This is a genomic window from Salinibacterium sp. (genome assembly GCF_031364185.1).
Taxonomy (GTDB): domain Bacteria; phylum Actinomycetota; class Actinomycetes; order Actinomycetales; family Microbacteriaceae; genus Rhodoglobus.
This window is the reverse complement of record NZ_JANLVV010000003.1, coordinates 1-49283: the sequence shown is the minus strand read 5'-3', so window position 1 is coordinate 49283 and position 49283 is coordinate 1. Positions and strand designations below refer to the sequence as shown.

General features: G+C 62.8%; 51 protein-coding genes and 3 tRNA genes. 35 read left to right on the top strand and 19 right to left on the bottom strand.

Features of this window, described 5'->3' with window-relative positions; translation table 11 throughout:
* The 11 genes from RMN95_RS00490 to RMN95_RS00440 form a co-directional block, all read left to right on the top strand.
* The coding region (locus RMN95_RS00490; protein WP_309615017.1) for a helix-turn-helix domain-containing protein at positions 1 to 190 on the top strand (190 nt) is incomplete at its 5' end.
* 332 nt (positions 191 to 522) lie between these two features.
* Positions 523 to 1668: a DNA polymerase III subunit beta gene (gene dnaN, locus RMN95_RS00485; RefSeq protein ID WP_309615016.1), complete on the top strand. Its 1146-nt coding sequence runs from the start codon at positions 523 to 525 to the stop codon at positions 1666 to 1668.
* Positions 1669 to 1696: 28 nt separating this feature from the next.
* Positions 1697 to 2581 carry a phosphogluconate dehydrogenase (NAD(+)-dependent, decarboxylating) gene (gnd, locus tag RMN95_RS00480; protein WP_309615015.1) on the top strand — a complete coding sequence of 295 codons (885 nt, stop codon included), beginning with the start codon at positions 1697 to 1699 and terminating at the stop codon, positions 2579 to 2581.
* A gap of 14 nt (positions 2582 to 2595) precedes the next feature.
* A complete protein-coding gene (recF, locus tag RMN95_RS00475) occupies positions 2596 to 3753 on the top strand; it encodes a DNA replication/repair protein RecF (RefSeq protein WP_309615014.1) in 1158 nt (385 codons plus the stop codon).
* Positions 3743 to 4309: a DciA family protein gene (locus tag RMN95_RS00470; protein WP_309615013.1), complete on the top strand. Its 567-nt coding sequence runs from the start codon at positions 3743 to 3745 to the stop codon at positions 4307 to 4309. Before recF ends, RMN95_RS00470 begins: the two co-directional genes overlap by 11 nt.
* Before the next feature lie 165 nt (positions 4310 to 4474).
* Positions 4475 to 6529: a DNA topoisomerase (ATP-hydrolyzing) subunit B gene (gyrB, locus tag RMN95_RS00465; protein ID WP_309615012.1), complete on the top strand. Its 2055-nt coding sequence runs from the start codon at positions 4475 to 4477 to the stop codon at positions 6527 to 6529.
* Positions 6530 to 6570: 41 nt separating this feature from the next.
* On the top strand, positions 6571 to 9159 hold the full coding sequence (gene gyrA, locus RMN95_RS00460) for a DNA gyrase subunit A (protein ID WP_309615011.1): 2589 nt from the start codon (positions 6571 to 6573) through the stop codon (positions 9157 to 9159).
* A complete protein-coding gene (locus RMN95_RS00455; RefSeq protein ID WP_309615010.1) occupies positions 9156 to 9563 on the top strand; it encodes a DUF3566 domain-containing protein in 408 nt (135 codons plus the stop codon). Before gyrA ends, RMN95_RS00455 begins: the two co-directional genes overlap by 4 nt.
* A gap of 99 nt (positions 9564 to 9662) precedes the next feature.
* Positions 9663 to 9736: transfer RNA gene (locus RMN95_RS00450), tRNA-Ile, on the top strand.
* 72 nt (positions 9737 to 9808) lie between these two features.
* Positions 9809 to 9881: transfer RNA gene (locus tag RMN95_RS00445), tRNA-Ala, on the top strand.
* A 3-nt stretch (positions 9882 to 9884) separates the two neighbouring features.
* Complete coding sequence (locus RMN95_RS00440) at positions 9885 to 10319, top strand: NUDIX domain-containing protein (RefSeq protein WP_309615009.1); 435 nt, start codon at positions 9885 to 9887, stop codon at positions 10317 to 10319.
* 16 nt (positions 10320 to 10335) lie between these two features.
* Here RMN95_RS00440 and RMN95_RS00435 read toward each other — a convergent pair whose 3' ends face one another.
* Entirely contained in the window at positions 10336 to 10917 is a 582-nt protein-coding gene (locus RMN95_RS00435) for a hypothetical protein (RefSeq protein ID WP_309615008.1), read from the bottom strand.
* Positions 10918 to 11053: 136 nt separating this feature from the next.
* On the opposite strand from RMN95_RS00435, the gene RMN95_RS00430 reads away from it, so the two are divergent.
* Positions 11054 to 11587 carry a peptidylprolyl isomerase gene (locus tag RMN95_RS00430; RefSeq protein ID WP_309615007.1) on the top strand — a complete coding sequence of 178 codons (534 nt, stop codon included), beginning with the start codon at positions 11054 to 11056 and terminating at the stop codon, positions 11585 to 11587.
* 231 nt (positions 11588 to 11818) lie between these two features.
* Positions 11819 to 12427 carry a rhomboid family intramembrane serine protease gene (locus tag RMN95_RS00425; RefSeq protein ID WP_309615006.1) on the top strand — a complete coding sequence of 203 codons (609 nt, stop codon included), beginning with the start codon at positions 11819 to 11821 and terminating at the stop codon, positions 12425 to 12427.
* Between the two features lie 82 nt (positions 12428 to 12509).
* On the opposite strand, the gene RMN95_RS00420 is transcribed toward RMN95_RS00425, so the two are convergent.
* Positions 12510 to 12755 carry a cell division protein CrgA gene (locus RMN95_RS00420; RefSeq protein ID WP_309615005.1) on the bottom strand — a complete coding sequence of 82 codons (246 nt, stop codon included), beginning with the start codon at positions 12753 to 12755 and terminating at the stop codon, positions 12510 to 12512.
* 82 nt (positions 12756 to 12837) lie between these two features.
* On the opposite strand from RMN95_RS00420, the gene RMN95_RS00415 reads away from it, so the two are divergent.
* Genes RMN95_RS00415 through RMN95_RS00405 form a run of 3 tightly spaced genes read left to right on the top strand, consistent with a single transcriptional unit; the run spans position 12838 to position 14413 of the window.
* Positions 12838 to 13620: a class E sortase gene (locus tag RMN95_RS00415; RefSeq protein WP_309615004.1), complete on the top strand. Its 783-nt coding sequence runs from the start codon at positions 12838 to 12840 to the stop codon at positions 13618 to 13620.
* Positions 13620 to 13781: a hypothetical protein gene (locus tag RMN95_RS00410; RefSeq protein WP_309615003.1), complete on the top strand. Its 162-nt coding sequence runs from the start codon at positions 13620 to 13622 to the stop codon at positions 13779 to 13781. Before RMN95_RS00415 ends, RMN95_RS00410 begins: the two co-directional genes overlap by 1 nt.
* Positions 13778 to 14413: a glutamine amidotransferase-related protein gene (locus RMN95_RS00405; protein WP_309615002.1), complete on the top strand. Its 636-nt coding sequence runs from the start codon at positions 13778 to 13780 to the stop codon at positions 14411 to 14413. Before RMN95_RS00410 ends, RMN95_RS00405 begins: the two co-directional genes overlap by 4 nt.
* Positions 14414 to 14447: 34 nt before the next feature.
* Here the strand turns inward: RMN95_RS00405 and pknB are convergent, their stop codons facing one another.
* The 7 genes from pknB to RMN95_RS00370 form a co-directional block, all read right to left on the bottom strand.
* Positions 14448 to 16169, bottom strand: coding sequence for a Stk1 family PASTA domain-containing Ser/Thr kinase (gene pknB / locus RMN95_RS00400; protein ID WP_309615001.1), 1722 nt, complete (start codon positions 16167 to 16169; stop codon positions 14448 to 14450).
* Between the two features lie 84 nt (positions 16170 to 16253).
* On the bottom strand, positions 16254 to 17933 hold the full coding sequence (locus tag RMN95_RS00395) for a protein kinase domain-containing protein (RefSeq protein ID WP_309615000.1): 1680 nt from the start codon (positions 17931 to 17933) through the stop codon (positions 16254 to 16256).
* The gene (locus RMN95_RS00390) at positions 17930 to 19384 is read right to left on the bottom strand and encodes a penicillin-binding protein 2 (RefSeq protein WP_309614999.1); all 1455 of its coding nucleotides are present in this window, start codon (positions 19382 to 19384) and stop codon (positions 17930 to 17932) included. The genes RMN95_RS00395 and RMN95_RS00390 overlap by 4 nt, the downstream gene beginning before the upstream one ends.
* Positions 19381 to 20781, bottom strand: coding sequence for an FtsW/RodA/SpoVE family cell cycle protein (locus RMN95_RS00385; RefSeq protein WP_309614998.1), 1401 nt, complete (start codon positions 20779 to 20781; stop codon positions 19381 to 19383). The genes RMN95_RS00390 and RMN95_RS00385 overlap by 4 nt, the downstream gene beginning before the upstream one ends.
* Positions 20782 to 20809: 28 nt before the next feature.
* Positions 20810 to 22054, bottom strand: coding sequence for a protein phosphatase 2C domain-containing protein (locus tag RMN95_RS00380; protein WP_309614997.1), 1245 nt, complete (start codon positions 22052 to 22054; stop codon positions 20810 to 20812).
* Positions 22055 to 22058: 4 nt separating this feature from the next.
* Complete coding sequence (locus RMN95_RS00375) at positions 22059 to 22589, bottom strand: FHA domain-containing protein (protein ID WP_309614996.1); 531 nt, start codon at positions 22587 to 22589, stop codon at positions 22059 to 22061.
* The gene (locus RMN95_RS00370) at positions 22589 to 23311 is read right to left on the bottom strand and encodes a DUF3662 and FHA domain-containing protein (RefSeq protein WP_309614995.1); all 723 of its coding nucleotides are present in this window, start codon (positions 23309 to 23311) and stop codon (positions 22589 to 22591) included. Before RMN95_RS00370 ends, RMN95_RS00375 begins: the two co-directional genes overlap by 1 nt.
* 200 nt (positions 23312 to 23511) lie before the next feature.
* On the opposite strand from RMN95_RS00370, the gene RMN95_RS00365 reads away from it, so the two are divergent.
* From RMN95_RS00365 to RMN95_RS00345, 5 genes are all read left to right on the top strand, one after another.
* Positions 23512 to 23595 (top strand) — tRNA-Leu (locus tag RMN95_RS00365).
* 300 nt (positions 23596 to 23895) lie between these two features.
* Positions 23896 to 24711 carry a DNA/RNA non-specific endonuclease gene (locus RMN95_RS00360; protein WP_309614994.1) on the top strand — a complete coding sequence of 272 codons (816 nt, stop codon included), beginning with the start codon at positions 23896 to 23898 and terminating at the stop codon, positions 24709 to 24711.
* A gap of 40 nt (positions 24712 to 24751) precedes the next feature.
* Positions 24752 to 25804 (top strand): 3-oxoacyl-[acyl-carrier-protein] synthase III C-terminal domain-containing protein, encoded by a 1053-nt coding sequence (locus tag RMN95_RS00355; RefSeq protein WP_309614993.1) that lies wholly within the window; start codon positions 24752 to 24754, stop codon positions 25802 to 25804.
* Complete coding sequence (locus RMN95_RS00350; RefSeq protein WP_309614992.1) at positions 25801 to 26325, top strand: isoprenylcysteine carboxylmethyltransferase family protein; 525 nt, start codon at positions 25801 to 25803, stop codon at positions 26323 to 26325. Before RMN95_RS00355 ends, RMN95_RS00350 begins: the two co-directional genes overlap by 4 nt.
* A complete protein-coding gene (locus RMN95_RS00345) occupies positions 26322 to 27344 on the top strand; it encodes an FAD-dependent monooxygenase (protein ID WP_309614991.1) in 1023 nt (340 codons plus the stop codon). Before RMN95_RS00350 ends, RMN95_RS00345 begins: the two co-directional genes overlap by 4 nt.
* A gap of 119 nt (positions 27345 to 27463) precedes the next feature.
* On the opposite strand, the gene RMN95_RS00340 is transcribed toward RMN95_RS00345, so the two are convergent.
* On the bottom strand, positions 27464 to 27907 hold the full coding sequence (locus RMN95_RS00340) for a MarR family transcriptional regulator (RefSeq protein WP_309614990.1): 444 nt from the start codon (positions 27905 to 27907) through the stop codon (positions 27464 to 27466).
* A gap of 22 nt (positions 27908 to 27929) precedes the next feature.
* On the opposite strand from RMN95_RS00340, the gene RMN95_RS00335 reads away from it, so the two are divergent.
* Entirely contained in the window at positions 27930 to 28148 is a 219-nt protein-coding gene (locus tag RMN95_RS00335; protein WP_309614989.1) for a hypothetical protein, read from the top strand.
* Here RMN95_RS00335 and RMN95_RS00330 read toward each other — a convergent pair.
* Genes RMN95_RS00330 through RMN95_RS00315 form a run of 4 tightly spaced genes read right to left on the bottom strand, consistent with a single transcriptional unit; the run spans position 28145 to position 31570 of the window.
* Positions 28145 to 28801: an HAD hydrolase-like protein gene (locus tag RMN95_RS00330; RefSeq protein ID WP_309614988.1), complete on the bottom strand. Its 657-nt coding sequence runs from the start codon at positions 28799 to 28801 to the stop codon at positions 28145 to 28147. The genes RMN95_RS00335 and RMN95_RS00330 overlap by 4 nt on opposite strands.
* A gap of 21 nt (positions 28802 to 28822) precedes the next feature.
* The gene (gene nucS, locus RMN95_RS00325) at positions 28823 to 29518 is read right to left on the bottom strand and encodes an endonuclease NucS (protein ID WP_309614987.1); all 696 of its coding nucleotides are present in this window, start codon (positions 29516 to 29518) and stop codon (positions 28823 to 28825) included.
* A gap of 6 nt (positions 29519 to 29524) precedes the next feature.
* Positions 29525 to 30313, bottom strand: a complete 789-nt coding sequence (locus RMN95_RS00320; protein WP_309614986.1) for an SseB family protein — start codon at positions 30311 to 30313, stop codon at positions 29525 to 29527.
* A gap of 9 nt (positions 30314 to 30322) precedes the next feature.
* Positions 30323 to 31570 carry an MFS transporter gene (locus tag RMN95_RS00315; RefSeq protein WP_309614985.1) on the bottom strand — a complete coding sequence of 416 codons (1248 nt, stop codon included), beginning with the start codon at positions 31568 to 31570 and terminating at the stop codon, positions 30323 to 30325.
* A 123-nt stretch (positions 31571 to 31693) separates the two neighbouring features.
* Between RMN95_RS00315 and RMN95_RS00310 the strand changes: the two genes are divergently transcribed.
* From RMN95_RS00310 to RMN95_RS00295, 4 genes are all read left to right on the top strand, one after another.
* A complete protein-coding gene (locus RMN95_RS00310) occupies positions 31694 to 33676 on the top strand; it encodes a M13-type metalloendopeptidase (protein WP_309614984.1) in 1983 nt (660 codons plus the stop codon).
* A gap of 47 nt (positions 33677 to 33723) precedes the next feature.
* Positions 33724 to 34611, top strand: coding sequence for a serine hydrolase (locus tag RMN95_RS00305; RefSeq protein ID WP_309614983.1), 888 nt, complete (start codon positions 33724 to 33726; stop codon positions 34609 to 34611).
* A gap of 193 nt (positions 34612 to 34804) precedes the next feature.
* Positions 34805 to 36901, top strand: a complete 2097-nt coding sequence (locus RMN95_RS00300) for a hypothetical protein (RefSeq protein WP_309614982.1) — start codon at positions 34805 to 34807, stop codon at positions 36899 to 36901.
* 224 nt (positions 36902 to 37125) lie between these two features.
* The gene (locus tag RMN95_RS00295) at positions 37126 to 37368 is read left to right on the top strand and encodes a hypothetical protein (RefSeq protein ID WP_309614981.1); all 243 of its coding nucleotides are present in this window, start codon (positions 37126 to 37128) and stop codon (positions 37366 to 37368) included.
* Positions 37369 to 37375: 7 nt separating this feature from the next.
* Here RMN95_RS00295 and RMN95_RS00290 read toward each other — a convergent pair whose 3' ends face one another.
* Together RMN95_RS00290 and RMN95_RS00285 are read right to left on the bottom strand one after the other, a co-directional pair.
* Positions 37376 to 37966 carry a GNAT family protein gene (locus tag RMN95_RS00290; protein ID WP_309614980.1) on the bottom strand — a complete coding sequence of 197 codons (591 nt, stop codon included), beginning with the start codon at positions 37964 to 37966 and terminating at the stop codon, positions 37376 to 37378.
* The gene (locus tag RMN95_RS00285; protein ID WP_309614979.1) at positions 37963 to 39186 is read right to left on the bottom strand and encodes a glutamyl-tRNA reductase; all 1224 of its coding nucleotides are present in this window, start codon (positions 39184 to 39186) and stop codon (positions 37963 to 37965) included. The genes RMN95_RS00290 and RMN95_RS00285 overlap by 4 nt, the downstream gene beginning before the upstream one ends.
* A gap of 17 nt (positions 39187 to 39203) precedes the next feature.
* On the opposite strand from RMN95_RS00285, the gene hemE reads away from it, so the two are divergent.
* Both hemE and RMN95_RS00275 read left to right on the top strand, forming a co-directional pair.
* Entirely contained in the window at positions 39204 to 40259 is a 1056-nt protein-coding gene (hemE, locus tag RMN95_RS00280) for a uroporphyrinogen decarboxylase (protein ID WP_309614978.1), read from the top strand.
* A complete protein-coding gene (locus RMN95_RS00275; RefSeq protein ID WP_309614977.1) occupies positions 40249 to 41481 on the top strand; it encodes an FAD-dependent oxidoreductase in 1233 nt (410 codons plus the stop codon). Before hemE ends, RMN95_RS00275 begins: the two co-directional genes overlap by 11 nt.
* A gap of 193 nt (positions 41482 to 41674) precedes the next feature.
* On the opposite strand, the gene RMN95_RS00270 is transcribed toward RMN95_RS00275, so the two are convergent.
* Positions 41675 to 42805, bottom strand: coding sequence for a geranylgeranyl reductase family protein (locus RMN95_RS00270; protein WP_309614976.1), 1131 nt, complete (start codon positions 42803 to 42805; stop codon positions 41675 to 41677).
* A gap of 500 nt (positions 42806 to 43305) precedes the next feature.
* On the opposite strand from RMN95_RS00270, the gene RMN95_RS00265 reads away from it, so the two are divergent.
* From RMN95_RS00265 to RMN95_RS00255, 3 genes are all read left to right on the top strand, one after another.
* Positions 43306 to 43545, top strand: a complete 240-nt coding sequence (locus tag RMN95_RS00265; RefSeq protein ID WP_309614975.1) for a hypothetical protein — start codon at positions 43306 to 43308, stop codon at positions 43543 to 43545.
* Between the two features lie 125 nt (positions 43546 to 43670).
* Entirely contained in the window at positions 43671 to 44204 is a 534-nt protein-coding gene (locus RMN95_RS00260) for a hypothetical protein (RefSeq protein WP_309614974.1), read from the top strand.
* Positions 44205 to 44584: 380 nt separating this feature from the next.
* Positions 44585 to 45013, top strand: coding sequence for a hypothetical protein (locus RMN95_RS00255; protein ID WP_309614973.1), 429 nt, complete (start codon positions 44585 to 44587; stop codon positions 45011 to 45013).
* 106 nt (positions 45014 to 45119) lie between these two features.
* On the opposite strand, the gene RMN95_RS00250 is transcribed toward RMN95_RS00255, so the two are convergent.
* Positions 45120 to 45533: a type II toxin-antitoxin system VapC family toxin gene (locus RMN95_RS00250; protein ID WP_309614972.1), complete on the bottom strand. Its 414-nt coding sequence runs from the start codon at positions 45531 to 45533 to the stop codon at positions 45120 to 45122.
* A complete protein-coding gene (locus tag RMN95_RS00245) occupies positions 45530 to 45766 on the bottom strand; it encodes a type II toxin-antitoxin system prevent-host-death family antitoxin (protein WP_309614971.1) in 237 nt (78 codons plus the stop codon). Before RMN95_RS00245 ends, RMN95_RS00250 begins: the two co-directional genes overlap by 4 nt.
* 101 nt (positions 45767 to 45867) lie before the next feature.
* Here RMN95_RS00245 and hemQ point away from each other — a divergent pair, with 101 nt between their 5' ends.
* The 4 genes from hemQ to RMN95_RS00225 form a co-directional block, all read left to right on the top strand.
* Positions 45868 to 46557, top strand: a complete 690-nt coding sequence (gene hemQ / locus RMN95_RS00240; RefSeq protein ID WP_309614970.1) for a hydrogen peroxide-dependent heme synthase — start codon at positions 45868 to 45870, stop codon at positions 46555 to 46557.
* Positions 46558 to 46559: 2 nt separating this feature from the next.
* Positions 46560 to 47726, top strand: coding sequence for a ferrochelatase (locus RMN95_RS00235; protein ID WP_309615018.1), 1167 nt, complete (start codon positions 46560 to 46562; stop codon positions 47724 to 47726).
* On the top strand, positions 47726 to 48640 hold the full coding sequence (gene hemC, locus RMN95_RS00230) for a hydroxymethylbilane synthase (protein WP_309614969.1): 915 nt from the start codon (positions 47726 to 47728) through the stop codon (positions 48638 to 48640). Before RMN95_RS00235 ends, hemC begins: the two co-directional genes overlap by 1 nt.
* A partial coding sequence (locus RMN95_RS00225) for a porphobilinogen synthase (RefSeq protein WP_309614968.1) occupies positions 48637 to 49283 on the top strand: 647 nt, incomplete at its 3' end. The genes hemC and RMN95_RS00225, both read left to right, overlap by 4 nt.

Below are 49283 nucleotides of genomic sequence, written 5' to 3'. Positions count from 1 at the left end.
GTACCTGTGTCGTGAGATGACGAATCTGTCCCTCCCGAAAATTGGGCAGCTTTTCGGAAACCGTGACCACACCACTGTCATGTACGCAAATAAGAAGATCACAGAGCTGATGAAGGAGCGAAGGTCAATTTACAACCAGGTTACCGAACTGACCAGTCGCATCAAACAAAACCACCGGTACAAATCCTGAGTTTCCACACCGTGTGAAAGACCTGTGGATAAGTACCTCGACGCGCCGCGGTGCCTGTTGATACAAAAATTACCCCTGTGGAGTTCACACGCCAGTGGTTCCGGGTAAGCGTGCGTGATCATGAGTTAACACAGTGATCAGTGCACAACTCACACGGTTGTAGTTTCCGCTCAATGACACATTTTCACTCAGTTATGCACAGACTTCACAGTGGTTAACAATGTTGTTCTTTATAAAGAAGTATTGGGCAGGGAGTCAACCTATGGTCAGAGCTACTGCAGCCTGTGCCAGTATTAACCGGCCAGACCACTGACGCGTGAGGAGCGAACTACATGAAGTTCCAGGTCAATCGCGATGTGTTCAGTGATGCTGTCTCATTCGCCGTAAAACTTTTACCGCAGCGAACGACCCTCCCGATCCTGAGTGGCGTGCTCATTGAAGCTGCTGGCGACGGGCTCGTGTTGTCATCCTTCGATTACGAGGTGTCGGCTAGAACTGAAATCAGTGCGAAGGTCGATGAGCCAGGCCGAATACTGGTGTCAGGCAGGCTCCTTGCGGACATCGCTAGCAGGCTCCCGAACGCGCCCGTTACTTTCACCACACAGGATGGCCGCATTACTGTCGCCTGCGGTGCCGGTCACTTCACACTGCTCAGCATGCCCGTTGAGGAATACCCGACCCTCCCGCAGGTGTCGGACCGAGCGGGGGTTTTGAGGGCCGAGGACTTTTCCGCCGCCATCGCCCAGGTTGCCGTTGCTGCATCTCGTGATGACGTGACGCCCGTTATCACCGGTGTGCAATTGGAAGTCTCCGAAAACAGTGTTTCCCTGGTTGCGACCGATCGGTATCGGGTAGCCGTTCGCGAAATCGCGTGGGACGCGGGCAACTCTGGCGTGGAAACTGCCACCGCGCTGGTGCCGGCTCGTACCTTGGTAGAGATCGGCAAGACCTTTGGCCACAGCGGGAATATATCCGTGGCAATAACCAGCTCCGATGATCGTGAACTGATTGCATTCCAGGCAGACAAGAAAACAGTTACGTCGTTGTTGATCAAGGGAAATTTCCCACCGGTGCGTCGGCTTTTTCCTGACTCTGTTGACAACTTCGCCGTAATCAACACCGCCGAACTCATCGAGGCGGTGCGCCGAGTATCTCTCGTTCTCGAGCGCGAAGCCGCGCTTAGGTTCACCTTCTCAAGCGAGGGCGTTACCCTCGAAGCGATTGGGTCAGAGCAGGCGCAGGCATCCGAGTCCATTGATGCCTTTCTTACGGGAACCGACACCGTGGTGTCGTTGAAGCCGCAATTCCTGCTCGATGGCCTTACGTCGGTGCATTCAGAATTCGTTCGTATTTCCTTCACTAAGACGGATAACCCCAATAAGCCGGGCCCGGTGTTGATCACCAGCCAGTCATCGAAGGACCAGCCTGGCGCGGACAACTATAAGTACCTACTTCAACCCAACTTGTTACTGCGATAGCGACTAACTGCTCCTGAGGAGTGTCACGATGCACATTGGCATCATCGGCCTGGGAAAAATGGGCAACAGCATGCGCGAGCGACTGCGCTCCAGAGGTGTGTCGGTAACCGGATACGACCCCAACGCCGAGGTGAGCGATGTCGGAAGCCTCATTGAGCTTGTTTCCGCGCTTCCCACGCCAAGAGTGATTTGGGTTATGGTGCCGTCTGGCAGGATTACGGATGACGTGATCCGTAGCGTGGCCGATGTTCTTAGCCCGGATGACCTGGTCATCGACGGAGGAAACTCGCGGTACACCGAAGACGAGTTGCACGGATCCTTTCTCGCAGAGAGGCGCATCCGGTTCCTCGACGTAGGAGTGTCCGGAGGAATTTGGGGCTTGCGCAACGGTTACGGGCTCATGGCGGGTGGAGAGCCGGCCGATATCGAGCTGGCGATGCCGGTATTTGATGCCCTGCGTCCGGATGGCCCACGAGACGAAGGCTTCGTGCATGCGGGCCCTATCGGCGCTGGACACTACGTGAAGATGGTCCATAACGGCATCGAGTATGCCCTTATGCAGGCGTGGGCCGAGGGATACGAATTGCTGGAAAGTCGCAAAGACCTCGTTACCGACGTCACTGGCTCATTGAAGGCCTGGCAGCGCGGCACCGTAGTGCGATCGTGGCTACTTGAGCTGCTCGTGAAGGCGCTGGAGGAAGATCCCGAATTCCAACACATCAGTGGCTACGTGGAAGATTCAGGCGAGGGTCGCTGGACAGTTCATGACGCCCTCGACCGCGGCGTGGCCGTGCCAACCATCAGCGCGGCAATTTTCGCCCGGTTTGTGTCGCGTCAGAAAGATTCGGCCTCCATGAAGGCCGTTGCTGCGCTTCGCAACCAGTTTGGTGGCCACGCTGTACGCAAGAGCTGAATCGCCGTCCACTCGTGATCGTCACCCATCTCACCCTCACTGACTTCAGGAACTACGAGAATCTCGACGTCGACCTCCAGCCAGGAGCAAATCTGTTCGTGGGCAGCAACGGGCAGGGTAAAACAAACCTTGTCGAGTCGTTGGGATATCTGAGCACTCTGGGATCCCATCGGGTGTCGAGTGATCATGCGATGATCCGGCAAGGACAGGATTCCGCGGTGGTCCGCGCCCGTCTTGTGCATGGGCAGCGTGAGGTTCTCGCGGAGGTCCAACTGAATCGATCTGGCACCAACCGCGCCCAGATTAACCGCTCGGCGATTAAGACGCGCGAATTGTCGCGGTACTTCTCGAGCGTACTTTTTGCCCCTGAAGATCTCGCCCTCGTGCGCGGCGATCCATCAGGTCGCCGCCGATTCATGGACGAGCTGCTGGTTTTGAGAACACCCAGGATGAGTGCCGTCATAGCCGACTACGAGCGGGTGCTGCGCCAACGCAACACCCTTCTCAAGTCAGCTCGTGGTGCGCGCGGTGACCTATCGACCCTCGATATCTGGGATGAACGGCTTGTCATCCTGGGCTCCGAGATCATCATGGCCCGCAGCGGGCTTGTAGATGAACTTGGGCCCGAAGTATCGTCCGCTTATTCGACGATAGTTGGGTCAGATCACGGGGCACGCCTGTCGAGCCAGCTCAGCATTTTCGCCGCCAGCCACACTGATGGTCCGGGAGATAGCGAGGCGACTAGGTCGGGTCCACTTCTGTTGTCCGTAGTCACGGAGGGTTTTCGTGGTGCCCTGGTGCGTCTGAGACGCTTGGAGCTAGATCGGGCCATCACCCTTGCGGGCCCGCACCGTGATGATGTGGTGCTCGAACTGAACGGTATGCCCGCTCGAGGGTACGCGAGCCATGGTGAGTCATGGTCTTTCGCGCTCGCCTTGAAGCTGGCCTCAGCCGCTGTGCTCCGGCGCGAATCCTCCACGGGAGATCCGGTACTCATTCTTGATGATGTTTTTGCTGAGCTCGACGAATCGCGCCGAGGCCGCCTGGCTGCCGCTGTGGGCAATTTCGAGCAAGTGCTTATCACCGCGGCAGTATTTGACGATGTCCCCGAATCGCTCGCAGGAAACATAGTTCGCATAGTGGCGGGGCGAGTGGTCACAGATGACTCGTGATGATGCTCTCGACGAACGAGTTGATGGTGAACGAGGCGATAGCGACGGGGACGATCGTGCCGTCGGCAGCGGCCGCGATGAGCATGTCGCCGTCTACCTGCGCTTTCGGCAGATTTTTGGTGACCCGGCCACCCGATCGGCGACCGCACGCAAACGGAAAAAGAATAAAAGGGAGGGCGCAAGTGTGCCCTTCGGTGACGGTCGTGACCCTCACGGCATCGGGGACGTGATTGATGGCCTGGCTTCGAAAATGGGATGGACTTCCCCGCTCGCACGATCCGACCTGCTGGCGTCGTGGCCCGGCATAGTCGGCACAGAGACGGCAGAGCATTCCACTCCCGCGGGCATTGTCGAAGGTCTCTTGACGGTGAAATGCGACTCCACCGCGTGGGCAACCCAGTTGAGGCTGATGAGGTCCCAAATCACCACCACGATCGCAGCCAAATTTCCGGATGCCGGAATCGACTCGATTAGGTTCGAAGGCCCCAACGCCCCCTCCTGGAAACGCGGCCCCAGATCAATTCCAGGCCGGGGTCCACGCGATACCTACGGGTAGCAGGGCAAAACTGGTCACCCTACACACGAAAAGTCCCCAGATCACGGAACGGCCCCCTGTGGGATCTTCACTTTGGTAGACTTGGGATGGCCGTCGGGAGCCCTTCCCCTGTGGAGATCCCTACCCCGGATGGCGAGCACCGAATCGGCAGGAGCCCAATTTCAGATGACAGACAGCGCGCGCGGCAATGGCGGACTCCCGATTGACCTACCCGTTTCGTCCACTCCGACACCCGATCTCGCCGACGACGCGTCTGCGCACGGGGTCATCTCGAATGGACATGTCGCGGCAGACAGCTACGGCGCTGACCAGATCCAGATTTTAGAAGGGCTTGAGGCTGTACGGAAGCGCCCCGGTATGTACATTGGCTCGACCGGCCCCCGGGGGCTTCACCACCTCGTCTACGAAGTGGTCGACAATTCGGTGGACGAGGCGCTGGCTGGTTACTGCGACAACATCGACATCTGGATCCGGGCGGATGGCTCGGTTCGAGTACGCGACAATGGCCGTGGTATCCCGGTCGACATGAACCAGCAGGAGCAGAAGTCGACCGTCGAGGTCGTGATGACGATTTTGCACGCTGGCGGAAAGTTCGGTGGGGGCGGGTATGCCGTCTCGGGCGGACTTCACGGCGTAGGCATCTCCGTGGTTAACGCCCTCTCAAGCGAGGTCGATACCGAGGTGCGTCGCCAGGGTCACGTGTGGCGCATGAGTTTCAAGGATGGCGTGCCGACAGGCGACCTGAAAAAGGGAGAATCGTCGACGGAGACGGGAACCCAGCAGACCTTCTGGCCCAGCAAGGAGACGTTCGAGACTGTTGAGTTCGAGTATGAGACCCTCCGTGCCCGTTTTCAGCAGATGGCATTCCTCAACAAGGGCCTGCGCCTGACCATCACCGATGAGCGCGGTGAGGAGGAAGTGTCGGAGAGCTACATGTACGAACGCGGACTGGTCGACTACGTGGAGTACCTGAACAAGACCAAGAAGAACGATCTGATCCACCCGGATGTGATTGCGTTCGAGTCCGAAGACACGGAAAAAAAGATCTCGCTCGAAGTGGCGATGCAGTGGACGAACGGCTACACCGAGAGCGTTCACACCTACGCCAACACCATCAACACGCACGAGGGTGGAACTCACGAAGAGGGATTCCGCGCTGCCCTGACCACACTCGTGAACCGCTACGCTCGCGAGAAGAACATCATCAAGGAGAAGGATGAGAATCTTTCGGGGGACGATGTGCGTGAGGGTCTTACCGCGGTCATCTCCGTAAAACTTGCCGAACCGCAGTTCGAGGGCCAGACCAAAACCAAACTCGGTAACACCGAAGCAAAGGCTTTCGTGCAGCGCCTCGCTGGCCAGCAGCTCGGTGACTGGTTCGATCGCAACCCGACGCAGGCGCGCGATGTCATCCGCAAAGCGATCCAGGCCTCCCAGGCCCGCATCGCCGCCCGCAAGGCTCGCGAGCAGACCCGCCGTAAGGGGCTTCTCGAGTCGAGCGGGATGCCCGGCAAACTGCGTGACTGCTCGAGCAAGGACCCTAGCCTCTCTGAGATCTTCATGGTCGAGGGTGATTCCGCAGGCGGTTCGGCGGTACAGGGCCGAAATCCCGAATTCCAGGCAATCCTCCCACTTCGCGGCAAGATCCTGAACGTGGAGAAAGCACGACTCGATCGCGCTCTCGGTAACGCGGAGGTCCAGGCCATGATCACCGCATTCGGCGCCGGCGTGGGAGAGGACTTCGACCCCACCAAGGCCAGATACCACAAGATCGTGCTGATGGCTGATGCCGACGTCGATGGCCAGCACATCACCACGCTATTGCTGACGCTGTTATTTCGGTACATGCGCCCACTCATCGATCTGGGTTACGTCTATCTGGCGCAGCCCCCGCTCTACCGACTTAAGTGGAGCAACGCACAGCATGAATATGTCTACAGCGACCGCGAGCGAGATGCTCTGGTCGAACTGGGGCTGGCCTCCGGCAGGCGCATGCCGAAAGACAACGGGATCCAGCGCTATAAGGGTCTGGGTGAGATGGACTACAAGGAACTATGGGAGACAACAATGGATCCCGCCACTCGCACCCTGTTGCAGGTGACCCTGGATGACGCCGCTGCTGCCGATGAGATCTTCTCGACCCTTATGGGTGAGGACGTAGAGTCGCGGCGAAACTTTATCCAGCGCAACGCCAAAGACGTCCGCTTTCTCGACATCTAGACCTCTCAATTCTTAGGTTTTCTAATCTTTAGGGCACAACCATGGCTGATGTAACAGAACCAGAAGAGCCGATCTTCGCCGATAAAGTGCTCGATGAGACGCACGACAAGGTCACGCAGGTTGACCTGCAGCTGGAAATGCAGAGGTCCTACCTCGACTATGCGATGAGTGTAATCGTCGGGCGCGCACTACCTGAGGTAAGGGATGGGCTAAAGCCCGTGCACCGGCGGGTAATCTACGCGATGTATGACGGCGGGTACCGGCCGGATAAGGGATTCTCGAAGTGCACGCGCGTCATCGGCGACGTGATGGGGCAGTTCCACCCTCACGGGGATTCGTCGGTCTACGACGCACTGGTGCGGCTGGTGCAGCCATGGAGTCTGAGGTACCCGTTGGCTCTCGGCCAGGGAAACTTCGGTTCTCCCGGCAACGATGGCGCTGCGGCGCATCGTTACACCGAGACCAAGATGGCACCGTTGGCCATGGAGATGGTCCGTGACATCGAGGAAGATACGGTCGACTTCCAAGACAATTACGACGGCAGAACCAAAGAGCCCACTGTTCTGCCGAGCCGCCTCCCCAACCTGCTCGTGAATGGTTCTGTTGGGATTGCCGTCGGGATGGCTACAAACATCCCTCCTCACAACCTGCGCGAGGTTGGCGAGGGAGCACTCTGGCATCTGGCCAACCCCGAGGCCAGCAGGGAGGAGCTTCTCGAAGCACTCATACAGCGGGTGAAGGGCCCTGATTTCCCGACCGGTGCCCAGATTCTTGGCCTCAAGGGGATCCAGGATGCCTACCGCACAGGACGCGGTTCCATCACCATGCGCGCCGTTGTCAACGTCGAAGAACTTCAGGGTCGCACCTGCCTCGTGGTCACCGAGTTGCCCTACCAGGTCAACCCAGATAATCTCGCGCTGAAGATCGCCGACCTCGTTAAGGACGGCAAACTCGCGGGCATCGCTGACATCCGGGACGAGACATCCGGCCGCACAGGCCAGCGCCTGGTGATTGTGCTCAAACGTGACGCGGTCGCCAAGGTCGTTCTCAACAATCTTTATAAGCACACCCCGCTGCAGGAGAATTTCGGCGCGAACATGCTGGCTATTGTCGACGGTATCCCTCGCACCCTGTCGATAGACGGTTTCATCACCGCCTGGGCAACCCATCAGATCGAGGTCATTGTCAGGCGCACGGAGTTCCGCCTGCGCAAGGCCGAAGAGCGCGCACATATCCTGCGGGGATATCTGAAGGCTCTCGATGCACTTGACGACGTCATTGCCCTGATTCGTCGCTCCTCTACCGTGGAAGATGCCCGCGACGGGCTTATCGCGCTGCTGGATATCGACGAGATTCAGGCCCGCGCCATTCTGGAGATGCAGCTTCGCCGACTCGCAGCACTGGAGCGACAGAAGATCGTCGACGAGCACGACGCGATCGAACTTGAGATCGTGGAGTTCAGATCTATCATTGCCAGCCCGCAGCGCCAGCGAGACATCATCAGCGAGGAGCTCACTGACCTCATCGCAAAGTACGGTGACGATCGCCGCACAGAGATCATGTTCGGCTTTGACGGTGATATGAGCGTGGAAGACCTTATTCCCGAAGAGGAAATGGTCGTCACCGTCACCCGCGGCGGCTACATCAAGCGCACCCGCAGTGACAATTACCGCAGTCAGCATCGCGGCGGCCGGGGTGTCAAGGGCGCCCAGCTTCGCGCCGACGACGTGGTGGATCACTTCTTCGTGACGACCACCCATCATTGGCTGTTGTTCTTTACGAACACGGGCCGGGTCTATCGCGCCAAAACGTACGAACTGCAGGAAGCCGGCCGCGATGCCAAGGGCCAGCACGTTGCCAACCTGCTTGCGATGCAGCCCGGTGAGGAAATTGCACAGATACTCGACATTCCTGACTATGAGGCGGCGAAGTATCTTGTACTCGCCACCCGAGGTGGTCTCGTGAAGAAGACCGCTCTGACCGAGTACGACACGAATCGTACGGGCGGAATCATCGCGATTAATCTGCGCGAGGGTGACGAGGTCGTCTCGGCGATGCTGGTTGAAGAGGATGCCGATGTGTTGCTCGTGTCACGCAAGGGCATGTCTATTCGGTTCACGGCCTCTGACTCAGCCATGCGTCCCATGGGCCGGTCGACCTCAGGCGTCATCGGAATGCATTTCCGCGAGGAAGACCAGTTATTGTCGGCGAGCGTTGTCAGCGACAGCGGGTACGTGTTCGTGGTGACGGAGGGTGGCTACGCCAAACGCACCTCCGTCGACCAATACCGGGTACAGAACCGCGGTGGGCTGGGCATCAAGGTGGCGAAGTTGGCCGAAGCCCGGGGCGACCTGGCGGGCGCTTTGATTGTGGGCGATGAGGACGAAGTTCTGGTGGTTCTTGCCAGTGGCAAGGTGGTACGCTCGTCTGTCGCTGAGGTCCCGGCCAAAGGGCGAGACACCATGGGCGTGGTCTTTGCCCGCTTCGCGGACGATGATCGGATCATCGCCATTGCCCGCAACAGTGAAAGAAATCTAGAGAACCAGGAATCCGAGGAGCCGGTCGATACCGACCAGGTCGTCGTGGAATCCGCCGGGAAAGGCGAGTCGCCAGATGAGAGTGTCCGATGAGTAGCGTCGCAGAGAAGCTTCAACGCAAATCACAGCGCCAGGTCGCCACCAAGCAGGTTCGCCTAAAACTCGTCTACATCGACTTCTGGTCGGCGGTGAAGTTTTCGTTCCTGATTGCTCTGTCGCTCGGCATCATCCTGGTGATTGCCACCATCCTGGTGTGGATTGTGCTCAACTCGACGGGCATTTTCGGCAGCCTCGATAAGGTTCTTAAGGACATTCTGGGGGATCCAAACTTTAGTGTGACGGCTAACCTCTCGCTCGCGAAGGTCGCCCTCTTCGCCGTGGTGATTGCCATCCTGAACGTTGTCGTGGGCACGGCGTTGGGTGCGATCGCCAGCATGCTTTACAACTTCAGTGTCAGGATCACCGGTGGACTGCTCGTGGGGTTCACTAATAACTGATCGCTCGCACGGTGCCGCGATAGCGCAGTGAGCGTTGCCGACTACACGGTGCCGATTACAAGGAACCGGCCGGGATAAGATAGGTTCTTATCTGGTCTGGGGGATATAGCTCAGGCGGTTAGAGCGCTTCGCTGATAACGAAGAGGTCCGAGGTTCAAGTCCTCGTATCCCCACTGGAATCTTCATAAGAGATTTCTTCACCTGAAGTACCGGGAGTCGCGGTGCCCTCCGGCACAGCGATTCGCGGGGCCTTAGCTCAATTGGTAGAGCGCCTGCTTTGCAAGCAGGAGGTCAGGGGTTCGATTCCCCTAGGCTCCACATATGGACATTCGGGTCGCCGCGTACGGCGTCATTGTCGTTGACGGCTCCATACTGCTTACCCACTGGCACGAGGGGCGCCGGTGGTCGCTTTCCGGCGGTGGAGTCGAGGAGCGTGAGCAGCCGGTGGATGCTGCGATCCGTGAGATTCGCGAAGAGACCGGGTTCACGGCAGCGGTCGGAGGCCTGCTGAGCGCCGACTCGATCGTGATTCCGGGCCCCTCGCGCCAGGGAACCAGCAGCGAGCCGCTACATTCGTTCCGGATCGTGTACGAAGCGATGGTCGTGTCTGGCGAACTGGCGCACGAGATCGGCGGCTCGAGTGATGAAGCCCGCTGGGTGGCCCTGGACGACGTAGGCGCCCTCCCCCGTGTCAGCCTGGTCGATATCGCTCTGGGGGCCTGGCACGCTAAGCGTTCCACACCTCGGACCCACTGACCGGCTGTTGTTGGGCTCAGCTCTCGTTCGCGAGAGGGAGTGGTGCGACATCTTCTTCGACCCACAATTCATCGTCGGCGCGAAGGGTCTGCCACGCGGCGTAGGCCACGACGGCGAAGGCGACGACGCCGATACCAATAAGGATGTATTTGCCGGGGCCGGCCGCGGGCTTCGGCTGGATGATGCCTACGCGGGTGCCGACATCAGTGCCGATCTTCGAGGCCCGGTCGAGGGCATCCCGAACCTGGTGGTTTTTCGCCACCTCTATGGCCGCCAGGGCTGCACCGAGCGCGGCCGTTGCGTTGGGAATGACCTCATCGGTAATGCGATGGCGGGTGTTGCTCGCCGCCGAACGCGCTCCGGCGATGCCGCTCTCGGCAGCGGACCGAGCTGACGAGACGACGGGGCGAAGTGTGTCGTCGTACCTGTCGCGAATTCTCGGGCTCACCTCTTCGCGTGCATAGTGCGACGCCTGGCGGCGAGCCTCGCGAACGACGAGGTTGGCGTGATCCAGGAGCTCTTTCTGATCGTCCCACAGGTTTGCGGCCTGGCTTTTCAGCCTGGTGAGCTCTTTGCGGCGCTTGCGTGATAGTGCCATGAGGAAAACCTCCAGTGGAGAATCGAAACGTCTGTCAATACTGTCATGCCGGGTGGATGAGAGGTACTACGTTGCCTCGGAGGCGACAGGGTGATAACGGGGTTTCAGTGAAGACCACTATGCAAGAATTGAGACCATGCATACAGCAGTTGCGACCATGAAGACTTCCCTCGGCGATATCACCCTCAACCTCTTCGGCAATCACGCCGTCAAGACAGTTGCTAATTTCACGGGGCTCGCCTCGGGAACCATCGAATGGACCCACCCCGCCACCGGCAAGGTCTCGAAGGATAAGCTGTACGACGGTGTGGTGTTTCACCGCATCATCAAGCAGTTCATGCTGCAGGGCGGTGACCCGCTCGGACAGGGCACGGGCGGGCCTGGCTTTGAATTCGATGACGAGATTCACCCTGACCTGAACTTCTCGCAGCCCTACGTCCTGGCGATGGCCAACGCCGGCACACGCGGTGGCAAGGGCACCAACGGTTCACAGTTCTTCATCACTACAGTCCCCACCCCGTGGCTGCAGGGTAAGCACACGATTTTCGGCGTCGTGGCCGATGAGGAGTCCAAGCGCGTGGTCGACGCGATTGAGGCTGTCGACACCGACGGTCGCGATAAGCCGCTCACCGATGTCGTCATTGAGAGCATCACCCTTAGCCAGGCCTGATCCTCGGTGACGACCGCGCCGAACTATTCGGCTAACCACTGTTACCGGCATCCCGACCGGCAGAGCTACATTCTCTGCCAGCGGTGCGGTCGGACGGTGTGCACCGATTGCCAAACCCAGGCTGCGGTCGGGGTGCACTGCCCCGAGTGCGTCAAAGAGGCCCGCGCCGGGGCTCCACGCCGGAGACCAAGAATCCTTGGCTCGCTGCGCCGCTCGAGTGACACACCCGTCGTGACGTACGGCCTGATCGCGGTGACGGTCTTGGTCTATCTGCTGCAGATCCTTCCCGGAAGCACGGTGACGGATGCGCTGCTGTATTACGGCCCGTACACGTACAGCGAACCGTGGCGCATGATGACAGCCCTGTTCGTGCACTCTGAGGGTTCGCTTCTACACATCCTGTTCAACATGTTTTCGTTATTTATCTTTGGGCCGATACTGGAGGGGCTTATCGGGCGCGCGCGGTTCCTGGCTCTGTATCTTGTCAGCGGATTCGGCGGGTCCGTGGCTGTTCTGCTTCTGGCACCAACCACTCCCGTGGTCGGCGCTTCCGGCGCAATCTTCGGTCTGCTCGGCGCGTACTTCGTCATCCAGCGCAAACTTGGCGGCAATAACGTCCAGCTGCTGATCGTCATCGGGCTGAACCTCGTGATTGGATTCCTGCCGGGCACCAATATCGCCTGGCAGGCACATGTCGGTGGCCTCATCATCGGCTGCGCCGTTGCTCTGGTCTACCTCAGAACGAGGAGAATCGACCAGAAAGTGTTGCAGATCGCACTCGTCGCAGGGATTGTCGCGGCCCTCATCGCACTCACTCTGCTGAGGCTGTTCGTCCTGTGACCAGGGAAGTTATCCACAGGCTTTCCACAGTGGGTATAACTACACAGTTGTAGTTACTGGTCCGTGAAAGCGAAGGTGCTGGTCAGCGCCAGCGAGTCGTCATCAGGAAGCCGATGAACATGATCCCGAAGCCGATCAGGATGTTCCAGGAGTTCAGATTCGGAATCGGAAGGGTGTTGTTGCTGACGTAGAAGACAATGATCCAGATGAGGCCGAGAAGCATGAAACCGAACATCACGGGCTTGAACCACACAGCGTTGGGAGCCTGCTCACCCGTGCGAGCTTCGACGGGGCGGTCGGTTTTTGTGCGTGCTGTCGTTCGGGCCATGCGCAAGATCTTAGCCTGATCCGGGTGGCAGTAGGCTGGCACTCCGGGATTCGGGGCCGTCAGGTCGGTTTAGAATCGTGCCATGACCATGGCACGCGGTCGCCCGGATAAACGCGGCGCCGAGACGAGAACGGCGAAGCCCCGCCCTCGGCTCAGCATCCTGGGGGTGCTGGGCGAACTGCTGATCACCGCCGGAGTGGTCGTGCTGCTGTTTTTGGGCTGGCAAGTCTGGCTCGGGAACCTGATGAGCAGCGGTGCGCAGGCCGTCGAGGCACGGGCGCTCAGCCGGAGCTGGAGTGAGGGTGGCCCCGCGAGACCCGCAGCATCCACGGAGCGACGGGATCCCGGCCCCCCACCCGTGCAGACCGCGCCTGACGATGCTGCGCAATTCGCGAATATGATCGTCCCAAGATTTGGCACCGACTACACCAGGCCTGTGGCGCAGGGGATCAACGCCGACGTGCTGCGCGCGGGCGTCGGTCACTATCCAGGAACGCAGATGCCGGGCGAGGTGGGCAATGCAGCCTTCGCGGCTCACCGCACGGGTAACGGATCACCCTTTTTTGATATTGAGAAGCTGCAGGTTGGCGACTCGATATACATTGAGATGGCGGCAGGCTGGTACCGCTATGTGTTCCGAAGCCTGGAGTACGTTCCGGCGTCGGGCGTGGGGGTGCTCGATCCAGTTCCGCAAGCAGCAGGAGTGATACCGACCGACCGCCTACTTACCCTGACCAGTTGCAACCCGGTGTTCACCGCATCCGAACGCATCATCATGTACTCCCTCTACGACACCTGGTACCCCCGCGCCGACGGTCCACCGCCCGAGATCGCGCTGCTCATGCAGCCCGGAACGGTCGGCTGATGTACGGGGCACTGTGGCGAATGCTTCCCGGCCCCTGGTGGGCGCGGGTTGCGATGCTCCTACTTCTCGTGGCTGCCGTAGCGGTGGCCCTCGTGTTCTGGGTATTCCCCTGGGCCGACCATTTCATCACCCCTCAGGAGGTCACGGTGGAACAACCATGACACGCGTTCTCGTCATCGATAACTACGACAGCTTCGTTTACACGCTCAATGGGTACCTGATCCAGCTGGGTGCCGAAACCGAGGTGCTCCGCAACGACGCATTCTCAATGGATGCCGCGGCCGATGTCATTCGCGACTACGACGCCGTGCTGCTGTCGCCCGGCCCCGGAACGCCGGCGGATGCCGGGGTGAGCATTCCGATCGTCACCGCGGCGCTGACATCGGGCCAGCCGCTACTGGGAGTGTGTCTCGGCCACCAGGCGATCGCCGAGGCCGTCGGCGCAACCGTCACACACGCGGACGAGTTGATGCACGGCAAAACCTCGATGATCGAGCACGATGGCAGCGACTTCTATGACGGGGTACCCCAGCCGTTCCGCGCGACGAGGTATCACTCTCTCGCTGTCATCAATTCGACAGTTCCGTCCGAGCTGGTGGTGACGTCGCGCACCCAGGGTGGTGTCATTATGGGGCTTCGGCACGAGAGTCAACCTGTCTTCGGCGTGCAGTTTCATCCCGAATCCGTGTTGACCGAAGGTGGCTACCGGATGCTCGGTAACTGGCTCGCGGTCGCCGGGCTGCCCTCAGCGGCAGAAACGGCTCGCGGGCTGAATCCTCTCGTCAGACTTTAGAGGCTCGGGCTTTAGAAGCTCAGACTGCTGGAAGTCAGCCGCTGCAGACGCGCAGGGTGACCGCGGTCTTCTGCGGCTGCTCGCCGGAGGCTGACTGGCCCGAGACGGTTCCGCCGGAGCATCCTGTGTCGATTTTCACACTGACGGGAATTTGGAGCGCGGCGAGAATGCCGCTCGCGTCTTTGATAGTTTTGCCGGCCACGTCGGGGATGCTGACTAGGCCGTTAGAGACGATCAGGTTGATCAGATCTCCCTCGCGAACGGCTTTGCCATCGGCAAGACTCGCTCCCGCGGCAGGGTCCGAGCGGATGACGACACCATCGGCCAGGTCTGGGGAGTAGTCGCGGGTTGTGGCGCCGTAGACGAGCTTTCTTGCTTCTATCGCGGCGATCGCGGCCGCCTCCGGCATTCTCGACACATCAGGCACGGCCACAGCCACCTCGCCGGAAGAGACGTACACCTTGACCTGAGTTCCGGGTGAGACGGGGATGCCCGCCTCCGGGTCTGTGCGGATGATGACGTTCTCGGGGATGTCAGAACTGGGTTCCGAGAACTTCTGCACGACAAGGTTGCTGCCCTCCAGCGTTGAAGTCCCCTCCTCGAGGCTCTGGCCGATGACGCTCGGAACTTCCGTCGACAGGTTGGGGGCGAGATTGGTCGGGGACAGGTTGAACGTCCAGAAGATCACGGCGACGATCACCACGACCATGGTGGCGATACCAGCCCAAATCCAGGCGACGGGGGGGCGATTTTGGGTTCGTACCAGTCGATCGTCGCGGTCCACCGTCAACTGGCGAATTGCCGCTTCGGATCCTGCTGTCGACGTGGGGTTGACGCCAAAGAGGGTGCTGTTGAAGTCATTGATCGCCAGCTGCTTACGAGCCGGGACTGACCCCGCTGCTGCGGTGTCGACATCTGCCCTGAAGTCGGCGGCACTTTGGTAGCGGTCGAATCGATCCTTGGCCAGCGACCGCAGCACTACCGCGTCAAGCGCCGGTGATACTCCCGGGTTGAGGGCGCTCGGCGGTACTGCCTCAGAGTTCACGTGCTGGTAGGCGACCGCCACGGGGTTCTCGCCGCGGAACGGCGCGCGGCCTGTGAGGAGCTCGAACAGCACGATGCCGGTCGAGTAAAGATCGGTACGGGCGTCCACTGTCTCGCCGCGGGCCTGTTCCGGTGAGAAGTACGAGGCCGTCCCGACGATCGCGCTGGTCTCGGCGATGGTGGCCGACGTATCGGAGATGGCCCTTGCGATGCCGAAATCCATCACCTTTACTTGGCCACTTTTCGTGATCATGATGTTGCCCGGTTTGATGTCGCGGTGCACGACCCCGGCACGATGCGAGTATTCGAGAGCGGTCAGTACCTGGCCGATGATGCGGCACGCTTCGGCGGGGTCGAGAGGCCCGTCGGCGACGATGTCTTTCAGCAGGCGCCCATCGACATATTCCATAACGATGTAGGGCACGAGTGTCTCGGTGCCGTTACCGTCCTTGACGGCTTCCTCGCCGGCGTCGAAGATTCGGACAATGGTCGGATGCGCCATTTTGGCAGCATCCTGCGCCTCGCGTCGAAACCGGGTGCGGAAGGCTGGATCGTGTGCCAGCGAGGGCTTGAGTAGTTTGACGGCCACGCGCCGCCCGAGCCGGTTGTCGGTGCCGGCATGCACATCGGCCATGCCACCTCGACCGAGCAGATCACCGATCTGGTACCGCCCGGCGAGCTCGCGCACGCCCTGTGCAAGACCTTCGATCACGTGCGTTCTCCCGGCTGTGGCTGGATACTATCTTCGCCAGTGTAACCGCTGGCCTACGGGCAACCCCGTGCTGCGGCATGACCGTTAGGGTCCCGTTACGACCGTGACGGAGGTGGAATCTGATGTGGGCGACTCAAAGTCGGTGCACACGGCGGTGTAGGTCACAGAGGTGGTGTCGCCTACCGTGCTCGAGATCGTGACCCCGACAGAGGTATCAGCCGCTGGGCGGTTCGCGCCGCCGGTGACGAAGGTTCCTTTGCTCAACTGGACGTTAAATCCGCTCAACGGATGACCTGCCGGACAACCCGCATAGGTTGTCCAGGTGAAGGTCACCACGGTGCCCGGGAGGTAGGGGCCGGACGACGCCGTCATGGCCGACGGCTTGGGAGCGGAAGGCGGTTCGGGAATCGGGGAGTAGAACGACACTGTAATGACCTCGCCAGCACGAACGTTGCCGGAGGGGGTGACGCTGTACGCGAGCCCTTCCTCTTCCGGGGTTTTGGCCACCGTTCCGTCGCGTGCATCCAGGGTCAGGTTGAGCTCGGCCAGCCGCTCCTTCACGACGTCTTGGGTGCGGCCGATGATCTCCGTCGGGTCCAGCTTGATTTTGTCGCTCGCGGTGGGAGTGGTCGACGAGGGCACCGGAGCGCTCGACGAGTTGGCGGAGGGAGGGGTGTTCGAGGGTGTCGCCCTTTTCTCGGGACTGGCGACGAGAGCGATGATCGTTCCCACAAGCACCAGCGCGAGGAGAGAGATAAGGATGACAAGGGGCCACGTCCACGGATTGCGGCGCTTTGCCTCGAGAGGTGCCACCGGGGTTGCGACGGCGTTCTGCGTGGTGAGCACTCGGGTCGCCTGGGTGTTTTGGCCATAGTTAGGGCCGACCGTGGCGGCGAGAGTGCCATCGCCGAGAACGCCGGGTACCGCCGCCGCCGCCGCCGCGACGTCTCCTCGGCGCAGTGCCTGCGCGGCTCGGGCGAGGTGGGCTGCCGAGGCCGGACGATCCGCGGGGTTCTTGGCCAGGCACGCGTAGACCAGGTTGCGGACGGGGTCGGCGACCGAGACAGGAAGTTCGGGCGGAGTCTCGTTGATCTGCGCCATCGCAATGGCGACCTGAGACTCCCCGGTGAAGGGGCGCCGACCCGCGAGAGACTCGTAGGCAACAACCCCCAGCGAATAAAGATCGGTACTGGGCGACGCAGGATGACCGCTCGCCTGCTCGGGAGAGAGGTACTGCACCGTGCCCATGACCTGGCCGGTCGCGGTGAGCGGAACCTGGTCGGCTATGCGCGCAATGCCGAAGTCGGTGATCTTGACGCGGCCGTCCGGGGTGATCAGCAGGTTGCCGGGCTTGATGTCGCGATGCACGAGCCCTGCCGCGTGTGCGGCCTGGAGGGCGGCCGCAGTCTGTGCCACGATGTCGAGAACGCGGTCGCTCGAGAGCACGCGTTCGCGCTCGAGGATGGCGCTCAGCGCCTCGCCGGGAACGAGCTCCATGACGAGGTAGGCACTGCCGTCTTCTTCGCCATAATCAAATACATTGGCGATGCCCTCGTGGTTGACCAGTGCCGCGTGGCGCGCCTCAGCGCGGAATCGTTCCAGGAACCCAGGGTCGCCCAGGTATTCGTCTTTGAGAATCTTGATGGCGACGGTGCGACCGATGACCAGGTCAGTCGCCTGCCACACCTCACCCATTCCACCGATGGCGACGCGGCTCGACAGTTGGTAACGGCCTCCGAATGTGATCCCGCTCGAGGGTCTCATTTTTTCAACACCGCCTCTAGTACCTGTTTGCCAATCGGGGCCGAGATTCTGCTCGACAGGCCGTCCTGCCCCAGACCCCCGCCGTTTTGCACGACGACGGCAACGACAACCTCAGGATCTGCTGCCGGAGCGAAACCGGTGAACCACAGGGTATAAGGATCACCCGCGTCGTTCTCTGCTGTACCGGTCTTACCCGCGACGTCGACCCCGTCTATTGTGGCAGTATTCGCGGCCCCGTTGGCGACCGATGCCACCATGAGTTCCGTCATCTTGGCCGCGGTTTGCTGGCTCATGGCCTGCCTGAATATCTCAGGCGAGAATGTCTCGATCGGGTTGAGGTCTGACGACATGATGCCCTCGACGAGGTTCGGTTTCATAATCATGCCTCCATTAGCTATTGCCATCGATACCATCGCCATCTGTAGCGGGGATGCCCGCACACTGGACTGCCCGAAGGCGGACAGCATTGTCTGTGGTTCGTCGAGCACGCGAGGGTAGACGCTGGGAGTCGAGCTGAGAGGAATATCGATGCTCTCGTTGAAGCCGAACTTCGTGGCCTGCTCGAGGATCGCGCGGTAGCCGAGTTGCTGGCCGAGCTCTGCCATCGGGATGTTGCATGAGAGGCGAATGGCGGTGGCGATCGTGGCGGTGTCGCCGGAGCCGCAGGCGGCACCATCGGAGTTGCTGATCTGGAAGCTCGACTGGGGCAGCGTCAGCGTGGCCGGGTTCGGGAAGGCGCTATCGGCCGTAAACGCTCCACTGTCGATCGCGGCGGAGGCGACCACGAGCTTGAAGGTCGATCCCGGTGGGTCGAGCGCGCCGGCAAGAGTGCGGTTGAAGAGGGGACCGGCCGGGTCGTCCAGCAGCTGGTTGTAGGTTGCGATGACCTGCTCAGAGTCATGAATCGCGAACAGGTTAGGGTCGAAAGTGGGCTTGGACACCATGGCGATGATCTCACCGGTCTTGGGGCGGATGGCAATGACGGCCCCCTGGTAGTCACCGAGAGCATCCCATGCCGCCTGCTGAACGACGGGGTCGATGGTCAACTCGACCGAGGCACCTTTGGAGTTCTGGCCGGTGATGATCGCGTTGACCTGGTCGAAGAATTGGGTATTCGAGGTTCCGCTGAGGTAGCTGTTCAGGGCATCCTCCAGCCCCGTGTTGCCCTGGTTGAGGGTGAGATAACCCGTGACCGGCGCATACAGCGGGCCGTTCGTGTATACCCGCTGGAACTTGAACTCATCATCGGCGGCCTGCGAGAACGCGATGGGCTGGCCATCAACGAGAATCGGCCCGCGCTCGGCCGAATAGCTGGCGTAGAGCGTGCGCGAGTTGCGAGCATCCGCTTTCAGTTCATCCACGGCAAGCACCTGGATGACCGAGCTCGAGATGAACAGGGCCACGAACATCAGCAGTACCACCGTACTGACGCGCTTCAGCTCCTTAGTCACTGGCCCACCACCAGTCGTCTGTCTTCCAGCGGATCCACCACCAACAGCGGTTGGTTTCTGACCGAGTCGGAGAGTCTGAGAAGCAGAGCCGCGATGATCCAATTGGCGACCAGCGACGAACCGCCGGCCGCGAGGAAGGGTGTGGTGAGGCCGGTCAGCGGGATTACCCTCGTGACGCCGCCGATCACGACAAAGACCTGAAGAGCGATGACGAAGGAGAGGCCGACTGCGAGGAGTCGCCCGAAGTCATCCTGGCCGGCGAAGCCGATTCGGAACCCGCGGGACACGAACAACAGGTAGAGCCCGAGGATTGCAAAAACCCCGATGAGCCCGAGTTCTTCTCCCAGGGCAGAGATGATGTAGTCACTCTCGGCGAGAGGGGTGATCTCCGGGCTGCCCTGCCCGAGCCCGGTGCCGATGATTCCGCCATCCGCAAGGCCGAACATTCCCTGAACCAATTGGTAGCTGCCACCCACCGCGTCGTAGATGTCGGGATTGAAGGCGTCAAGCCAGGCATCCACTCGACCGCCGACGTAGCTGAGGGTCTGGCTGGCGACAAACGCTCCCACGAAAAACAATCCGAGCCCGAGGACAATCCAACTCGAGCGCCCGGTCGCAACGTAGAGCATGACCAGGAAGAGGCCGAAGTACAGCAACGCGGTGCCGAGGTCGCGCTGCACGACCAGCACAAGCATGGATGCTGCGAAGACCACCAACACGGGGCCGAGATCGCGCGCTCGCGGAAACTGCATGCCCAGGAACCTGCGGCCCACCATGGAGAGGGAATCGCGCGCCGTGACCAGATAGCCGGCAAAGAAGATTGCCAACGCAACCTTTCCGAGCTCACCGGGCTGGAACGAGAACGGGCCAACTTTGATCCAGAGCTGGGCGCTGGTGCCGAGATCGCTTCCGATGATCGGAAGCATCGGAAGCACGAGCAGCAGGATCCCGCTGGCCATCGCAATGTAGGTGTATCGCTGCAACACCCGGTGGTTGCGCACGAGCAGCAGGACGGCGATGGCGATCACGATCGAGAGCGCCGTCCAGGCCACCTGTCGCACCCCCCCGTTGTCCCAGCCTCGCAGATCGAACGCAAGGTCTACGCGATAGATCATGGCGATGCCCAGGCCGTTGAGCACGGTGGCGATGGGCAGGATCAGTGGATCGGCATCGCGGGCGACGACCCGCAGAACGACATGCACGGCCAGAATCAGCACCCCAAGCATCCCGACCAACACCAACATGGTCGAGTCGAGTGTGCCGAGCGCGCCCAATTGGACGAGGGCAACCGTGCCGAGATCGATGCTAATCGCGAGCACTAGCAGCGCCAGTTCAAGATTGCGAAGCTTTGCCGGCACCTTCAGGCGCAGTCGAATTGTCGACGTGAACGTCGACAATGCTCCGGATTCGTGTGCGGTAGTAATCTCAGGGCTTCCGTGAACTGGTCAACTGGTCGATGATGCGCTGGGCATCGTCAAGATCGTCGGCATTGATGGTCGCCTCGACAGTTTCGCGCTGGTATGCCGGTAAATCACTCACCTGCAGGGTGGTCGTCTTATAGACGTGGGACAGCGAGATGGGGCCGATATCCTGTTGCACGCCCTGGAAGATCGTGACCCTGCCGTCCTGGGCGCCGACGAAGTAGTGACGCTGGGTGAACTCGTAGCCGATCACACAGGCGGCGATGATCAGCCCGGCCACGATCACCACGAACGCGAGCCAGCCCACGCGGCGCCGAATCTCGCGGCGCCGGTCTTCCAGGATCAGTGCCGTCAGGTAGTCGTCTGATTCCGGCTCGAAATGGCTATCGTCGGGCTGGGCGGCCTTCAGTGGATGAAGCAGCAGGCTCGGCAGACGCATTGGTCTGCGCACCACCTCATTCTCGAAGACCAGCGGAACTGCGGCGGATCCGACCGTGATCGGGGGAACGTGAGCGGAATCCCCGGACTCATCAATATCAACGATGACGACGGTGACATTGTCTGGTGCACCGTGGTCGAGACTGTCTTTGACCAGTTTCTCGGCGGCGGCCTGGGCGGCGGGGATTGTCGACAGCGCCAGGTGCATCTTCTCATCGCTGACGTAACTGCTGAGGCCATCAGAGCACAACAGCCAGCGATCGCCGGGTCGGGTTTCGAGCACCGTCGTATCGATCTCGGGCGACGCGTCGACGTCGCCCAAGACGCGCATGAGAACCGATCGGCGCGGGTGAACCGCGGCCTCCTCGGCCGTGATGCGGCCGCTATCGACGAGGCGCTGCACGAAAGTGTGGTCTGCGGTGACCTGGGTGAGCACGGTGTCGCGAAGCAGGTAAATGCGCGAATCGCCAATGTGGGCGAGCGCGATCTTGTTTTCCACGCGCAGGATGCCGCTGACCGTCGTGCCCATGCCGGTCAGTTCTGAGTGCTCGAACACCGTCTCGGCAAGCAAGGAGTTGGCGGCGAGTAGTGCCGTGCGCAGCGCGAACTCGGCGTCATGGGCTGAGGAGTAGAGTCTGTCGGTTTCAGAGATGCGCTTCACCGCAATCGCCGAGGCCACGTCGCCTCCCGCGTGGCCGCCCATTCCGTCGGCGACGACGAAAAGAAATTGCCCGGCATATCCGCTGTCCTGATTGTTACTGCGGACTTTGCCGACGTGCGAAACGGCCGCACTTTTACCCGTCGTGGCCATTCACCTACCGCCGAAGTTCGAAACTCGTGGTACCGATCTTGACCGGTGTGTTCAACGGCACCTGCGTGGGAACGAGAACTCGAGTGCCGTCCAGGAACGTGCCGTTGGTCGAGTCTAGGTCCTGGATCACCCACCCGTCACCCCACAGCAGCAGGCGTGCATGATGCGTGGAGGTGTAATCGTCGCGGATCACCAGCCCGGATTCATTCGAGCGCCCGATGGTCATGGCTTCGTCGGGGAGGTCCATCTGGAGGCCCGCCTTCGCCCCCGTGGTGATGACCAGGCGGCGGGCATCCACTGAACTGGCGACACCGGATGCCGGTGACTGGGGCCGCGACATCTGCTCTGTGACGGGCGCCGGGGCAGTGAATTGCGGCGCGACTACCGCGGCCGCCGGCGCCGCTGCCGCGGCGGGCAGGCGCCGAACTTTCTGGCCGAACAGGTCGGAGCGCAACGCGTAGACGATCGCGAAAACGAATCCCCAGAGCACCACGAGGAAGGCAATCCTCAGGATGAGGAGGGTCAATTCACCCATCAGCGAGCGCCATCCCGCAGGTCAGACCCGCGCAGATCAGAGAATTGGTCGACATCGGCTGATTGCGCGAGCACCCGGAACACAATCCGGGTGCGGCCGATGTCAATCACCGAGTCGGGTGGCAGGGGTGCCCTCGAGACTCTGACGCCATTCAGCAGCGAACCATTGGTTGACCCGAGGTCGTTGACCTCGGCCTTCGCGCCGTCCCACAGGATCTCAACGTGCTTGCGGGAGATTCCGGTGTCATCGACGGGAATGGTCGCATCACTGCCCCGGCCGATGATCGTGCGTGAGTGCGTGATCGGGTGGCGAGCGCCGTTGATATCCAGCACCGGAGTCCACGCGACGGTGCCCTTGACGTTGACCGACTGTATCTCGATCATTCCCTGGCTGAGCGTCGGATCCTCGGACAGTCTGATCGAGATGCCACCCGCAAACGAGTAGTGCTGCGCCGCAGCATGTTGTTGCACGAGTTGGGTCAACTCGTCGATGAGGGTCGGGCCGAGCCCGGTCATCCGGTCAAAATCTACGCGGTTGAGGCGGACAGTGAACTTATTGGGAACGAGAATGCGGTCGCGCGACACGACGGCGGCCTTAGTGTCAAGTTCCCGGCGCAGGGCGCTGGTGATCTCGACCGGCTGCAGTCCACTCCTAAAGGTCTTGGCGAATGCACCGTTGACGGCGCGCTCGAGACCTTTTTCGAAGCTGTCCAGAAGACCCAAAACTCTCCTCATCATTGCCCGTGCTGGTACCCGATGTTAGCTGCTGGGGCCACAAGCTACCTCTACGCCACCGCAACTCCTGCGCATTTACCATGGCGGGATGACCTTTCAGCGCCGTGGCCCGGCTGTATCGAGCCCCCTACTGTGATCGCCACACTGTGATAATCTCGCTCAGTCGGCGGCTCGCTGCTGGCAGGTGAGCGCGAGTGGCGAAATTGGCAGACGCGCACGGTTCAGGTCCGTGTGCCCGAGAGGGCATGGGGGTTCAAGTCCCCCCTCGCGCACCGTAACTGATGAAGGCGTCCCCATGCTTTTCGGGGGCGCCTTCGCCAGTTGAGACGTGTGGGGTGTGTTTCTTGAGCGTCCGGGGCCCCGAACCGTGCAGTCCGGACCAGCATGCTGGGCCGGCGGCTCGGTTTGGGCGTCAAGTCCCCCTTCGCGCACCGTAGCTGATGAAGGCGTCCCCATGTTTTTCGGGGGCGCCTTCGCCAGTTCGCCGATGGGGAGGCATGCTCCCACGAGGCAACGTATGGCAGATGTATGGCACTCCGCTTCAGCGCCTCGCAATCGCTACGCTCAGGGGTATGAGCGGATACGAGGCGGGCTTCCTGGATGTGGCGCTTGGGCTGCCCGCGGCGCAGCAGCCGGTCATCCAACTCGACTACACGCACTTCAGTGTGTTGCTGGATCCGGCGCGCAGGCTGGCCGCGGCCACGGCCGTCAACATCGCTGGGGCGGAGTTGGTCGATCTCGCACGCGGCAACACGTGGCGCCTCGATAAGCGGATCGCCGAGGACCAGCAGGCCGGCCCTGGCTTGTACAGCAGGAACAGCCTCGATCGCGGCCACCTCGTGCGTCGCAGGGATCCGGTGTGGGGAGACGACGCCAAACAGGCCAATGCCGACAGCTTCACCTATACCAACGCCGCACCGCAGGCTGACGAGTTCAACCAGGGCAAAGAGCTGTGGGTCGGGCTCGAAGATCACGTACTTGAGTACGCGAACGCGAACCAGCTGCGCGTGAGTGTGTTCACGGGGCCGGTCTTCAGGGCGGACGATGCGGTCTACCGGGGCATTCGCATCCCGAGATTGTTCTGGAAAATCGCAGCCTGGACGGTCGATATTGGCGAGAAGCCCGAACTGCGCAGCGCCGGGTTTGTGCTCGACCAGTCGCCGCTTCTTGCCGACATCGACCTGCGCCAACTGACCAGCGGCAATCCGCCGCCGCTGGGTCCATTTCGCTGTTTCCAGGTGCCGGTCGAGCGCATCGCGGAACTTACCGGGCTGGCGATTGAGCAACTTATGGATGCCGATCGTTACCAGCCAACGCCGACAGCGCAACCGGTCGGACCTCATGCAGACTGGCGCGAACTCGCTTCGCGAGACGACATCGTGCTCTGAAGCCGACGTTGCTGCGCGCGCCGCGTGTTAGGTTCGAAAAATGACGCGCATTGCGGCGGTCGCGCCCGTGCTTCCCGCCCACGAATACAGCCAGTCCGAAATTACGGCCGAGCTTGCTCCGCTCATCTCTTCGGTGCCCGGCCGACGGGCCGTTCTCGAGCGCATGCATGCCGCATCCGGGATCGGAACGCGCTTCACGGCGCTGCCGCTGGAGCGCTACCGCAGCCTCGGAACCTTCCGTGAGTCCAATGACATCTTCATCGAGGTAGCCACCGACCTGGCCGAGCGGGCGCTGCGGACGGCGCTCTCCGCGTGCGGGCTCGAGGCACCGGACGTCGACTTCGTGATGTTCACCTCGGTGACCGGGATATCCGCCCCCTCGGTCGATGCGCTGCTCGTGCAACGGCTGGGCCTACGCCCCGACGTGAAACGACTGCCTTCGTTCGGCCTCGGCTGTGTCGCGGGAGCCGCCGGACTCGCACGAGTGCACGACTACCTGGTCGGGCATCCCACCCAGGTCGGCGTGCTGTTGAGCGTCGAGCTCTGCTCGCTCACCCTGCAGCGCGACGACGAGACGATGGCCAATTTTGTGGCCACCGGGCTCTTCGGGGATGGTGCAGCTGCCGTGGTGCTCGTCGGCGACGACCGGCCGGAGCCTGGCCCCCGCATCATCGACACCCGCAGTTCCTTCTACCCGGATACCACTGACGTGATCGGCTGGCACGTGGGCGGCAGCGGTTTCGAGATCGTGCTGACGGCCGGAGTCGCCGGGGTGATCGAGCGGCACTTTCCCGCCGAAGCCGCCGCCTTTCTGGCCGATAATGGCCTCGGGATCGCGGATGTCACCACCTGGGACGCGCATCCGGGTGGGCCGCGCGTGCTCGACGCCTTTGCCCACGCCCTGGACGTACCGGCGACGGCCTTCGAGAAATCGTGGGCGTCGCTCGACAGGGTCGGCAACCTGTCATCCTCCGCCGTGTTGCACGTGCTCGCCGACACGATGAACGCCGGCGTGACCCCCGGTTCGACCGGGCTGCTATTCGCGCTCGGCCCCGGCGTGAGCGCCGAGTTTGTGTTGCTGGAGTGGCCGTGAGCGTCATCCTCTATGTCGGCCTCGTTCTTCTGACAGGTGGGGAGCGCCTGTTCGAACTATCGGTGTCGAAGCGCAACGCTGCTGCGGCATTCGCACGTGGCGGCACCGAGTATGGGCGCGGCCACTTCCCGTGGATGGTGACGCTGCACACGGGACTGCTGCTCGCCTGCATCGCGGAAGTCGTGGTGTTGAATCGTCCCTTCGTTCCCGGGCTCGGCTGGCCGATGCTCGTGATTGCACTGCTCTGCCAGGCCGGGCGTTACTGGATCATCCATTCGCTGGGCAGCCAGTGGAACACCCGCGTCATCGTGGTGCCGGGGGCCGGTCGGATCGCCCAGGGTCCGTATCGCTGGGCGTGGCTGCCGCATCCTAATTACCTGCTGGTTGCCGTCGAAGGCATCGCGCTGCCCTTGGTGCATACTGCGTGGATGACGGCGCTCGGGTTTACGGTACTGAACGCCGTATTGCTGCTCGGGTTTCGCATCCCGACCGAAAACAGGGCATTGAGGCAGCTCGCATGAGTGTCGACATCGATGTGGTGGTCGTCGGGGGTGGCCCCGTCGGGTTGGCCTCCGCGATCGAGGCGAGGCTCGCGGGGCTGACCGTCGCGATAATCGAACCTCGCGATAGCACCATCGATAAGGCGTGTGGTGAGGGCTTGATGCCGGGCGCGCTGCCCCTGCTGGCCAGACTCGGTGTCGACCCGGCGGGGATGCCGCTGCGCGGAGTCAGTTACCTGTCGCCGCATCGACGCGCCGACCACCTGTTCCGCACCGGCGCGGGTCGCGGGGTGCGCCGCACCGCGCTTCACGACGCGCTGCTCTCCCGCGCGGAGCAATTGGGAGTCGAACGTCTCTGCAGCCGCGTTGAGACGTTCACACAGGATTCCGCGGGAGTGACCGTCAACGGCCTTCGCGCCGGCTGGCTTTTCGGCGCCGACGGACTTCATTCTGCGGTCAGGCGAATTGCAGGGCTGGATGATCCGCGGCCCGCGGGCACGCGCCGGTACGGACTGCGGCAGCACTTCGCCGTTGCGCCGTGGAGTGACCTCATTGAGGTGCACTGGGCGGAGCATGCCGAGGTATACGTCACCCCGGTTGCGGCTGACACTGTCGGGATCGCCATCCTCGGGCCACAGCGCACGGATTTCGCGGCGACGGTGCGCGGCATTCCCGCGCTCGCCGAGCGGCTGGATGGGGCTACCGCCGCCAGCTCTCTGCGCGGCGCCGGCCCGTTTCGGCAGCGGGCGCTCACACCATCGGCGGGCCGGGTGCTGCTGGTGGGCGATGCGTCCGGATATGTGGATGCCATCACCGGCGAGGGTCTGCGACTCGGGCTCGACCAGGCGCGGCTGGCCGTGGCGCATGTCACGGGCGGTGCCGGCTACGACCGGGCCTGGGCTCGATCGACGCGAGATTTTCGGCGACTGACCTCCGGCCTCGTACGAGCGGCAACCGGTCCGCTTCGCGGTGTGATCGTGCCGGCGGCCTCTGCGCTTCCTCAGGTGTACGGCGCGGTGGTGGAGCGGCTCGCGCGCTGAGGCAGCTGCGGCTTCCCGAGTCGAGCGCGGCCATTCGGCGCCAGCGCGTCTGTGCGCACGCCGGCGGTCGCGCCGAACGGGCGCACTCGACGGAATCAGCCGATCAGCTGCGACTGCCCTCAGGTGCGGTCGCTCGCGGCCAGCAGTAGGGTCAGTCCGTCACGGATCCGCTCGAGTTCAGCCGTGTCCATCCCGAGCCTGTCGACAATCTGCCCTGGGACCAGTTCGGCGCGCCCCCGCAGTGCGCGACCCTCGGTCGTGAGTTCCACATCGAGCGCGCGCTCGTCGTTGACGTTGCGGTTGCGGGTCAGCAACCCCGCGCTCTGAAGCCGCTTGAGCAACGGTGACAGCGTTGCGGGTTCGAGCCGGAGGGCCTGGCCGATGTCACGCACCGTGCGCGGGCTCCTCTCCCATAGCGCAAGCATCACGAGGTACTGCGGATGGGTGAGGCCCAGCGGTTGGAGGACGGGCCTGTACAGCCCGATAACGCTTCGGGATGCCGCGGCCAACGCGAAACAGACCTGGCGCTCCAGCGCGAGTGGGTCATCCAGTAGAGCAGTCATTTAGTTAGTATACTAAGGATTTGTGGCCAATGAAATTAAGCGTGCGTGGTGGGATCGGCTGAACAGGCTGCTGTTTCCTTACATCGGGCCGCCCCCGCTGGGTCCATACAACGAAGCTCCATTGCCGCCGACGGCGGAAAAGGCCTGCCCGTTATGCGGTGAAGAGATGAGCCTGCACCGCTTCGAGCGTTCGCAGGATCACACATCGACGAAGATGCACTGCCCCACGCCCGGCAACTAGCCGAGCAGTCGCGTGACCAGCTCGTCCGTTGTATCGACGGCCGCGATCGTGCCAACCTCTTCGGCTCGCGAGCCGTAGCCCCAGCGCACGAAAATCGTGGGTACTCCGTGGGCCGCGGCGCCATGCACGTCATGCGAACGATCGCCGACCATCACGGGTTTTGCGATGTTTGCGCCAATCCCCGCGAGGCGCAGCAAGGCCTCTTCGACGACATCCGCCTTGGCGCTGCGCACCTCATCGTCGGATGCGCCGGTGATCACATCAAAATACTTCAGCAGGTCATAGTGCTCCAGGATGAGCTTCGCCGGCGTCTCGGGCTTGGAGGTGGCCAGCGACAGCGGCACCTCGCTCTCGTGGATCGCACGCAGCACGTCCTCCACTCCCGGGTACACCGTGGCGTTGAACGCGCCGGAACGGAGGTACTCCGGCCGGTAGATCTCGAGCGCCCGCTGCGATTGCTCAGGCGTAAAGCCGGCGAGATCGCGGAATGAGTCCAGTATCGGCGGACCCACGTAGGCGACCAGCTCTGCCGGAGATGGGATAGGCAGTGCCAGCCGCTCGAACGTGTAGGCCAGCGTGGCTGTGATGCCGGGGGCCGAGTCGACGATAGTGCCGTCCAGGTCGAACAGGATGCTGCTGAACTCGGGCGTCATGGTGCTCCAAGCCTAGATCGATCAGAACAGGCGGTGGTCGCTGTCATCAAGCCCGCGCATCGCATCGTAGTCGAGAAGCAGGCATCGGATGCCACGATCCTGGGCCAGCGTGCGGGCCTGGGGTTTGATCTCCTGGGCGGCAAAAATCCCCGTTACCGGCGCAAGATGTGGGTCGCGATTCATGAGCTCAAGGTATCGCGTGAGCTGCTCGACACCGTCGATGTCGCCGCGCCGCTTGATCTCGATCGCGACACTGCCGCCGGAGGCATCCCGCGCCAGAATGTCGACCGGGCCGATCGCGGTCATGAATTCGCGCCGCACCAGCGTGAAGCCGTCGCCCAGCAATTCGATCTGCTCGGCGAGAAGTTTCTGCAGGTGATGCTCGGCACCGTCTTTCTGCAGCCCGGGGTCATGGCCGAGCTCGTGCGCACTCTCGTGCAGGATCTCGTGGATCGAGATGACGAGCAGGTCGGCGGTCTTCGCCTGGGCGACGCGCCAGATCTGGATGACGCCGGCATCCGTTTGGTCGACATCGGGCTCCATCAGGGCGAGGGTGCAGGGCGGGCTCATCCAGTTCAACGGCTTATACGACAGCGAATCGGAGTGCACCAGAACCGAGCCGTCGGCCTTGACCAGCAGCAGCCGGGTGGCCAGCGGCAGGTGTGCGCTGAGGCGCCCGGCGTAGTCGACGGAACATCGGGCAATAACGAGGCGCACGAGTGCTCAGCCTAGGGCGCTGAGCCTGGCCTGCACCTGCAGTAGGTCGTCGCGGCCGAGCTCGATCCACGGGCCGGCCGGGTTAATCACGAGCCCCGAGATGTTCTCACCGAGCGCGTCGGAGACGATGCGGCTGATGTCGATGGCGGCCCAGGCGTCGGTGGCACTGTGAACTACGACCTCGACCGCGGAGGTAAAAGCCAGTGCGACATTTTGCCCGGCCGGATTGGCGAAGGTGCGCACCTGCACCCCTTCAGCAGTTTCGTTTACCGCGTAGAGCAGCTGGCCGCCGAGCGAGAGGGCGTCGATGACGGCGTTCTTCATCCAGGTCGGCCCCACGGTATCGAGGGCGGCCTTGACCGCATCATTGCGCACAGACCTGAGGGCGAATTGCACGTCGGCGATCTTCACACCACAGGTCGGCCCGGCGGGGTCGAGGTAGAGCCAGCCGTAGCCACGCTCCGCGGCAAAGTCGAGGGTCGACACCGCAGGCTGGCTGAGAGTCTGAACCGCGGCCGGGGCGTCTTCGTGCATGCGAAGCACTTCCTCCTGGCGGGTGAACGCAAACAGGGCGCGCTCGCCGTCTGGCCCGGTGCCTTCGCGAAAGGCGAGGGTCGAACCCTGGGCGATGGATGACCCGTCCTCCGTCATCGTCAGCGCAGAGCCCGTCGTGTCGAAGAGTAGATCCCCGTGCATGATGTTGCGCACCACCTCGAGGTAGGCCGGGTGTTCGCTGGACTCCGAGAATGCGGCAATCGCGCGCCGGAGTGCAACATTGTCTACCAGGTCAGCCATGCTGCCAGCCTACGAGAGCGGCGCGGTCGCGCCCGACGGTCGCGGTTCGCGCGCGGCTCCGGCGACCAGCGAACCGATGGCCGCAAGGACGAGCACGATCAGCAGGGCATGCAGCACACCCGTGTACTCGCCGAGCAACCCGATGACGGGAGGGCCGACGAGAAAAGCGAAGTAGCCGATGGTGGCAACCGCGCTGACCCGAGCGGCTGCGGTCTTCGGGTCATCTGCGGCGGCCGACATCCCGATCGGAAACCCGAGCGCGGAACCGAGGCCCCACAACACGACCCCGACGATCGCGAGAGGGGTCGCCGGCACGAAAATGAAGATCAACAGTCCCATGACCGCGAGGAAAAAAGACCCGCGCAGCACCGCCACTCGGCCGAACCTGTCAAGCAGGAACACGCCTCCGAGTCGCCCGATCGTCATAGCAGTGACAAAGACGCCGAAGATGAGGGCGCCGGTCTCGTTGTTGACTCCGTGCCCGTCAACGGAGGCGATAGCCAGCCAGTCGTTGGCGGAGCCTTCCGCGAAGGCGGCAGCGAGTACGAGCACGCCGATGAGCAGGGTGCGCGGATCGCGCCACATGCTGAGCCTGCCGCGCCAACTCCTTGAATGGTCATCCGCGGCGACAATTTGGCCGTCTTCTTCGATGACATGCTCGGGTTGGATGAAACGCCTGACGAGGAAGATCGACACGACCATGAGGGCGCCGGCAACACCGAGATGGGTGGCGATCGGAAGTCCTGCGAGTTCGGCGAGGGCTCCGGCGGCCGCGCCGACCATGGTGCCGAAGCTGAAGAAGGCGTGAAAGATTGGCATGATCGAGCGGCCCAGGGCGCGCTCGTTGGCCGCGCCCGAGACGTTCATGGCGACATCGGTAATTCCGGTGGCGGCCCCAAACACCATCAGGCCAACGAAGGCGAAGCTGAAACTGGGCCCCAGAGTCACGGCCAGCCCGGTGATCGAGATCCCGAGAGCGGTTGCCACCAGTCCCCAGGTAATGGTGGTGACAGCCCCGAATCGGGCGACGATATGGCTGGATGCCACGAGCCCGGTGATCGACCCGACCGAGATGCCCACGATCAGAAGTCCGACCTGCCCGGGGCTCACGTCGAGCGCATCGCGCACCGCCGGGAGTCTCGACACCCAGCTGGCCATGGCGAGCCCGGGGAGGGCGAACACCAGGAAGATGGCGTTGCGCCACGCGAGAACTCGTCGCCGGTCCAGGGCGGTGCCGGGCGGAGGGGTGCGTGACATGGGGCCTTCGTGATGCTGATGAGGTGAGCAAGTGAATCGATCCGACAGCCGACTCATAAAGCTATCAACCCCAGTGCCACTCGGAGTCGGTAGGCGAGCGGTCCGGCTCATTAGGCTTGGCCTATGAGCCCAGAAACTCCCCCCACAGCCGGAACTCTGACCGCAGGCATTGACATCCGGGAGCTTGACTCGTCGATTCGCCCACAGGACGACCTGTTTCGCCACGTCAACGGTAAGTGGATCGCGCGCACCGACATCCCCAGCGATAAGGCACGCTACGGATCGTTCTATGTGCTCGCCGAAGAAGCCGAACGCGCCGTTCGGGACATCATCGTCGAGTCGCAGTCCGCGACGCCTGGCACGGAGGCGCGCAAGGTCGGTGACCTGTATGCGAGCTTCCTCGATGAGGCGCGGGTGCAGGAGCTGGGTGCCGAGCCGATTGCGGGATTGCTCGCCGAGGCTGCCGCCGTGACATCCATCGACAGTTTGCTCTCGACGCTGGGCAGGCTGGAACGGGGTGGGTCGAGTGGCTTCGTGCAGGTATTTGTCGACAACGACCCCGGCCAGCCCGAGCGCTACCTGGTGTTCATTGAACAGGGCGGGTTGGGCCTGCCGGATGAGTCGTACTACCGCGAGGAGAAATCGGCCGCGATCCGTGAAAAGTACGTGGAGTATCTTGAGCGGATGCTGACCCTGGCCGGCCTGGATGACGCTGCAACCCGGGCTGGGCGCGTTTTCGCCCTCGAGACCGAGCTCGCCTCGCACCACTGGGACAACGTGGCCACCCGCGATAGCGAGAAGTCGTACAACCTGCTGTCATGGGCCAGCGCGAATGAGCTGGTCGGTGGGGTCGACCTCTCGCTGTGGCTGGACGCCATGGGCGTGCCTGCGCACTCATTCGATGAGGTCGTCGTGCGCCAGCCCAGCTTCATCGAAGGGCTATCGCATGTGCTCGTCGCCGAGAATCTCGATAAGTGGAGGGATTGGCTGTCATGGCAGGTCATCCGATCGAACGCCTCGTACCTGTCGGACGACTTCGTCGCGGCCAACTTCGATTTCTACGGAAAAACCCTCACGGGCACTCCCGAGATGCGCGCCCGGTGGAAGCGAGGCGTTTCGCTGGTGGAGGGGGCGCTGGGCGAGGCTGTCGGGCACATCTATGTCTCACGACACTTCCCCGAGACAGCCAAAACGGCAATGGATGTGCTGGTCGCTAACCTCGTGGAGGCGTACCGCCAGAGCATCACCGCTCTCGACTGGATGGGAGAAGATACCCGCAAACGCGCGCTGGAGAAGCTCGACAAGTTCACCCCGAAGATTGGCTACCCGGTGAAGTGGCGCGACTATTCCACGCTCCAGGTGGATGCCGCCGACCTCATCGGAAACATCCGGGCCACCAGCGAGTTCGAGTTCCAGCGCGAACTCGGCAAAATCGGGCAACCGCTCGACCGCGACGAGTGGTTCATGACGCCCCAAACCATCAACGCCTATTACAACCCGGGGTTCAACGAGATCGTGTTCCCCGCGGCAATCCTCCAGTCGCCATTCTTCGACGAGACGTGGGATGACGCTGCCAACTATGGCGCGATCGGCGCGGTCATCGGTCACGAGATCGGGCACGGCTTCGATGACCAGGGCTCGAAGTACGACGGCGACGGTCGGCTCACGGACTGGTGGACGCCAGCAGACCGTGCCGCATTCGAGGAACGCACGAGCGCACTCATCGCGCAGTACGACGCACTCGCTCCGCTGCAGGTGCCTGAACACCATGTCAGCGGTGCACTCACGATCGGCGAGAACATCGGCGACCTGGGCGGGCTCGCCATCGCCTGGCGCGCCTACCTGATCGCGCTCGATGGTGCCGAGTCACCCGTCATGGAGGGGCTCACCGGAGCCGAGCGCTTCTTCCTGTCGTGGGCGCAGGCCTGGCAGCTCAAGGCACGGGATGAGGAGGTCGTTCGATTGCTATCGATTGACCCGCACTCCCCCAACGAATTCCGGTGCAATCAGATCGTGCGCAACATCGGCGAATTCTATGAGACATTTGGTGTCACTGAAGATGACTCACTCTGGCTCGACCCGAAGGATCGTGTGACTATTTGGTAAATCCTGTGCGCGCCCGGGAACGCTGGTCGCGAATTCACGGACCGCGAGTGGCCCGACACTCAGCGGCCGGTGGGGTCGAGAACTTCACTAACACGTTCACAGCGCTCGGAAAAATTGCGTATGAAGGCGCGCGTGTGTCTGCCAGCGCCGTCGACCTGAACACGGGCAGGACGCTACTGGCCATCGATGATCGGATCGTGTTGCCGACCGCGAGCATCGGCAAGATCCTGTTGCTGCTCGAGGTTTCTGCGCGGCTCACAGCCCGGGATTCTTCGGGATTCGGGCTTCTCGATAAGACCCCGGGAGAGGCGGTCGGCGACTCTGGCCTGTGGCAGCACCTGCAGGCACCATCGCTGCCGATCACAGACCTGGCAACTCTGGTCGGGGCCACCAGCGATAACCTCGCCACCAATGTGCTGCTCAGGCATGTGGGCCTCGCCGCCGTCCGCGCCCGGACGGAATCCCTGGGGCTCATGCGCACTGCTTTGCTCGATCTCGTGCGTGACGATCGGGGTCCGGATGATGCGCCGCAGCTGTCTGTCGGATCCACCGCCGAGCTCAGCTGGCTGTTCGGAGCTCTCGCGCGCAATGAGATCGTCGACCCGCTCACCAGCCAGCGCGTGCTCGGTTGGCTGGCATTGAACACCGACCTGTCGATGGTTGCGGGAGCTTTCGGGCTCGACCCGCTCGCGCATCGCAACACCGACCACAACACCCTCCTGGTAAATAAGACCGGCTCAGACGCGGGAGTCCGAGCTGAGGCCGGTGCTCTTCGAGGCAGCGTGCGTGCTGTTGCCTATGCCGTCACGGTGCAGTTCACCGACGACAGCCTGGGTACCAGGATGCGCGTGCTCGAGGCCATGCGCGTCGTCGGGATCGACCTTTTGGAGTATGTGCACCGTGCGCAGGATAAGCCTGCACCCCATTTGGAGTAGGTACTGAGATTTTGTACCCTTGTCCCCGAACGGGGGGCACCAGTATTCTTATCTTGCGCTGCTCTGGTGTGAGCCCGAAACTCACTCCAGTCCCCCGAAACAGTGCAGTCGAGCTCTCCCGAATTCTGACGTGTACCCCCCCGGTATACGGCCAAACTGGTTGCGCCCGAACTCCCCACCCAGGAGATCGATCGTGTTCAAGAAAATCCTCGCCATCGGTGGCACCATTGCCATCGCCGCAAGCCTCTCTCTCGTCGCCGTCGCCGGCGCTGCGGAGGCGACGCATCCGGTCGTCGCTGGCACAGCCGTGTGTAATCCCGATACACAGCAGTTCGACATCACGTGGCGAGTGACCGGTGATATTGGCTACGCCTCCGAGACGGCCACCGTCGTCACCGAGCGGCTTAGTTCGGATGGACAGGACTCGCCGGTGGTAACGCCGTCCTTCGTCGGCGCCGCCGTCAAGGGCGAGGGATTTGTGGAGGCCGTCCAGGCGAACGCGGTGCCGGGCGCCTCGTACTCGCTCACCGTGGAGGTGCAGTGGACAAACCACGATGAGGGCCACCTCATTTCCCAGCAATCCCAGCCGGTCACCGTTTCTGGCACGTGTGCCACACCGGCCGATGAGGACGCCGTGGCCGAAATCAGCACCACAGCCGCAACCTGTGACGTCGCGGCCGCGCTGATTCTTGGTCGGATCGACAATGCTAGCTGGGGTGACATCGCTCGCGACGGAGACAACTACTCGGTCACCGCCACGGCATCCGAAGGGCACGTCTTTGCCGCTGGAACGGGTGTTTCTGACGATGGCAGCACGCAGACATTTGAGGGCGTTCTCGACCGCCAGCAGACTGGCGAAGAGTGTGTACCGACCCCCGAGTGCATCCCCTCATCCGCGGTGAGCTACACGTATGACGGTTCGACCAACAGCGGTGTTATCACGGTCGCAAACGAGGAGAGCGACTCCGGCGAACTGTGCCAGGGCTTCTGGGTCACCGCGACGAGTTGGAAGTACAAAACAGGCAATATGTGGCCGCAATCGCGCGACCAGGTGCAGTACGTCAATGAGAAGCAGAAAATCGAGGTCGCGGGCGAGTACCCCTACCAAGCCGACATGACCTGCGGCCAGGGAGATATTTACGCGTCGTTCACGGAGCAGCCAGAACCGACCGCCATCCTCAGCGGTCCGAGCGACCCGTACGACGAGTTCTTCCTGCACCAGATGGGGTTCAAGGGGCCGGGGCCGACCTTTTTCAACCAGCCCACCGGATGCAACGAGGTAGTTCCTGTCGCTCCAGCCGTGACAACCGCCACCGAATGTGGAGTGCTCTCCACGGTGTCCGCGGCGGTGACCACGGGCATCGACTACGTGGTCAAGTTCGATACCGTCACCGGCGACTATGTCGTCACCGCGACCCCGCAGCCGAACTACTACTTCGCGAACGACGACGACCAGGTCATTACATTTGAGGGAGACGCGGGCGGTGTCATCGCCTGTAACGAGGAGCCGAACGCCACCGTGGCGTTCGGAGCCTGCTCGGTCGACGATGAAGAGCTGCCGTTGACCGACCGCCCGACTGCGACCAGCGCGTCCAGCGACGACGAATTCGTCTCGAGCCGCGATGTGACGCTGACCTTTGACAACTCGAAGAGCACGAGACCGGTGCTGTTCACGGTATTCACGTTCCCCAATTACGACCGGACGGTGGCCTCCGGCAAAACCGACACGGTCCAAATACTCGACTCCACCGTCGGCAAGTACGACGTGAAAGCCGCGGGGAGAACCTTCAAGCTTGACATCCCGACGTGCGGGCTGCCGACACTGGCACAGGTGACCCCGACGTCCTCCTCCACGCAGCCCACCTGCACTGCGGCTGGCACCTACACTCTGGGATCTGAAGTGGGCGAGGTCGTGTGGACGGTCAACGGCGTCTCGGGCATCCGAAACGGAACATACGCGGCACCGGCAAATTACGCAGCTGTGACGATCACGGCAGCCCCTGCTCGTGCCGGTGACGGACTCGACCCTGACTGGGAGAACCCCGTCGTCTTGACATTCGCGGCGCCAACCAAGGTGTGCACTTTCGACCCACCGACGCTGCCACTCCCACCGACCACTCCGACCTTCAACCCGCCGACCCTTCCCTTCAACCCGCCAACCCTGGCCTACACCGGAGCCGCGCTCGGCACCGGGCTGAGCCTGGCCGGAGGGCTCTTATTCGTCGGGTTCGCTGGGCTGGTTGTAGCTCACCGTCGGAAGACCCAGAGCAAGCAGCACCCCAGCAAGTAGCACCCCAGCATGAGGCGCCCTGAACGGGGGGTACATGAGTACCCCCCGTTCTGGGGTGAGGTTGTACCCTTGTCCTCCAAAGGGAGGACACAATATCCTAAATCCACGCCGATCTGGATCGGACCCCCGAAATCCGATCCAGTTCCCGAACGGCGCTCGATTACCCGACTCTCTGCACGCAGAACCCGATCTGTATTCACCCGTTCTGTGTTCACAGAGTCGTGGTGAGCGAACTCCCACCCCAGGAGATCCACATGTTCCAGAAGTTCATCGCCACCGCAAGCACGCTTGCCCTTGCGGCGAGCCTTTCAGCCGTCGCCGTGGCCGGTACGGTGACCACCGGCGACCTCGCGTTCGCCGGTGTCGCCGCCGCCAGCGCCTTCAGCTTCGCCGGGGCGTTCACCTTTCTGGGCATCGCCGGTCTGCTGCATGCTGCTCGTACCGGCCGGGCACACACCCAGTCGTAGCACTCAGCTAGCTGGTGTGCCGTCGGTGCGCGGCCCACTCCCGGTCGAGAATGCCATAAACGCCCGTATTTGCCCAGGCGCCCTTGAACATCATGTCTTCGACGAAGTGCGCTTCGTGTCGCATCCCGAGCCTCTCGCACAATCTCACTGAACTGGTGTTGCGTGGGTCGAGCTCGGCATAGACCCGATGAAGCGCAAGATCCGAGAACGCGAAATCGAGCACGGCGCTCGCCGCCTCGGTCGCATACCCTCTGCCCTGGTGCGTCACGGCAAAGGACCAGCCGATTTCCGCCGTGAGGTCATCCGTGCGCTTGAGCGAGAAGTAGATGCACCCAATGACACGATCGCGTTCTTCTGCCGTAGCGGGCAGTACGACACCCAGCTCGATGAAGTCACCATCTGCGACCAGGGTGGTGGCCTGCGCGACTTTTGCGATGTGATCGGCTACCTGTAGGGGCGTCCGGGGTTCGTAGAGCTGATAACGGGCTACTTCCGGGTTTGACATCCACTCAAATACATCATCGTGGTCGGCCAGGGTCATCAACCTCAGTGCGAGTCGATCGGTTTTGATAGGGCCGACGAACTCGTGGCGAATCACGCCGATTCCGCACTCTCGATGGGTGGTGCCGCCACGGAAGTGATGCCATACACAGCTTCGAGCCCCGCGGCGAAGTCAGACGCTCTGCCGCCGACCGCCAGTTCTCGACCGCGCGCCGAGGGACCATGCAGCAGCACTCCGGCGAGGTGCCGCAGGGCCGATTCGGTTTCGTCGCTGGCGCCGCGTGAGTGCGCCCTGGCGATTTCGGCGTCGAGCAACTCGAAAATATGAGTACGAAGCGCGACGATCGCTGGCTCGATCTCGCGTTCAGAGGTGAACTCTGCCGCAGCAGACCTCACAATTGCCGTGGCGTCATCATGCGCAGACAGGGCGTCAAGCGGGGCATGGAGGCGAACCGTTTCGAGGTCGAGCAATTCCACGCCCCGGATGCCAGCGACCGACGGTTCGATGTTACGGGGCAGTCCGAGGTCGATCACGAGGCGACGTGAGGTTCCCGTGAAGTAGTCGGGCCCGAGAACGGTGTTGGCAGTGCACGCGATCACGATGTCGACATCGAAGTCGACACTGTTGGTGACGCCGTGCTTGGCGGCGAACGCCGGCCCCCTGCCCGTGCGGCTGAAGACACGGATATCACGAGCGCCGCGATCGCGAAGGGCGGCCACCGTGGTGGCGGCGTACTGACCGGTACCAACGATGAGAACCGCGGCCGTCGACCAGTCAGCCACGCGGCTGGATGCGAGTTCGAGGGCGAGTCGCACCAGTGACCGGTCACGACCGCCAATGGAGGTCAGGTTCTTCACTCCGCGGCTGGTGCGGGTGGCCCGCTGGAACAGTCGCTCGAGATCCCGACTGGTCGTGTGCTCGCTCCGCGCCCGGTCGAGCGCGCGCCCGACCTGCCCCGCGATCTCGTCCTCGCCGACCACGACCGACTCGAGCCCGGAGGTAACAGAGAAGAGGTGCGCGGCGACATCCGGGCCCTCATGAATGGTGATCGACTCGCGCAATACGTCGGTAGACAGCCCGCTGGCCTCGCTCAGCGCCGAGAGAGTGGATGCCACCGCCAATCCAGCATCGGCGGTGAGAGGCCCATCGATGTCGAGGTAGGCCTCAAAACGATTGCAGGTAGCAAGAACTACAGCGCCAGACATAACGGCACTCGACCCGAGGAGGGCCCGTGTGGCGCCCGGAGCGGCCAGCGACAGGCTCTCGAGGATCTCGAAACTCGCGTTGCGATGGTTCGAGCTGAGGCACAGGAGCACGTCCTAATGTTAACCCCGTGCCTCTGTCAAGCGATCATCCCCTCAGCGACGGCCGAACCGGCACCTCAGCGCTCATTCGGGCCTACCGTGGCGACCGGCCGGAGACGACCCCGGTATGGTTCATGCGCCAGGCCGGGCGATCGCTTCCGGAATACCGCGAAATCCGGGCCGGAAACGCCATGCTGGATGCCTGCCTGACACCCGAACTCGCTAGTGTGATTACTCTCCAGCCCGTGCGGCGCCACCAGGTCGACGCGGCCATTTTCTTCAGCGACATCGTGATTCCCGTGAAACTGGCAGGAATCGACGTCGAGATCGTGGCCGGTCGCGGTCCGGTTATTGCCAATCCGATACGCAGTGCCTCGGATGTAGCGGCGCTGCGACCGATCGACCCCGCGGCCCTCGACCCGATCCGTCGCGCCGTCGCCCTCACCGTGGCGCAGCTCGGCGACACACCGCTGATTGGATTTGCCGGGGCCCCGTTTACTCTCGCCTCCTACCTCGTGGAAGGCGGGCCGTCGAAAGACCAGCAGCGCGCCCGCACGATGATGTACTCGGATCCGCACAGCTGGGCGACGCTACTCAACTGGTGCGCCGACGTGTCGGGAGAGTTCCTGAAAGCGCAGGTCGAGGCGGGAGCATCTGCCGCGCAGTTGTTCGACTCGTGGGTCGGCTCGCTCAGCGAACAACAGTACGTACGCCGGGTGGCGCCGCATTCCCAGCGCGCGTTATCGCACCTTCGCGGGTTCGACGTGCCCAAGGTGCATTTCGGTGTCGGCAGCGGCGAGGTGCTCAAGGCTATGCACGCCATCGGTGCCGATGTCATGGGAGTCGACTGGCGCATCCCGCTGGATGAGGCGTCGCGCAGGCTTGGCGGCGACGTGCCACTGCAGGGCAACATCGACCCGGCCCTGCTCGGCGCGCCGTGGCATGTGCTTGAAGCTCACGTGCGTGATGTCATGGATCGCGGGCGCGCCGCACCCTCCCATGTTGTCAATCTCGGCCACGGCGTGCCCCCCGATACGGACCCGGACGTGCTTACCCGCGTCGTTGAGCTCGTGCATGGTGGCTGAGCCCGGCAGCGCCGATGTCACTGTCGTGGGCGGCGGCATCGCGGGGATGGTCGTCGCGCGCCGCTTGGCGATGGCGGGTCGCGCCGTCACCCTGATCGAGGCATCAGATCACCTCGGTGGCACGGTCGCGCGTCATACTGTCGGAGGAATAGACCTGGACGCCGGTGCCGAAAGCTTCGCCACCCGAGGGGGAACCGTCGCAGACCTTGCCGCTGAACTCGGCCTCGGCGACGACATCGTCACCCCGACGGCGGGCGGAGCCTGGCTTCAGCCCGCCGTGGGGCCGGCAGTGCCGCTGCCCGCCACTAACGTGCTGGGAATTCCCGGCACCCCACTGGCGGCGGACGTGATCGCCGTCATCGGCCAGCGTGCCGCACTCCGCGCCGAACTTGATGCGATCATCCCCTCACTGTGGGCTCGAAAGTCGCTGACTCTCGGCGCGCTTGTGAGACGCCGGATGGGCTCCGGGGTGCTCGAGAAACTCGTCGCTCCCGTGGTGCACGGGGTGCACTCGATGCATCCGGATGAGATGCAGCTCGACCGTGCGGCGCCGGGGCTGCGCGCCGCGCTGGCGCGAGAGGGATCCCTTGCGGCGGCCGTCAGGTTCATGAGGGATGCCGCGCCCGCGGGTTCGGCCGTGGCGGGCATCCGTGGTGGGATCCACCGTCTTGCGACCGAGCTCGGCGCCGACCTCGAGACCTACGGGGTGCAGGTGCAGTTGGGCCGTCGGGTTTCGCCAGCCGACCTGAAGGGGGTGGTGATCATGGCGGCGCCGGTCGACCCTTCGGCAGGCCGCCGCATCGTGCTTGCCACCCTCGTCGTCGACTCACCGGAGCTGGATGCCGCACCTCGCGGAACAGGGCTGCTCGTCGCGGACGGCGCCACCGCTACCAGCGCGCGCGCCCTCACCCATGCGACAGCGAAATGGGATTGGCTGCGCGAGCGTGCCGGGGGCCGGCACGTGCTGCGGTTGTCCTATGACGTGGAACCTGAGGCGCTGCACACCACCGCGCGGCTCGATGCCTGCGCCCTGCTCGGCGTGCAGCTCGACGACTCGAGCGTGATCGACTTCGCTCGCGTCGAGTGGCTCCGGCCGGCGGCATCCGGCCCGCACCCCGTCGGCGACGGCATCGTCATCGTCGGTGAGACGGTGGCGGGCTCGGGCTTGGCGGGAGTTATTCGCCAGGCCGAAGTCGTCGCGCACGAGCTGCTCGAGGCCTAAGCCGGAAAAGCGGAGGGCCCCTTGATGCCGACTGAGCCGTGAGACCGCAGTCCTCACAACCGCTATGGGTTGAGCGTCGGATTCAGGTGCGGCAATCGTCGGTGTTCGGGGCGTCGGAACCATGCGTTTGCTGCATCTCACGCGTGGGTGTGCGTCCGCTGCCTGGGCCGCCAATCGAGCGTGAACCCACGATTCAGAAAGCGAATCGCCCGAAGCGTGCCAGATCCCGCCACCGGAATGCAGCATCGCCGAGGCCGACATCCAGCAGCCGGTCGAAGAGCCCGCTGTCAGCAGCGGCCGCGCGAACCACGGTATTGAGAACTTTGGGCGCGTCGATAATGCGGTACAGCGCGGTGGTTTGACGATGTTGGCGGGAGAATCGGGCGGCAAGGGCGGACTCGTAGCGAAGGCCGGCCGCATCCGGATTCTCAATCGCGGCGCGACCGGCGAGCGCCCCTGACGCAATCGCGCTATAGATGCCCTCGCCCGTAAACGGGTTGATCAGACTCGCGGCGTCCCCCACCAGCAACACCCTCCCCAGAGCGGGGTCCGGGCGGGACACGGTGAGCGGCAGGGTGTGACCGGTCAGCTTGACACCACCCAGGGAATAGTCGGGCAGTAATTCGCCGAGCCGGCGTTCCAGGTATGCGCGGCTGTGGTCGGCAGCTGACGAGGAGAGGCCGTAGCCGATGTTCGTGGTGCCGTCGGCGGTAGGGAAAGCCCAGGCGTAACACAATCCGCCAGCCCGTTGAGTGTCCCAGCGGATGACCAGCTCGTCCGCTGCTCCGGCGGGAGTGGGTGCGTAACCACGGATCGCAACCGCCATCGCCCTACCACGATTCGGTGACTGGCCGGTATGGCGACGCACGATCGAGTTGCTGCCGTCTGCCCCCACCACGTGGCTGGCCGTCCAGCGATCGTTGACCGTGACGGAGCGCTTATCCTGCGTCACGGTGGCAACCTTCGACTGAACAAATTCGACTCCAACGTCCAGCGCGGAGGTCAGAAGCCGGGCGTCGAACACAGCGCGGGGCACAACGTACCCGGGGCTGGATGTGAGCGCCTGCGCGGCTCCGCCATCCGGACCGATCAGCCGCACCATACCGACGTGTTCTTGAGGCCGTACCGCGTCTACGCCGAGGGCTTCGAGTTCCGCAACGGCGTGTGGTGCGATTCCATCGCCGCATACCTTGTCCCGGCCGAGAGGTGCGCGATCAATAACCAGCACTCGGGCATCAGAGTCGGCCAGCTTGGCCGCGCGCGCCGCCGCTGAGCCCGCCGGACCGGCGCCCACCACGATCAGGTCCCACTGGGTTCGTGCCACACACCCAGCTTAAGCCTCCCCTTCTCGATCGACCCAGATGATCTGACCATGGAGGTTCCGTCCACCGCTCGCAGCTGCCCTACCGCCACACTGTGCGCAGGCCGACCAGGGTCGCGAAGGTCGAGCCGGCAGAAACGAGGGCGACGTTCTCGGTGTGTCCTTGGGCGGCGAGCAGCGACCGCTGGGTCCGGACAGCGTGCCACTGCAGTGCTTCGTCGGCAGCTCACACGCACTCACCGCCGAAACGAGTAGTGCGTTGGAGCGATCCCCGAGCAGAGATCTCCTCTGCCCTCCCACAGCTTCAGTTCATCCTCGGGCGCCAGGCGCTTCGATTTTCATGGTTGACGAAAGCTGATTCTCGGAATAGAACTTAGGTAGCTGACCCGGCGCGATTCACCTCTCCTTGAGCGGTCCGCCCGAGCATCGGCATCGACGAATCATTCTGGATGGTCTCGGGCGGCGCGTCGATCGTGTTATCCAGCAGAAATGACGGAACGCAGATGGCCATCAGACTTACCGATCGTGAACTAGCAAGCCTTAGCAGCGCCATCACGCCTGTCGAACCTCACGACTACTGGATTGTTACCGACGGCGGCTCGGCCATTCGTTGCGACGTAGAGGGCATGGACGAGGAGCTTGCGGCTGCTCCCCTCAATGATCGATCTGCGCAGACGTTGGAAGCGCTTCGGGCCTACCGAATGGTTGCAGCCGCCGCCCGGGCGCCACGACGGAAACTTTGATGAGCATTTCCTCTTCATCGGAAGTTGCATGACAGCCCGTCGGGAAGCGATCTCCTTGCGAGGTAGCAGGTCGAGGCGCCTCCGTTACAAACTGTGCACCGACCGAACTGATCTCAGGAGTTCACATGACGATTGATGTTGCAACCTCAATTCTCGGGATCACGGGGCTGGTCGTTTTCGCCGTCTGGTTCCTGCTGACAGTCGTATTTCAACAAAGGAATGAGTTGAGCCGCTTAATTTCACGGTTTGACCGGTTCAGCCTGATACCGAGGTGGTCATTCTTCTCGCCAGATCCCGGTGCAAGCAACTACCACTTCATTTATCGCAGTCGTGACGACAAAACGGGGATGGGACCATGGTTGGAGTTGAACTTATCCCCCAGAGGAATTCTCTATCCCCTGTGGAACCCTCGAAAACGCTACCGAGAGGGGATGATCGAATTATTCCAACTGCTGGCGCTCTCCAGCGCTCAGTATTCTGCGGAGCGGCTTCAATTCACCGCGCCATACATAATCTTGCTTGACGTTGCACGCCAGCGACTCGGAGATTCACTATCGACGCAGTCGGCGTACCAGTTCGCTGTGGTCGAAACACGCGGGTCAAGCGGAGCATCGGTTCCCTGTGTCCGGTTTTATTCGCTGGCACACCCGGTCGCATAGCCATGTTGACAATCGAAAGCGCAGCAAGACTTACCGCAATCATCGTGGGTATCGGCATTCTTCAGGGCTCTTTGCAACTGTTGTGGAGTCTTAAGGAATTCCGCTCCGCTGGGCTGTTCGATTGGAATAGCAGGCAGGTTCATAACAGCACACACGGTCGATCACGTGGCTGGCTGGTCGGTCAGAGCGGAATAGTCTGGCTACGCAGTGTCCTGATAGCTCGAATCGTCTGCTCCATAGCGCTGATAGTTCCCTTTCAGAGCGACCTGCTTTACGCAAGTTACGCGGCGATAATCTTGCTCACCAGCCTCTTCTTGGCTTACCAAATTCGGTATGGAAAAGATGGTTCCAACCAAATATCTTCCATCATCCTTGCGGGAGTGGCATTCACCTTTCTGCTCCCCCTGTCGAGCCCCTTCCAACCCGTGGGGTTGTACTTCATCGCAGCGCAGGCCCTGCTCTCATATTTTGCCGCGGGAATATCGAAGATTTCCAACGCACGGTGGCGTGAAGGATCGGCATTACATAGCGTTCTCAACACTGCTACGTACGGAGACGTCAGAGCCGCGGCCTTACTTACGAGACGTCCGTGGGTGGGAAGCCTTATCGGATGGTCAGTCATATTCGTCGAAATCGTTTTTCCCATCACCGTCGTATCCCCTCCAGGCCTGCTGATAGCGCTACTGTTTGCCGGGGCTATGCTCCACCTCGGAACAGTCCTCCTTATAGGGCTCGATACTTTTTTTTGGGCCTTCACCGCGACATTCCCGGCGATTATCTTCGTGAACGGGGTTCTCCTTGGCAGATAAGACAGCCGCAAAGCGCGGCGAAGTTCGGGATGAGCGCCTTCACGTATACCGGGTGGTTTCGGGCCGGAGAGCCTTTCTGATGTGATGGGCCACGTGTGGCTGTGTGTCACCGGCCCACCGGTTCCTGACTACCCCATACCGTCTGCAGCCCGCCGAGGGTCGCGAAAGCCGGGTCTGCAGAAACCAGAGTGAGGCTCTCGGTGAGCCCCTGGGCGGCGAGCAGGCGGTCGAAGGGATCGCGGTGATCCCAGGCCAGCTCGCCCGCGACCAGCCCAGGGTGACGGGAGATCGGCAGTTCGACCGCACCCAACCTGGCCACGAGATCGCCGTAGGTGAGCAGTGCGCGCTGGGCCTCGGGCAACTTCCCGAGGCGGTACTTCGTCCACAGCTCGAACGCGCTTACCGCCGAAACGAGAAGCTCGTGGGAACGACCCCCGAGCAGGTCGAGCGTGCTCCCGGGGATCCGACCGGGCTTGCTAACCAGCCACAGGAATGTGTGGGTGTTGAGCAGATATCTCACTTACCCTCCCAGAGCGTCAGTTCATCGTCGGGTAGCGGGTCGAAGTAGAACGAGTCGGAGAGTGCGAACGCGGGGGTGAACCCGAAATCCCGTCGAGGCCGCTCCCCTACGGCGCTCAACCTGGCAATCGGGGTTCCCGAGCGGGCGATGACGATCTCTTCACCCTGTTCGACCCGACTGAGTATCTCGGAGAGCCTGGTCTTCGCATCCTGCACATTCACTTGCTCAGTCATGTCGACCAAGCTCAGTTGGTCAACCAACCTCCCGCCGAACTCACAGCGGTCTGTGAGGCCGAGGATTCGCTAACGGACAGCGGTAAAGGGAGGATAGAGACATGACTGAGAGCGCCCCCCCGCCTGTCGCAGATTCCGCCAACAAGCCCCTGGGTTACACCCTCTGGGCCGTGCTTCGCCGCAACCCGGAATTCCCTTCCGCTGGCGGCGGAGTGCGCAAGGCGGTAGCCGCGGTAGAGAACGCCGGGGTGACTGTTCGCGGCTTTTATGACGTGTCGTCGATGAGAGCGGATGCCGACCTCATGATCTGGCTGCACGGCGCCGAGCCCGAGAAACTTCAGTGGGCCCTCCGGGAGTTGCGACGGAGTCGTCAGCTCAGCGGCCTGCTGCCCACCTGGAACGCCATGGGTGTACACCGTGATGCCGAGTTCAGCGCCAATCACCTGCCGGCGTTCATGCTCGATAAGCAGCCGGAGACGTGGCTCACGGTGTATCCGTTTGTCCGCAGCTATGAGTGGTACCTTCTGCCCGACGAGGAACGCAGGGCGATGCTCGGCGACCACGGCCTCAAGGGCAGCGAGTATCGCCAGGTACTGGCGAACACTGTAGCCAGTTTCGCGCTCGGGGATTATGAGTGGATTCTCGCGCTCGAGGCCCCCGAGTTGGTTGACCTGGTCGATCTCATGCGCCGGCTGCGCCAGACGGAGGCCCGCCTGCACGTGCGCGAAGAAGTGCCGTTCTACACCGGTCGCCGCATCACGTTGGCCGAGATTGCCGAGGTGCTGTCATGACCATGACCAACGGGGCGGCCCCGCTCGTACGAAATGCCACCCTCGCCGCCCAGCAGGGCCCCAAACACGTCGAAGAGGCGGTGGCATACGACGCGATCCTGCTCGCCAGCTTCGGCGGGCCCGAGGGTCAGGATGACGTCATCCCGTTTCTGAGGAACGTCACCCGGGGTCGCGGCATCCCCGAGGAGCGGCTCGAAGAGGTCGCCCACCACTACCGCGCGTTCGGCGGGGTGAGTCCGATCAACGACCAGAATCGTGAGCTGAAGGCGGCGCTCGAGGCGGAGCTTGCCAAGCGCGGCATCGATCTGCCGGTGCTGTGGGGCAATCGAAACTGGGCTCCCTACCTGCGCGACGCACTCACCGAGGCGAACGAGCGCGGCTTTACGAAACTCATCGCAGTAGGTACAAGCGCATACAGTTCCTACTCCAGCTGCCGACAGTACCGCGAGGATTACGCACTCGCCCTTGACGAGACGGGTCTCGTCGACGTGCTGCAGATCGATAAGGTGCGCCAGTTCTTCGACCACCCCGGTTTCGTCGAGCCCTTCATCCAGGGCGTCCGGCAGGGGCTGATGGATGTCGCGGCGCAGGGCATCGCGCCCGAGCAGACTCACATCCTCTTCTCTACCCACTCCATCCCCTCAAGCGACGCCGATCGCTCGGGCCCTCCGGAGCGCGGCTTCGGACCGGACGGCGCGTACGCGGCACAGCATCTTGCGGTCGCCGAGGTGGTGATCGCGGCTCAGGATCAGGCCGTCCCCTGGGATCTCGTCTACCAGTCCCGCTCCGGCCCGCCCACCCAGCCCTGGCTCGAGCCCGACGTGAACGACCGAATCAGCGCGCTCGCGGCCGAGGGCATCACGGCCGTTGTCATTGTGCCGCTCGGCTTCATCTCCGATCACATGGAGGTCAAGTGGGATCTCGACACGGAGGCGATGGAGACGGCACGGGAGCACGGTGTCTTCGCGGTGCGTGTGCCTACGCCCGGGGTGCATGCCGCGTTCGTGTCGGGTCTCGTCGACCTGGTGCTCGAGCGTCGTGATGGCATCCCGACCGTTGATCGCCCGGCGCTGACCGCGCTCGGCCCCTGGTACGACGTGTGTCGGACCGGCTGCTGCGAGAACGTGCGGCTGGGCTTCAAGCCGGCGGTGGCGGGGCTGGCTCCGTAATGGCGGCTGTGCTGCGCATCGGCACCAGGGGCAGCGCGCTCGCACTGGCGCAGACCACGTCGGTAGCCACCACACTGACCACAAAGTCGGGTATCGAATGCGAAATCGTCCCGATCAGCACCGAAGGTGACCGGTCGACCGAATCCCTCGCGAGCCTCGGCGGAACGGGTGTGTTCGCCAGTGCGCTGCGTGAGGCGCTGCGTGACGGTCGCTGCGACCTCGTCGTTCACTCGCTGAAAGACCTGCCGACGGCGCCGGAACCGGGCCTCAGTATTGCGGCCATTCCGAAGCGAGTGGATGCCCGCGACGCCCTCTGCGCTCGCGACGGGTTGACCCTCGACACCCTGCCCCAGGGTGCCCGCGTTGGCACCGGATCTCCCCGCCGGCTGGCCCAGCTGCGCGCCCGCAGGCCGGATCTCGATGTGGTCGACATCCGTGGCAACGTCGACACTCGCCTGCGTAAGGTAGTCGACGGCGAACTCGACGCCGTGGTGCTGGCCGCGGCCGGCCTCACCCGACTGGGCCGACTCGATGCGATCACCGAGTACCTCGGGCTCGACGGCTGGCCGACCGCGCCGGGCCAGGGCGCCCTGGCACTCGAGGTTCGGGCCGGTGATGAGAAGCTGGTGACGGGGCTCGACCACGCGACATCCCGCATCATCGTCGAAGCCGAACGGGCGGTGCTGGCCATTCTCGAGGCCGGATGCTCCGCTCCGGTGGGGGCGCACGGCGTCGTCGATGACGGCATGCTGTTTCTCTCGGCGCGGGTCTATTCGGCCGATGGCGCCCAGCGCCTGACAAGCTCGCACGCGTTGTACGTCTCGGACACCCGGGACCCGGCCGCCGATATCGCCGCGAGGGTTGGGCAAGAACTCTTCGACCTCGGCGCCGCGGCCCTGATGGGAGTGTCATGATCATCCGCCCGCGTCGCCTGCGAGCGAGCCCCGCGATGCGCCGGCTGGTGGCCGAGACTCGCGTGCATCCCTCCCAGCTGATCCTGCCGATGTTTGTGCGTGAGGGCCTCAGCGAGCCGCTGCCGATCTCGTCGATGCCCGGCGTCGTGCAGCATTGCCTCGACTCGATGCGTCGGGCGATTGCCGAGGCGGCCGCGCTGGGCGTCGGCGGCGTGATGTTGTTCGGTGTTCCCGAGCACAGGGATGCCCTGGGCAGCGGGGCAACCGATCCCGAGGGCATCCTGAACCTCGCCACGCGAGCCGCGGTTGCCGAGGCCGGCGATGCCCTGGTGGTGCAAACCGATCTCTGCCTGGACGAGTTCACCGACCATGGCCATTGCGGCGTGCTGGATGCCCGTGGCCGGGTTGACAACGACGCCTCTCTTGAGCGCTACCGAGACATGGGGGTGGCCCAGGCCGAGGCCGGATCGCAGCTTCTGGGTCTGAGCGGCATGATGGACGGCCAGGTGGCAGCAGTGCGGAACGCCCTTGATTCCCCTGGTTTTACCGAAACCGCCTTACTCGGTTACGCCGCGAAGTACGCCTCGGCGTTTTACGGCCCCTTCCGCGAGGCCGTGCAGTCGACGCTTCAGGGCGATCGGCG

Excerpts from the sequence above, each read along its gene's own strand:
- dnaN (WP_309615016.1), top strand. The coding sequence starts at position 523 with ATGAAGTTCCAGGTCAATCGCGATGTGTTCAGTGATGCTGTCTCATTC.
- gnd (WP_309615015.1), top strand. The coding sequence starts at position 1,697 with ATGCACATTGGCATCATCGGCCTGGGAAAAATGGGCAACAGCATGCGC.
- RMN95_RS00470 (WP_309615013.1), top strand. The coding sequence starts at position 3,743 with ATGACTCGTGATGATGCTCTCGACGAACGAGTTGATGGTGAACGAGGC.
- gyrB (WP_309615012.1), top strand. The coding sequence starts at position 4,475 with ATGACAGACAGCGCGCGCGGCAATGGCGGACTCCCGATTGACCTACCC.
- gyrA (WP_309615011.1), top strand. The coding sequence starts at position 6,571 with ATGGCTGATGTAACAGAACCAGAAGAGCCGATCTTCGCCGATAAAGTG.
- RMN95_RS00455 (WP_309615010.1), top strand. The coding sequence starts at position 9,156 with ATGAGTAGCGTCGCAGAGAAGCTTCAACGCAAATCACAGCGCCAGGTC.
- RMN95_RS00440 (WP_309615009.1), top strand. The coding sequence starts at position 9,885 with ATGGACATTCGGGTCGCCGCGTACGGCGTCATTGTCGTTGACGGCTCC.
- RMN95_RS00435 (WP_309615008.1), bottom strand. The coding sequence starts at position 10,917 with ATGGCACTATCACGCAAGCGCCGCAAAGAGCTCACCAGGCTGAAAAGC.
- RMN95_RS00430 (WP_309615007.1), top strand. The coding sequence starts at position 11,054 with ATGCATACAGCAGTTGCGACCATGAAGACTTCCCTCGGCGATATCACC.
- RMN95_RS00420 (WP_309615005.1), bottom strand. The coding sequence starts at position 12,755 with ATGGCCCGAACGACAGCACGCACAAAAACCGACCGCCCCGTCGAAGCT.
- RMN95_RS00415 (WP_309615004.1), top strand. The coding sequence starts at position 12,838 with ATGACCATGGCACGCGGTCGCCCGGATAAACGCGGCGCCGAGACGAGA.
- RMN95_RS00410 (WP_309615003.1), top strand. The coding sequence starts at position 13,620 with ATGTACGGGGCACTGTGGCGAATGCTTCCCGGCCCCTGGTGGGCGCGG.
- RMN95_RS00405 (WP_309615002.1), top strand. The coding sequence starts at position 13,778 with ATGACACGCGTTCTCGTCATCGATAACTACGACAGCTTCGTTTACACG.
- RMN95_RS00395 (WP_309615000.1), bottom strand. The coding sequence starts at position 17,933 with ATGAGACCCTCGAGCGGGATCACATTCGGAGGCCGTTACCAACTGTCG.
- RMN95_RS00380 (WP_309614997.1), bottom strand. The coding sequence starts at position 22,054 with ATGGCCACGACGGGTAAAAGTGCGGCCGTTTCGCACGTCGGCAAAGTC.
- RMN95_RS00375 (WP_309614996.1), bottom strand. The coding sequence starts at position 22,589 with ATGGGTGAATTGACCCTCCTCATCCTGAGGATTGCCTTCCTCGTGGTG.
- RMN95_RS00360 (WP_309614994.1), top strand. The coding sequence starts at position 23,896 with ATGAGCGGATACGAGGCGGGCTTCCTGGATGTGGCGCTTGGGCTGCCC.
- RMN95_RS00355 (WP_309614993.1), top strand. The coding sequence starts at position 24,752 with ATGACGCGCATTGCGGCGGTCGCGCCCGTGCTTCCCGCCCACGAATAC.
- RMN95_RS00345 (WP_309614991.1), top strand. The coding sequence starts at position 26,322 with ATGAGTGTCGACATCGATGTGGTGGTCGTCGGGGGTGGCCCCGTCGGG.
- RMN95_RS00340 (WP_309614990.1), bottom strand. The coding sequence starts at position 27,907 with ATGACTGCTCTACTGGATGACCCACTCGCGCTGGAGCGCCAGGTCTGT.
- RMN95_RS00330 (WP_309614988.1), bottom strand. The coding sequence starts at position 28,801 with ATGACGCCCGAGTTCAGCAGCATCCTGTTCGACCTGGACGGCACTATC.
- RMN95_RS00320 (WP_309614986.1), bottom strand. The coding sequence starts at position 30,313 with ATGGCTGACCTGGTAGACAATGTTGCACTCCGGCGCGCGATTGCCGCA.
- RMN95_RS00315 (WP_309614985.1), bottom strand. The coding sequence starts at position 31,570 with ATGTCACGCACCCCTCCGCCCGGCACCGCCCTGGACCGGCGACGAGTT.
- RMN95_RS00310 (WP_309614984.1), top strand. The coding sequence starts at position 31,694 with ATGAGCCCAGAAACTCCCCCCACAGCCGGAACTCTGACCGCAGGCATT.
- RMN95_RS00275 (WP_309614977.1), top strand. The coding sequence starts at position 40,249 with ATGGTGGCTGAGCCCGGCAGCGCCGATGTCACTGTCGTGGGCGGCGGC.
- RMN95_RS00265 (WP_309614975.1), top strand. The coding sequence starts at position 43,306 with ATGGCCATCAGACTTACCGATCGTGAACTAGCAAGCCTTAGCAGCGCC.
- RMN95_RS00260 (WP_309614974.1), top strand. The coding sequence starts at position 43,671 with ATGACGATTGATGTTGCAACCTCAATTCTCGGGATCACGGGGCTGGTC.
- RMN95_RS00245 (WP_309614971.1), bottom strand. The coding sequence starts at position 45,766 with ATGACTGAGCAAGTGAATGTGCAGGATGCGAAGACCAGGCTCTCCGAG.
- hemQ (WP_309614970.1), top strand. The coding sequence starts at position 45,868 with ATGACTGAGAGCGCCCCCCCGCCTGTCGCAGATTCCGCCAACAAGCCC.
- RMN95_RS00235 (WP_309615018.1), top strand. The coding sequence starts at position 46,560 with ATGACCAACGGGGCGGCCCCGCTCGTACGAAATGCCACCCTCGCCGCC.
- hemC (WP_309614969.1), top strand. The coding sequence starts at position 47,726 with ATGGCGGCTGTGCTGCGCATCGGCACCAGGGGCAGCGCGCTCGCACTG.